The 49,736-nt window shown below is 61.0% G+C and carries 43 protein-coding genes; 21 read left to right on the top strand and 22 right to left on the bottom strand.

The window, feature by feature from the left end:
- Positions 1-86 precede the first annotated feature (86 nt).
- From RBR25_RS10765 to RBR25_RS10735, 7 genes are all read right to left on the bottom strand, one after another.
- Positions 87-443, bottom strand: a complete 357-nt coding sequence (locus RBR25_RS10765) for a response regulator (protein ID WP_432819553.1) — start codon at positions 441-443, stop codon at positions 87-89.
- A 271-nt stretch (positions 444-714) separates the two neighbouring features.
- A complete protein-coding gene (locus RBR25_RS10760; RefSeq protein WP_432819552.1) occupies positions 715-1,161 on the bottom strand; it encodes a response regulator in 447 nt (148 codons plus the stop codon).
- Positions 1,158-3,512, bottom strand: coding sequence for a transporter substrate-binding domain-containing protein (locus RBR25_RS10755; RefSeq protein WP_432819551.1), 2,355 nt, complete (start codon positions 3,510-3,512; stop codon positions 1,158-1,160). Before RBR25_RS10755 ends, RBR25_RS10760 begins: the two co-directional genes overlap by 4 nt.
- Positions 3,509-5,209: a LytS/YhcK type 5TM receptor domain-containing protein gene (locus RBR25_RS10750; RefSeq protein WP_432819550.1), complete on the bottom strand. Its 1,701-nt coding sequence runs from the start codon at positions 5,207-5,209 to the stop codon at positions 3,509-3,511. Before RBR25_RS10750 ends, RBR25_RS10755 begins: the two co-directional genes overlap by 4 nt.
- A 24-nt stretch (positions 5,210-5,233) precedes the next feature.
- The gene (locus RBR25_RS10745) at positions 5,234-6,280 is read right to left on the bottom strand and encodes a cobalamin B12-binding domain-containing protein (RefSeq protein WP_432819549.1); all 1,047 of its coding nucleotides are present in this window, start codon (positions 6,278-6,280) and stop codon (positions 5,234-5,236) included.
- 14 nt (positions 6,281-6,294) lie between these two features.
- Complete coding sequence (locus RBR25_RS10740; protein WP_432819548.1) at positions 6,295-7,290, bottom strand: GGDEF domain-containing protein; 996 nt, start codon at positions 7,288-7,290, stop codon at positions 6,295-6,297.
- 7 nt (positions 7,291-7,297) lie between these two features.
- The gene (locus RBR25_RS10735; protein ID WP_432819547.1) at positions 7,298-9,199 is read right to left on the bottom strand and encodes an ATP-binding protein; all 1,902 of its coding nucleotides are present in this window, start codon (positions 9,197-9,199) and stop codon (positions 7,298-7,300) included.
- On the opposite strand from RBR25_RS10735, the gene RBR25_RS10730 reads away from it, so the two are divergent.
- The 12 genes from RBR25_RS10730 to RBR25_RS10675 all read left to right on the top strand — a co-directional run bounded on the left by RBR25_RS10730 (position 9,198) and on the right by RBR25_RS10675 (position 22,141).
- The gene (locus RBR25_RS10730) at positions 9,198-9,461 is read left to right on the top strand and encodes a hypothetical protein (protein ID WP_432819546.1); all 264 of its coding nucleotides are present in this window, start codon (positions 9,198-9,200) and stop codon (positions 9,459-9,461) included. The genes RBR25_RS10735 and RBR25_RS10730 overlap by 2 nt on opposite strands.
- Before the next feature lie 475 nt (positions 9,462-9,936).
- Complete coding sequence (gene extH, locus RBR25_RS10725; RefSeq protein ID WP_432819545.1) at positions 9,937-11,295, top strand: selenite/tellurite reduction operon rhodanese-like protein ExtH; 1,359 nt, start codon at positions 9,937-9,939, stop codon at positions 11,293-11,295.
- 48 nt (positions 11,296-11,343) lie between these two features.
- Positions 11,344-12,558 carry a selenite/tellurite reduction operon porin ExtI gene (extI, locus tag RBR25_RS10720; protein ID WP_432819555.1) on the top strand — a complete coding sequence of 405 codons (1,215 nt, stop codon included), beginning with the start codon at positions 11,344-11,346 and terminating at the stop codon, positions 12,556-12,558.
- A gap of 71 nt (positions 12,559-12,629) precedes the next feature.
- Positions 12,630-12,860 (top strand): selenite/tellurite reduction operon protein ExtJ, encoded by a 231-nt coding sequence (extJ, locus tag RBR25_RS10715; RefSeq protein ID WP_432819544.1) that lies wholly within the window; start codon positions 12,630-12,632, stop codon positions 12,858-12,860.
- A 250-nt stretch (positions 12,861-13,110) separates the two neighbouring features.
- A complete protein-coding gene (gene extKL / locus RBR25_RS10710; protein WP_432819543.1) occupies positions 13,111-14,448 on the top strand; it encodes a multiheme c-type cytochrome (seleno)protein ExtKL in 1,338 nt (445 codons plus the stop codon).
- 212 nt (positions 14,449-14,660) lie between these two features.
- Positions 14,661-16,508: a selenite/tellurite reduction operon c-type cytochrome ExtM gene (gene extM / locus RBR25_RS10705; RefSeq protein ID WP_432819542.1), complete on the top strand. Its 1,848-nt coding sequence runs from the start codon at positions 14,661-14,663 to the stop codon at positions 16,506-16,508.
- The gene (gene extO / locus RBR25_RS10700; protein ID WP_432819541.1) at positions 16,444-17,697 is read left to right on the top strand and encodes a selenite/tellurite reduction operon b-type cytochrome iron-sulfur cluster-binding subunit ExtO; all 1,254 of its coding nucleotides are present in this window, start codon (positions 16,444-16,446) and stop codon (positions 17,695-17,697) included. Before extM ends, extO begins: the two co-directional genes overlap by 65 nt.
- The gene (locus RBR25_RS10695; protein WP_432819540.1) at positions 17,652-18,044 is read left to right on the top strand and encodes a ubiquinol-cytochrome c reductase iron-sulfur subunit; all 393 of its coding nucleotides are present in this window, start codon (positions 17,652-17,654) and stop codon (positions 18,042-18,044) included. Before extO ends, RBR25_RS10695 begins: the two co-directional genes overlap by 46 nt.
- Positions 18,041-18,676: a cytochrome b N-terminal domain-containing protein gene (locus RBR25_RS10690; RefSeq protein ID WP_432819539.1), complete on the top strand. Its 636-nt coding sequence runs from the start codon at positions 18,041-18,043 to the stop codon at positions 18,674-18,676. The genes RBR25_RS10695 and RBR25_RS10690 overlap by 4 nt, the downstream gene beginning before the upstream one ends.
- Complete coding sequence (extQ, locus tag RBR25_RS10685; protein WP_432819538.1) at positions 18,673-19,086, top strand: selenite/tellurite reduction operon b-type cytochrome membrane protein ExtQ; 414 nt, start codon at positions 18,673-18,675, stop codon at positions 19,084-19,086. Before RBR25_RS10690 ends, extQ begins: the two co-directional genes overlap by 4 nt.
- Positions 19,062-19,877, top strand: a complete 816-nt coding sequence (gene extS, locus RBR25_RS10680) for a selenite/tellurite reduction operon c-type cytochrome lipoprotein ExtS (RefSeq protein WP_432819537.1) — start codon at positions 19,062-19,064, stop codon at positions 19,875-19,877. Before extQ ends, extS begins: the two co-directional genes overlap by 25 nt.
- Positions 19,878-20,038: 161 nt before the next feature.
- Complete coding sequence (locus tag RBR25_RS10675; RefSeq protein ID WP_432819536.1) at positions 20,039-22,141, top strand: methyl-accepting chemotaxis protein; 2,103 nt, start codon at positions 20,039-20,041, stop codon at positions 22,139-22,141.
- A gap of 176 nt (positions 22,142-22,317) precedes the next feature.
- Here RBR25_RS10675 and ablB read toward each other — a convergent pair whose 3' ends face one another.
- From ablB to RBR25_RS10655, 4 genes are all read right to left on the bottom strand, one after another.
- Positions 22,318-23,160, bottom strand: a complete 843-nt coding sequence (gene ablB, locus RBR25_RS10670) for a putative beta-lysine N-acetyltransferase (protein ID WP_432819535.1) — start codon at positions 23,158-23,160, stop codon at positions 22,318-22,320.
- On the bottom strand, positions 23,150-24,466 hold the full coding sequence (gene ablA / locus RBR25_RS10665) for a lysine 2,3-aminomutase (protein ID WP_432819534.1): 1,317 nt from the start codon (positions 24,464-24,466) through the stop codon (positions 23,150-23,152). Before ablA ends, ablB begins: the two co-directional genes overlap by 11 nt.
- A 394-nt stretch (positions 24,467-24,860) precedes the next feature.
- On the bottom strand, positions 24,861-27,056 hold the full coding sequence (locus RBR25_RS10660; protein ID WP_432819533.1) for an EAL domain-containing response regulator: 2,196 nt from the start codon (positions 27,054-27,056) through the stop codon (positions 24,861-24,863).
- The gene (locus RBR25_RS10655; protein WP_432819532.1) at positions 27,049-29,145 is read right to left on the bottom strand and encodes an HDOD domain-containing protein; all 2,097 of its coding nucleotides are present in this window, start codon (positions 29,143-29,145) and stop codon (positions 27,049-27,051) included. The genes RBR25_RS10660 and RBR25_RS10655 overlap by 8 nt, the downstream gene beginning before the upstream one ends.
- Positions 29,146-29,670: 525 nt before the next feature.
- Between RBR25_RS10655 and RBR25_RS10650 the strand changes: the two genes are divergently transcribed.
- Both RBR25_RS10650 and RBR25_RS10645 read left to right on the top strand, forming a co-directional pair.
- Positions 29,671-30,681 (top strand): TerC family protein, encoded by a 1,011-nt coding sequence (locus tag RBR25_RS10650; RefSeq protein ID WP_432819531.1) that lies wholly within the window; start codon positions 29,671-29,673, stop codon positions 30,679-30,681.
- A 44-nt stretch (positions 30,682-30,725) separates the two neighbouring features.
- Positions 30,726-32,039 carry a hemolysin family protein gene (locus tag RBR25_RS10645; RefSeq protein ID WP_432819530.1) on the top strand — a complete coding sequence of 438 codons (1,314 nt, stop codon included), beginning with the start codon at positions 30,726-30,728 and terminating at the stop codon, positions 32,037-32,039.
- Here the strand turns inward: RBR25_RS10645 and RBR25_RS10640 are convergent.
- Positions 32,036-32,719 (bottom strand): class I SAM-dependent methyltransferase, encoded by a 684-nt coding sequence (locus tag RBR25_RS10640; protein WP_432819529.1) that lies wholly within the window; start codon positions 32,717-32,719, stop codon positions 32,036-32,038. The genes RBR25_RS10645 and RBR25_RS10640 overlap by 4 nt on opposite strands.
- Before the next feature lie 346 nt (positions 32,720-33,065).
- Here RBR25_RS10640 and RBR25_RS10635 point away from each other — a divergent pair, with 346 nt between their 5' ends.
- From RBR25_RS10635 to RBR25_RS10620, 4 genes are all read left to right on the top strand, one after another.
- Positions 33,066-34,070, top strand: a complete 1,005-nt coding sequence (locus RBR25_RS10635) for a 4Fe-4S binding protein (protein WP_432819528.1) — start codon at positions 33,066-33,068, stop codon at positions 34,068-34,070.
- A 365-nt stretch (positions 34,071-34,435) separates the two neighbouring features.
- Positions 34,436-34,669, top strand: a complete 234-nt coding sequence (locus RBR25_RS10630; RefSeq protein WP_432818447.1) for a hypothetical protein — start codon at positions 34,436-34,438, stop codon at positions 34,667-34,669.
- Between the two features lie 37 nt (positions 34,670-34,706).
- Entirely contained in the window at positions 34,707-34,934 is a 228-nt protein-coding gene (locus RBR25_RS10625; RefSeq protein WP_432819527.1) for a hypothetical protein, read from the top strand.
- A gap of 224 nt (positions 34,935-35,158) precedes the next feature.
- Complete coding sequence (locus tag RBR25_RS10620; RefSeq protein ID WP_432819526.1) at positions 35,159-36,850, top strand: cation:proton antiporter domain-containing protein; 1,692 nt, start codon at positions 35,159-35,161, stop codon at positions 36,848-36,850.
- Positions 36,851-36,922: 72 nt separating this feature from the next.
- Here RBR25_RS10620 and ybgF read toward each other — a convergent pair whose 3' ends face one another.
- From ybgF to pyk, 10 genes are all read right to left on the bottom strand, one after another.
- A complete protein-coding gene (gene ybgF / locus RBR25_RS10615; RefSeq protein WP_432819525.1) occupies positions 36,923-37,726 on the bottom strand; it encodes a tol-pal system protein YbgF in 804 nt (267 codons plus the stop codon).
- A gap of 64 nt (positions 37,727-37,790) precedes the next feature.
- Entirely contained in the window at positions 37,791-38,348 is a 558-nt protein-coding gene (gene pal, locus RBR25_RS10610) for a peptidoglycan-associated lipoprotein Pal (RefSeq protein ID WP_432819524.1), read from the bottom strand.
- Positions 38,349-38,469: 121 nt separating this feature from the next.
- Positions 38,470-39,768 (bottom strand): Tol-Pal system beta propeller repeat protein TolB, encoded by a 1,299-nt coding sequence (gene tolB / locus RBR25_RS10605; protein ID WP_432819523.1) that lies wholly within the window; start codon positions 39,766-39,768, stop codon positions 38,470-38,472.
- Positions 39,765-40,697 (bottom strand): TonB C-terminal domain-containing protein, encoded by a 933-nt coding sequence (locus RBR25_RS10600; protein WP_432819522.1) that lies wholly within the window; start codon positions 40,695-40,697, stop codon positions 39,765-39,767. Before RBR25_RS10600 ends, tolB begins: the two co-directional genes overlap by 4 nt.
- 41 nt (positions 40,698-40,738) lie before the next feature.
- Positions 40,739-41,164 (bottom strand): protein TolR, encoded by a 426-nt coding sequence (gene tolR, locus RBR25_RS10595; RefSeq protein WP_432819521.1) that lies wholly within the window; start codon positions 41,162-41,164, stop codon positions 40,739-40,741.
- Between the two features lie 95 nt (positions 41,165-41,259).
- Positions 41,260-41,931: a protein TolQ gene (tolQ, locus tag RBR25_RS10590; RefSeq protein ID WP_432819520.1), complete on the bottom strand. Its 672-nt coding sequence runs from the start codon at positions 41,929-41,931 to the stop codon at positions 41,260-41,262.
- 67 nt (positions 41,932-41,998) lie between these two features.
- Positions 41,999-42,607, bottom strand: coding sequence for an HD domain-containing protein (locus tag RBR25_RS10585; protein WP_432819519.1), 609 nt, complete (start codon positions 42,605-42,607; stop codon positions 41,999-42,001).
- Positions 42,608-42,729: 122 nt separating this feature from the next.
- Complete coding sequence (folE2, locus tag RBR25_RS10580) at positions 42,730-43,497, bottom strand: GTP cyclohydrolase FolE2 (RefSeq protein WP_432819554.1); 768 nt, start codon at positions 43,495-43,497, stop codon at positions 42,730-42,732.
- 119 nt (positions 43,498-43,616) lie between these two features.
- Positions 43,617-44,309, bottom strand: a complete 693-nt coding sequence (gene queC / locus RBR25_RS10575) for a 7-cyano-7-deazaguanine synthase QueC (protein ID WP_432819518.1) — start codon at positions 44,307-44,309, stop codon at positions 43,617-43,619.
- A 13-nt stretch (positions 44,310-44,322) separates the two neighbouring features.
- On the bottom strand, positions 44,323-45,771 hold the full coding sequence (gene pyk, locus RBR25_RS10570; protein WP_432819517.1) for a pyruvate kinase: 1,449 nt from the start codon (positions 45,769-45,771) through the stop codon (positions 44,323-44,325).
- Between the two features lie 170 nt (positions 45,772-45,941).
- On the opposite strand from pyk, the gene RBR25_RS10565 reads away from it, so the two are divergent.
- The 3 genes from RBR25_RS10565 (at position 45,942) to RBR25_RS10555 (ending at position 49,545) form a co-directional block, all read left to right on the top strand.
- Positions 45,942-48,329, top strand: coding sequence for a penicillin-binding protein 1A (locus tag RBR25_RS10565; RefSeq protein ID WP_432819516.1), 2,388 nt, complete (start codon positions 45,942-45,944; stop codon positions 48,327-48,329).
- 265 nt (positions 48,330-48,594) lie between these two features.
- The gene (locus tag RBR25_RS10560) at positions 48,595-48,867 is read left to right on the top strand and encodes a hypothetical protein (protein ID WP_432819515.1); all 273 of its coding nucleotides are present in this window, start codon (positions 48,595-48,597) and stop codon (positions 48,865-48,867) included.
- Positions 48,868-49,059: 192 nt separating this feature from the next.
- The gene (locus RBR25_RS10555; protein WP_432819514.1) at positions 49,060-49,545 is read left to right on the top strand and encodes a CarD family transcriptional regulator; all 486 of its coding nucleotides are present in this window, start codon (positions 49,060-49,062) and stop codon (positions 49,543-49,545) included.
- Positions 49,546-49,736: the final 191 nt, after the last annotated feature.

Raw genomic sequence — 49,736 nt, 5'->3', positions numbered from 1 at the left:
TTTCAAAGAGCCATTAAGACCGCTGCGGGGATATCTACGACATTTTGCCGAGGCCTTTCGGCCCGGCAACAACCGAATTGGTTGGCTCATGCCTCAAGCCGCGTGAGCTTTTTTCGCGATTGCATCACGATATAGTCGAGGGCTCCCGCCTTCAGCGCTTCCACCGCCCGGGTTTCGTCACCGTGGGCGGTCATGATCAGAATGGGGAAGGGCGGGGGTGTCGTCGGGTCGGAAAGGACGTTGATGGCGCAGCCATCGGGCAGATTGAGGTCCATCAGCACGACGTCGGGCGGGTCGCTCGCGACGGCCCGGCGGTATTCCTCCAGATTCCCGGCACGGCAGATGCGGGCGGCGGGAAAAATCCGCGCGAAGGCCCGGGTGATCGCTTCGGCATGGGCGAGGTCGTCTTCAACGACGAGAACCTGGGCAAGGTCGACGGGCATAGCTTGAACCTCTCTTTGGCGGAGGCGGACAAATTCAGCAGGGGCGTCGCAACGCCCGTTCGCGCAAGGCTGTTCAAGTGTAGCAGGGATGGCTGTCGAGGAAAAGCCCTCTTGAAATACAAATGAGAGAGAAGTGGTTGAGGTTTTTCCTTTACCCCTCATATGTTCCAATCAGAACGGCGGCTCCGAGCCCCCGCACGAGCGGCGAATCCTCTCGGCATAGGGTGGTTTGTCCGCGACGATGGGAATGTTGAGCGCTGGAAAGAGGGCATCAGTCGCCATAGGGCTTGCGGTTCCAGGCCAGCCAGTAATAGCCGAGGGTTTCCATCATATCAACGAACTTGACGAAATCAACGGGCTTGACCAGATAGCTGTTGGCGTGGTTGTCGTAGGCCCGGGCCATGTCCGTTTCCGCCGCCGAGGTGGTGAGCACCACCACGGGAATGCGCATCAGTTCGGCGTCGCCTTTGATCGTACTCAGCACTTCTAGGCCGTCGACCTTGGGCATGCGCAGATCAAGAAGGAAGAGCCCCGGCCGCGGCGAGGCTTCCGGATCGGCATAGCATCCCCGCCGGTAGAGATAGTCGAGAGCTTGCTGACCGTCGCTCACATGGATCAGACGGTTGGCGATGCGGCTGTTCTCCAGATTGCGCCGGACGATTTCGGCGTGGGCCGGATCATCCTCGGCCAGCAGAATCACAATTGGCTCACCATTCATGACTTTTTCTCTCCTTGTTGCTGGAAGGCTGCCGGCAGGGTGAAACGGAAGCAACTGCCGCTCTCGCCGTCCGACTCCACCCAAATTTTCCCCTTATACAATTCGACGATGCGTTTGACCAGGGCCAGGCCAAGGCCACTCCCCGGTGTGCTGGGATCAAGCTGGTTGAAGAGGCCGAAAATCTTTTCCTGGTAACGGGGATCGATCCCCAGGCCGTTATCGTCGACAAAGAAGACCGGCCCCTCGGTGGTCGTTTCGACGCCGAGTTCGATTTTCGGTTCGCGCTCGGGGTGGCGGTACTTGACGGCATTGTCGATGAGATTCTGCCAGATTTCCACTAGGCGCGCCCGGTTGCCGCGCAGGGTCGCCCCGTAAGGCCGGATGCGCACGGTCGCCTGGTGCCGGTCGATGGCACCGAGTACCAAGTCGCGGGCCGCTTCCGCCAGTTCGGTGAAAGCGATGGTCTCGGAAGTCTCCTCGATCCGGCCGACCCGGGAGAGGTCAAGCAGGTCGGAAAGAAGGCTGTGCATCTTGTCTGCCGCGCCGTGCATGTAGCCGAGATCTTTTTTAATCTGCTCGGCATCGCCGGCTTGAAGATCGTTTTCCAGAAAGCCGAAAAAGGTTTTCAGGGTAACCAGCGGGCTCTTCAGGTCGTGGGAGACGGTGTAGGTGAAGCGTTCCAGTTCGGCGTTCTTTTCGTCGAGTTCCCGATTCTTGGCGCGGATTTCCTCCTCCCGCCGCCGGCGCTCGGCGATCTCCCGGCGCAGTTCGAGGGTACGGCGGCGCACCGTGTTGCGCAGGGTGTAGGACCAGAGCAGGGCGGCGGCCAGCACCACCAGCACCGGCACCAGAACCCAGAGAAAGCGCTTGAGCACCTCGCGGAAGTCGGCCTCGGCCGGCTCAAAGGCGCCCAGCCACTTGCCGTAAATTTGCCGGTATTCGCCGCTCGCCTTGAGATTGGCCAGACCTTCGGAAAAGAGGGTGATGAGCTGGTGCTGATTGTCGGGGACGGCGTAGGCATACTCGGGGGCGCGCACGGCATGATCGGAAACCCGCAGGTTGTCCCAACCGTGTTTGTCGATCCAGTAGAGGGCGGGAATCTTCGCCGTCAAGGCGCATTCCCCTTCCCCCGCTGCGAGACGGCGGAGGGCTTCCTCCTGGGTAGGGGCCGTCAGCAACCGGTTGCCGTAACCCATCTCCCTGGCCACGTCATGCATGATATCCCCCTCCATGACCAGGATCGACTTTCTGGAGAGCTCGGCAAGATTGCCCGGCATGGGGGTGTCGGCGCGAACGACGATGGCGTGGTTGACCACCGTATGCGCTGGGGAGAACTCGAACTCCTCGTTCCGTTTCGGCGAATAGAACATGCCTTGCACCAGGTCGATATGCCCCTCTTTGAGGGCGGCGCGCACCCGCTCCCAGGTGTCGAGGCGAAAGCTGACCTCCAGTCCCAACTGGTGGGCGATAGCCCGGGTCAGTTCGACGTTGTAGCCGGTCGGCTCACCGTTTTCGTTGAGAAATTCATAGGGGGGATAGTCGTGGTCGCCGCCGACGACGATGCGCGCCCGACGCTGCTGACCGGCCTCAATGGGGCCGAACCATTTGGTGTGCAGGCGCCGGTAGGTGCCGTCGGCAATGACCAGGGAAAGGCCTTCGTTGAGCACTTCGAGGAGCCTTTTATCCCCTTCGCGCACGGCGAAACAGAAGGACTGCTCGAAGTCGCGCAGGGGTTCTTCAATCATCCGCAGGTTGGTCAATCCCGCTTTTTTGATCAGCTGCAGGGCAACCAGGCGCTGGATGACGACCGCGTCGTGCTCTCCTCCGGCGAGTTCCCGCAGGGCCTTCTCGAAGGTTTCGGTGGTGACAATGGTCGCCGGGAGATTGATGCGGCGCAGAAATTCCTCGGCGTTGTCGCCGCGCAGGACCGCCACCTCCTTTCCGGCGAGGTCGTCCAAGGTGCGGATAGCGCTGTCATCTGCACGGACGACAATGGTGCCGTGCATGGTCAGGTAGGGGAAGGTGAAGTCGTAGAGCGGTTCCCGTTCGGGGGTACGCCCCATCAGGGGCAGAACCTGGATCGTCCCCGTGGCGAGCATCCCTTTGACCTCGTCCCAGGGACCGATCAGGAAATCGACCTCGTGCCCCATGGCTTTGAGGCTGGCGCGCAGCAGCTCCACGGAAAAACCGTCGGCTTTCCCCTCTTCGTTGACAATGCAATAGGGGGGGTAGTTGTCTTCGCTGGCTGCGTGGATGGGGTGTTCCGCCGCTTCCGCCGTGTAGGGGGCGTGCGTCACGATGGTTAGGAACAGAAGCCAGAGCAGGACGAGAAGGACGGTCAGGCGCTTCATGATCGGGCTTCTTCGGGAGCTTTGAAGGCGTCGGGGAGGGTGAAGCGAAAGCAGGCGCCCTGGCCGGGGCCAGCTGATTCGACCCAGATCCGGCCATGGTAGAGTTCGACGATGCGTTTGACCAGGGCCAGGCCGAGGCCGCTCCCCGGGCTTTTTGGATCGACCTTTTCGAAGAGGTCAAAGACTTTGTGCTGATGGTGAGGATCGATGCCCTGGCCGTTGTCGCGGACGAAGAAGATCGTTTCCCCGGCCGCTTCGTCCACGCCAATCTCGATGCGCGGCGCGGCCTGCTCGCCCAGATATTTGACGGCGTTGTCGATAAGGTTCTGCCAGAGGCGCGCCAGGCGCAGCCGGTCGCCGTAAAGGGTCAGTTCCGGCGCCTCGATTCGCATCTCCACCCGGCGCTCGGCGAGGGGTCCGGCCACTGCCGCCAGCGCTTCTTCGAGTAGGCCGCGCAGGTCGACCCGGGCCGGGGCCTTTTCCTGGCGCCCGATCCGCGACATCTCCAGCAAGTCCTCCAGCAGCTGCTCCATCTTATCGGCGGCGCCGGCCATGAACTCCATATCCTTTTCCACATCCTCGCGGCGGCCGGTGCGCTGGTCCTGGCGCAGAAAACCGAGAAAGGTCTTGAAAGTGACGAGCGGGCTCTTCAGGTCGTGACTGACGCTGTAGATGAAGCGTTCCAGTTCCTCGTTACGTCGGCCCAATTCCTCGGAAACCCGGCGCAGATCGGCTTCGACGGCCTTCAGTTCGGTGATGTCGAGAACCATCCCCAGGGAATGCACCACCCGACCGGAGGCGTCGCGTTCGTGCGTGCAGCGTTCCAGCACCTGACGGATTTCGCCGGAGGGGCGCACCACCCGGTGTTCGATGGCGTAGCTGTCGGGGCCTTTCCGCAGCGATTCGCGGTGGGTGCGGTCGACCCTTTCCCGGTCCTCGGGATGCACCCGTTCGAGAAAGCGCTGGTAGCCGGCGGGGCCATCCTTTGGGGTCATCCCGAGAATACGCCAGGCTTCATCGGACCAGTAGAGCCGGTTGTCGGGGAGCTCCAATTCCCAGCTGCCCAGATGGGCCAAGGCCTGGGCCTGTTTCAGCTGGCTTTCGTTCTTTTTCAGCGCCGCCAGAAAACGGGCGCCGCCGAGATTGTCGGAGAGGATCTTGCCGATCAGCACCGTGGCCAGGGGGTAGACCAGCAGCACCGGCGGACCGATGCGCCTGAGCACGTCGAGGGCAAGCGGCCAGGGCAGGGTGAGCATGAGCAGCAGCATCGCGCCGTGCACCACCAGGCCGAAGATCAGCAGGGATGCGTTGGTGATTTCCCGCGTCCGCTGTTGCCGTCGCCGGTAGAAAAAGACGCCGAGCAGCGCCGAGGAGAGGATGACCGACACCCCGGTCAGGGTGCCTATTCCTCCTTGGGCAATGCGGCAAGCGATGGCCATTGTCGCGCTGACGGCGGCCGTCAGCGGCCCGAAGAAGAGCCCGCCGAGGCTGATCATCACTGAGCGGCCGTCGAAGATCAGTCCCGGGGCGAAAATCAATGGATTGAGCATGCCGATCACCGCTACCGCACCGAAGAGCAGTCCTTGCAGCAGCGCCCCCCGGCGGCCGGGAAAACGGTCGCCGATGAAGCCCGAGACGGTGCTTAAGGCGATCAGCAGGGCCAGGTTGTAGATCAGTTCGATGAAGATCGAAAGCATGCGGGGTCCGTGGGGGTGGGATGTTTACTGTTGCAGACTTCTTGCCAGTTCCACTCCCTGTCGCAACTCGGTGGCGACGGCGTCGACCTTGAGTTCGGCGGGGAGTTCGGGGAGCAGGCGGAAGGCGCCGCCGCCGAGGATGATTCGCGGCGCGGCGGTGCCGAGTTCGGCGCGAAGCCGTTCCACCAGGGCGATGACCTGGGGCAGGTTGAAGAGCATGGTGGCCGAGATGCCGAGGAGTTCTGCCTGGTGATCGCGAGTCATTGTGAGAATGTCGCCGGCGGGCATGTCGGTCCCGAGGAAACGCACGTCCCAGCCGTCCGCCTCCAGCAGATCGGCCACCATGTTGGCCCCGACCTGATGCAGTTCCCCCTGGACGCCGGTGATGATCGCCCGTCCCCGATGAGTTTCCGCCGTCGGCAGCCGTTCGTAGGCCCGGGCGACCACGTACTGGGTGACGGCGGTGGCCAGGTGTTCGTCGGCGACGGTGATGCGGTTGGCTTCCCAGAGGCGTCCCACTTCGTAGAGTGCTTTCTGGAAAATCTCCACATAGAGATCGCGGAGGTCGTGGCCGTTGTCCAGGGCTTCGAGGACAACGTTGACGGCGGCATCGCGCCGCCCGGCGAGGATCGCCTGGAGAAAGATCCGGCGGTGGAGGGCCAGAGGATCTTCCTCTTCGGCTTCCCCGGCGGGCTCGTCGCCGGCCAGGGCGGCCGCGCGGCCGGCGGCGAGGAAGGGGCTGACAACGGGACGGAATTCCGGCGCCAGCGTTCCGCCCAGTGCCTCCTCGATCCGGCGGAAACTCTCCGCGACGAAAGCGGGGGGGATGTTTCGGGCCTGCGCTACCCGAGCGGTCCAGCGCGCGTAATCGGCAAAGGCGGAGACCGTCCCCCCTTCGACGGCTCCGGCGAGAAAGTCGAGATGAGCGGCGATCTCCTCGCCGTCGAGGTGGGCATGGTCGTCGCTGGGGCGACGAGAGAAGGCTTTGGCGACCCGTTCGGCAATGCCTTGTCGATTTTCGCGGAGTCGGGCGGTCAGTTCCCGGCGGAGGGCGAAGGACGGTTCGTTCATACAGGCTCCTGTGGTCAGGCCGGGGCGGTTTCCCGCTCGACCCGGTTGCGTCCCTGTTCTTTGGCGCGATAGAGAGCGGCGTCGGCGCGGGTCATGAGCCGGCCGGGATTCTCTCCCGGTGGCAGCAGGGCAACGCCGAAGCTGGCGGTAATCCGTTCCGGGTAGCCGTCGATGACCAGTTCCGCCAGTTCACGCCGCAGTCGCTCGGCGGCCTCGACCCCCTTATCCAGATCGGTTTCAGGCAGTAGCAGAGCAATCTCCTCGCCGCCGATACGGGCGACGAGGTCGTAAGGGCGCACCCCCTTCATAAGAAAAGCGGTCACAGCGATCAGAACCTTATCGCCGGCATCATGCCCGTAAAGATCGTTGACCTGCTTGAAGTGGTCGAGATCGAGCATGATCATAACCAAGGGTGTTTCCAGGCGTGCTCCCCGCTCCGCTTCGAAGTTCAACACTTCATTGAATTTACGGAGGTTGGCGGCGCCGGTCAGGGGATCTTTACGGGCGAGTTCCTCAATGGTGCGGTTTGCTTCCTGCAACTGCCGGTTGCGTTCTTCCAGTTCCCGGTTCTTGCGAGTGTTTTCCCGGCTCAGCACGGCCAGCCGGTTGTTCAGCTGCATGAGTTCCTCGGTCAGGACGTCGGCTTTGGCGATGGGGCTTTCGCCGACGAAGAGGATGCCCCGGGGGTGGGGGAAGAGCCGGCAGCGCAGGGTGCTTGGCCCCTGGATGGGGCTGTGCAGGTTGAGCAGAAACTCGTCGCTGCCCTCCCTTCCGGTTTCCGTGAGCCGCCGCCGGAATGGCTCGGCGTCGTTTTCGGCCAGATGAGCGACAAACGGCCGGTTCAGGCAAACGTCGCCGCTCAGGTGCAGCAGCCGCGGCACCCCGGGACTGTGGGCGCGGATTATCCCTCCCGCGTCAAGCAGTACGCAGAAAAGCAGGTCGCTGCCGAGAAGAAAATCAGCCAGATTGTCCGGTGGGAAGTTCTTGGCGTCCATCGCGGCTTGGTCCATAAGGGGGTCAGCGTTGCGGCAGCGCGCCGGGGAGGGTGAAGCGGAAGCAGCAACCCTGCCCCGGCCTTGGCGATTCGACCCAGATGCGGCCGCCGTAAAGTTCGACAATCCGCTTGACCACTGCAAGACCCAGGCCGCTGCCTTCGCTCTTCGGGTCGAGTTTCTCGAAAAGTCCGAAAATTTTCTCGTGGTAGCGGGGATCGATTCCCTGGCCGTTGTCGCGCACGAAGAAAACGCTCTCCCCGTCCGCTTCCTCCATGCCCAGCTCGATGCGCGGAGCGCCTTGGTCGCCCATGTACTTGACAGCGTTTTCGAGCAGGTTCTGCCAGATCTCCAGCAGGCGCGGACGGTCGCCGCGCAAAAGCGGATCCTTGTCATCGGTCGCAACGGCGACGCCCCGCTCGGCCAGGGGCCCGGCCATCAGCGCCAGCACCTCCTCAAGAAGCTCTTTGAAGGAGAACTTTTCCGGGGGGTTGACGACCCGCCCAATGCGGGACATCTCCAGCAGTTCGTCGAGCAGCCGTCCCATCTTCTCCGTTGCCGTCCGCATGTGCTCGATATCGCCTGGGATGCGTTCGGCGTCGCGGCCGGCGATATCCTGTTCAAGAAAACCGAGAAAGGATTTGACCGTGACCAGCGGGCTCTTCAGGTCGTGGGAGACGGTGTAATTGAAGCGCTCCAGTTCGGCACCGCGCTCTTCCAGTTCCTGGGCCTTCTGGCGCAGGGCCTCTTCCGCCTCCTTGCGGGCGCTGATGTCGGTATGGGTGCCGAACATCATCAGCGGCCTGTTTTTGGCGTCGCGGTTCAGGAGACGCCCGCGATCATGCACCCAGACCCAGTGTCCGTCCTTGTGGCGCATGCGGTACTCGCCGTCATAATAGGGGAACTCGCCCGAGAAGTGCCGCTCCAGCAGCTCGCGTGACCGGAGCAGGTCGTCGGGCTGGACGAGGCGCTCCCAGACCTTGAAGCTCAGGGGGCGTAGTTCATCAAGATGATAGCCGATCATTTCCGCCCAGGTTTCGTTAAAGATCGTCTCGCCGGTCTGGACGTTCCATTCCCAGGTGCCGACCCGGGTTCCTTCGATGATGCCGGTGAGCCGTTGCCGTTCTTCGCGTAACAGCGCCTCGGCGCGGTCCCGTTCCCGCAGATGGTTTTGCAGGCGCCGGCGGCTGGCGCCGAGGCCGAGCATCCCCAGGGACCAGAGACCGCCATAGCCGAGACTATGGTGCAGCAGATAGGAGCGCAAATGGGCTCGATAGGGTGCCCAGGGGATGGCAATGCTGATGCCGCCGCGGATGTTGCCCATCTGATATCCTTGGGCGGCATGGCACTTGAGGCAGCCGGTGTCGACAACAAACGGCCGCATCAGTCGCAGGTAGGGTTCGCCGTCGATGCTTTGCAGCTCCGAACGCTCGTTTTCTCCCCGCTCGAAGGCCTGGAGAGCGGCGACTTCCCAGGGGTCCGGGGCATTGGCCGGACGGATGGGCCGCAAGCTGGTGATATGGGCGCGGGTGCCGAAGGTCTCGTCGGCCAGCTGATGCACCTGGCGCAGTATGGTGGCGGGGTTGATTAGGGTCAGGGGGCGACCCGAGGGGGTTTGGATGTCCCGTTCGGGGATATGGGCAAGATTGGCGTTGGGCGGATTGGCCGGAGTGACCGGGGCATAGACGCCGCCGTGGCCGGTCGCCCACTTGCGGAAGGTGAGATCCTTGGCGTAACTGTGGCGGGCGGCGGTGCGGGCGTTGTCCAGCGCCGACTGGCGGACCTGATAGTAGTCCCAGCCGGCGAGCAGGAGAATGAGCAGGGTCCAGCAGAAGGTGATCAGGTGAAAGGAGATGGCCGACGGACCGGCTCCGGATGCCTGTGCATCCGGGGCCGGGGCTGCCGTTTCTGGAGAAGGTTCGGTCATGATTTCTGGCTCCTTTTCCGATTTCCGTCATGCCGTCCGACAGGTTCGCGTGGGCGGGATGTGTCCTTTTTATCTTCGTCGTTCTTCACGATATTCGCAATCCATTCCTTGCCAAAATTTGTCCACACGGAAACTGAACGGATATTGGTTTGATATGGTTAAAAATAGATTGATCGGTGAAAACGCCCAGCCGCTTTCCGTCATTTGGCAGGGAAAAACCACAAAAAGTAAACTATGTCAAAATCGCGATATTCCGATGTGAGTCTGTTTTGAAAGAAAAACGAAGCTTTTGGTGACATTTTTACTCTTCTATTAGGTGCCCGCTGGACGTTTTTTATTCCTTCCGAATCATCCAGCAAGATACCGTTTTTTCGTTGTTTTCCTCAAATCGAACCGCGTTGGGCGCGGGTTTTGCGGCCTTGGGGTTCGGGCAAAATGGCTAAGAAACGTTCTTCATCAGGCATGCTCCTTGCTTGGATTAAGGCACTGTCGCCCGGATGCGCAAGAGGGTAAAAATCCCTTCCTGTTTTCTGGTCACTTATAAAAACGCTGCTAGACTGGGTTTGTCTGAAGTCTGCCGGTTTGATTTAATACAGTCAAGGGAGGTGGTTGATGGGCGGAAAGGCGAAAAGACGAGATTAGGGGAGGTGAAATGCCGTACCCCGATTGTGATTTGATCGGACGGCATTTCCAGGGGACGTAACGCTACATTCATTCACAAGGAGCAAGGAGAGAGCATGAAGAGGATTTTTTCGGAAATGAAGAGTCTCAGGTATGCGCTGCTGGCCTTTGCGGCGTCGGCTCTGCTGCTGGGCGGTTGTAGCGGCGGTGGCGGGTCGGATTATGAGGCGCCGGAAGTCAATCAAACCCCCGATGATTCCGCCTATATCGGACCTCAGCTGACGACGACTCAGCCGCTCGCTGGCCATACCCAGAATGTTTTGATCGATGCGACCATTATTAAAAATTGGATCGATCAGGGCTTGGTCAACAGGCCGTTAGGGTCGGAACGAGTGGTTCTTCTGAGCGTTTCCGATACGGCAAAATACGCTGCCGGGCATATTCCTGGGGCCCAGCTCTGGGCAACCGGCGAGCACGTAATGAACCGCATTGAAGGGCCGGTGGAAACCGTCAACATGGTACTGACCGGTGCCGCCATGGATGAAATGCTGCAAAAGCATGCCATTGACGGAACTACCACCATTGTTCTGACTGCGCACACGGGACAGGCGACCTATCAGGTTGGCCGTGCTTATTTCCTGCTGCGTTACTGGGGCTTCCCCAAGGACCGCATCAAGATACTTGACGGCTTCGACAGCGCCTGGACCGACGCGGGGTTTGCTCTCACCGCCGATGCCCCGGCTGTCTCGCGCTCGGACTTCAGCGTCTGTGAATTGCCCCAGTTCCGTGATGACCTGCGCGGTGGTTTGTCCGAGGTGATCGCGGCCATCGAAAATCAGACCATGCAGGTGGTTGATTTCCGCGGCGATGCTATGCCCGCAGCAACAGCCGGTGTTTTTGCTGATGATCGTGATGGGGATGGAACTGCCGAAGCGGATTTTGTTGTTTTCGAAGGAACGATGAAGGGCGGCAAGTATTATTCCTGGAGCAAATTGGTCAACCCTGACCGTGTTACCGGAACCGCTGACGACAAACGTTTCGTGACCCCCGATGTTCTGACCGCGGAATTTGCCGCCGCCGGCATCGATAATTCCAAGAAGCTTATCACCATGTGCCGGACCGCGATGATCGCCTCCGCCGGTTTCCTGGCCGTCGACGCCATTCTCGGCTGGGATGCCATGGTTTATGACGGTTCTTGGAGCCAGTGGGGGAGCCTGTCGGATCAAACTGCCAAGGGTGGTCTGCTTCCCGCCGGTTCCATTTGGGCCACGGATGTTGCCGAATTGATGGACGTTGTGCTGTATAATGCTGATGCGGGTAAGCTGGTTGAGCCGGCTCGGGTAGCCATTCCTGATGCCGCCAGTCCCTATGATGCCGGCGCCAACAACATTGAAATTGAAGACCGCGAATATTTCGAGGCAGCACCCACCGGTCCGGCTAGCAGCACCGGCGGCGGTGGCGGCGGCGGTTGCTGATTTTGCCGGCTTGATCTGATTAATTAACTTCTCTGCAAAGGAGTGACTATCGTGGAATTCCGTAAATTACTGACCGCCTGCGTAGGTACGGTCCTGTTGGCGACCCCGGCGTTCGCCGGGCCGACTTGGACCTTCGGCCCCGAGGATCAGGGTGCCCTTAAGCTTCAATATGTCGGGCAATTCCAGCTCAATCACCGGGATACTGGTGGCGGTACCGACGATGACGAAAGCGTCAGCGAGTTCAACTTCCGCCGTAACCGTATAGCTCTGATGGGCGCCTACGGAAAGCATTTCAGCCTGTATGTAAATACCGAGTTTAACGAAGATAACAATATAAGCGGTTTCAACGTAACCGATGGCGATAATGAAGACTTCCATGTACTCGATGCGGTCATGCGCTTCAAGTACAACGACGCTGTCAACTTCTGGCTCGGCAAGTACAAGTACAGCTTCACCCGTGAAAACCTCGAAGCTTGCGAAATGCCGCTGACCCTCGACCGCTCGCTTCTCATTCGTGCGCCGCTGGTTGACGAAGGAACCCGTGACAAGGGTGTGACCCTGTGGGGTAACCTATTCGACCAGAAATTCCAGTATCGCCTCGATGCCATGAACGGCCGTAATGATTCCGCCTCGGCTCCCGACTCGGCCTTCCGCTACGGCGCTCGTGCTCATATCACCCTTCTTGATCCCGAGAGCCGTTTTGGCTACAAAGGTACCTATCTCGGCGAGAAGAAGGTGCTGACCATCGGTGGCGCCTACCAGATGGAAAAAGACGTGGCTTACAGGAACGCAACTCTGGCGAGTGATCCGGTAGACTACGAAGCTTGGACCGTCGATCTTTTCTTCGAGTATCCGGTTGACGGCGTGGGTACTTTCACCGTTTCCGGCGCCTATGTCGATTACGACCTGGATGATGCTTCCGACTATCGTGAAGTGGCCTTGGCGGATGTCGATGGTAATGTCATCAACATGAACGGTGAAAAGAACGGTGGCTATGTGAAGATCGGCTACATGCTGCCCAATCTGCCCTTGCAATTTTTCGCCCGCAGCGAAAGCTGGTCCCTCGCCTGCTACAACGGCTTCTATGATCAGGAAGTCGATTGGTACGGCGGCGGTTTCAACTACTACTTCCGCGGCCAGGATCTCAAGCTGACCATGGAACTCAGCCAGGCGGATTTCGACAAGGAAGGGTTCGGCCTTGGCTCGACCGAACTGACCGAGGACTTCACCACCTTCACCGCGCAAATGCAGGTTATTTTCTAATTTAGCTTCACAACTTCCGGCTCGCGGTTGAGCCGGTGGACATCAACCCTGTAACGAGAGGAGTACGTATCATGAAGAAGCTTGTTGTTCTGGCCGCTGCCATGATGATGGTTGTTTCCGTTTCCGGTCTGGCCCTTGCCAAGGATATCAAAGGCAAAGTAACCGCCGTTGACGGCAACGTTGTCACCGTGGAAGTGGAAAAAGGCAAAGCCGCCGACATCGCCGTCGGCGCCGACGTGAAACTTGACGTCAAAGCTGAAAAAGCTCCGAAAAAAGGCAACGACATGTTGCAAGGCTGCTAATCAGCCTGTTTGACCCCGGGGCCGGCGCCCGTCGCCGGCCCCATCTTTTTAATCTGGAGAGTGTTTCACCATAGAGAGCACAGAGGAAAAAAGGGGTAAGCTTTCGCTTGAAAGACAAGCTGTTGGATTGCTCCGTGTCCTCTGATCTCTGTGGTCATCAAAATGTCGTTTATGGGTTAGACGAGGGCTGCCGTTTTCTACGCCCTCACCCTTCACGGCAAAACGGGAGATAGGAGAGGACTTAAACATCATGCCGACGAAGAAAACATCGAATGTTTTTTCTATCGCGGCGACGGTTTTGGCGGGGTTTTCGCTGATTCTTTTCAGCGGTGCTCTCGATCCGGCGCAGGCCGCCGGTATCGGCAAGGACGGTACGATTGTCGCCAAAAAGGGTAAGGCCACGACCCTTGAAGAACTGATCGCCATGTACGATTCCTCCTCGTGTATCGAGTGTCACGAGGAAGCTCACAATGAGTGGGCCAATTCCGCCCATTCCCGTTCGGTCTACGGCACCGGCCGGGTTGCCGCGACCTTCAAGACCGCCTTCACCAACGGCTTTCTCTCATGGGCCTACTCGGGCGTGACGGATCCCAGCGACGTCGAAGTCGAACACTTGCTGGGCTGCACCAAGTGTCATCTGCCACAGATGGCCGATGCCACCGACGATGTCGCCAAGGAATTTGTCAAGACCATCTATGACCTGATGGACGCCAACAAAAGAGGAGACTCCGAGACCTTCCAGGAGAAAAAAGACCTGCTGCTCAAGCTCAACATCAACTGCATGGTCTGCCACAACCGTAACGCCGTCGTTCATAAGTGGACCGACGGTTATCCTCAGGCCGGCGTGGTTTACGGTTTCAATGACGGCGCTCACGACGATCCCGATACTCCGATCATGAAAACCAGCCACATCATGGGCGAGTCCATCCAGTGCGGTCAGTGTCACGGACTCGGACCCCAGCTTGAACTGGATAACCCGACCCAATGCGCCACCGGTTACGGCAGCTACCTCTGGTCGTACCTTGCCGGTGGAGGCGACAAGACCTGTCAGGAATGTCACATGCGCGAAAGCGGCCTGGGGCATGACATGCAGAGCTACCGCTCTAAGGTGATGTCCGACAAGGCGATTGAATGGGATGTCCATACCCGGCCGATGGTTTGGCTCGACGGTCCGGTTCCTCGTCCGAAATTGATGGTTGATATCTCCATGACCAACAGAGCGGGTCATGGCATCCCTGATGGCTGACCGACCCCCAACCGACTGGTTCTGTCGGTCATTGCAACAGATGAAGAAGGCGACGAAGTTTTCAACGAAGAGCGTTTGTACATGCCCGTTCCTCAGCAGTTTGCCCGTACCAACAAAATGGGTCGTGGTCCTTACGAAAAGAGTGGCATTGTTGCCGATACGGCTCTCCATCCCGGCAAGAAAACCCACGAACATTTCGAGATCATGCTGCCTGACGATGAAGATATCACCAGTTCCAAGGTCGATCTCAAGGTGGAACTCTGGTATCTGCCTTTCGGCACCCGTGAGAGCGATCCTTTCCTCTGGAAAGAGTACAGCGAAACCGTCGAGGTCAAGCTGTAGAGAGATTTCCGACTCCTGATCTGGCTTTATGCATGGCCGGTGGACCCCTCTCACAGGGTTCCGCCGGCCTTTTTTACTGGCGGCAAAGGGAACAAGTCCGCTAGTATGGCGAGGATGAAAAGCCCGGTTTCGTTTGGGGCTTTGTTGTTGATCGCGGCAAGGCGGTGCCTTGCCACGCCCTTACGCCAAATCATTATTTGCCAACGGTTTTCATGCGTTTTACGCCGCTTTTCTTATCTTTCCTTCTTCTTGCCGGGTGTGGGTTTTTCGAAACCGAAACCTCAACCTGTGTCAAATGTCACCAGGGGCTGGAGTTGGCGTCGCCGACCCACGGCGATTGCGTGGCCTGTCACGGCGGCGACGCGACGGCGGCGGACAAGGAGGTGTCCCATCGCGGGATGTTCGGCAAGAAGAATCCCGGCCATCCCCAGGTCTGGGACAAGACCTGTGGCCGTTGTCACGCCTATCAGCTGAGCCGGGTGCGCGCAAATCTCATGACCACCGCCACCGGCATGATCAAGAACATCCAACTCACCTGGGAAGGAGTGGACGGCAAACTCTACGCTGCCCAAGGTCTGGAGACCTTTGCCGCCGACGGCACGGCGTTGAAGCTGGCGCCGGTGACCGCCCTTGACCATCTTTCCGGGGAGCTTTACCGCAAGTTCTGCTCCCTCTGTCACGTTGCCCTTGAATCGAACCAGGCCTGGACTGCCAGCCACGGTGCCGGCTGCACCGCCTGCCACTTCCCCTACAACAACAACGGCACCTACGAGGGGGGCGATCCGACGGTGAGCGGCAAGTGGCCCTATTCCAAGACCCACGCCATAGCCGCCCTGCCCGAGAACGAGGTCTGTTTCCGCTGCCACAACCGCAGTGGGCGCATCGCTTTGGCCTATCAGGGTATGAACGACGGCAACAACGGTCTGGTTCCCACCGACGGCGCATATCCCGGCCCGAAGCTGATCAGTGGCGTGCGCAACGCCACCTCCATCCCCCCCGATATCCACCACGAAAAGGGTATGGAGTGCATCGACTGCCACACCTCGCGCGATATCATGGGGGACGGCTACGCCTACGAAAATATGTACCTGCAGACCGAGATCGCCTGTGAGGACTGTCACGGCGGCGCCAAGGAGCGTCCTCGCACTGAGAAGGTGACGCGGGAAAACGACGAGGCGGTGCGTGAGTCCCGTTCGTACAAACGTCAGGTTCTCCTCGGCGACGAGCTGGTGCTCACTGCCAAGGGGCGCAAGTATTCCAACGTCTTTGTCGAGGACGGTAAAATCTGGGTGGTGGACAAGCGCGACGGCCAGCGTCACGAGAGCAAGGTCATCACCGGCACCCCGGAGCATACCATCGTCGGCCACGAGCGTTTGGAGTGTTACGCCTGTCATTCCCACAGCGTCGCCCAATGTTACGGCTGCCACACCGAATATGACCAGCGCGCCAAATCCATGGATTTTATCAAGCGGCGGGAAACCCCGGGCACTTTCGATGAGTCGGAGGATTACCGCATGCTCTACCCCTTCCCCCTGGCCCTCAACCAGCGTGGGAAGATCTCCCCGGTGACTCCCGGCTGCCAGACCTTCGTGACGGTCATCGACCGGCGCGGTGAACGGGTGAAGGACGAGTACGTCGCCAGGTTCAACGGCAAGGAGCAGTTGCGCTTCGCCCCTTTCTTCGGCCACAACACCGGGAAGAAGGCGGTGAGTTGCGCCGACTGCCACACCAATCCTGCTTTCGCCGGTTTCGGCCAGCATGTGCTGGAGGGGGATTCGCTGCGCGCTACGCTGCTCTGTGAACGCTCCGCCGACAAACCCCTGGACGGCTTTCTCACCCTGCGCGCTGGCGAGGTGCGGGCCTTCTCGGCCATCACCCGGGAAAATTCCCGGCCGCTTAACGGCGAGGAGATCCGCCGAACCTGGGCGGTCAACCAGTGCCTGGTCTGCCATTTTGAGCCAAAAGATCCCATCTATCAGAAGGAACTCGATTATCGTGTCCTTGATCGTTGCCTTTCTCGCCCTGCTCCTGCTGAGCGCTCCGCCGGCGCCGGCCGCTGAGGAATCCTGCGGGCTCTGCCACCGGGAGTCCTCCGGGGGGGCCCATGCCCTGCTGGCCTGCGCCGACTGTCACGGCGGCGGCCCCGAGCAGCGCGCCGCCGAGCTGGACTCCCTGGGGATGGCCCTGCGCTGTCAACAGTGCCATGAGGAAACCCTCGGCGTGTTGCACGGTCCCATGGCGACGCGCCAAGCCGAGCGGGCGTTCGTCGCGCGCTCCTGGGGACGGGCCGATGGGGATTTTTACGACAAGAACTGCGCTTCCTGCCATGTGCGCGACTGTCTCGATTGCCACGGCTTTGCCGGTCATGCCATCGCCCGGCCGGAAAAGGAGGACTGCCACGTCTGCCATCGCGGCTACTACGTCGGGGCCGATTACTACGGTCATGCTCCCCGGGAAGATGCCGAGCGTTACCAGCGGGGGTCGGGTTTCGGCGGTGAACACTATCTGAAGATGAGCCCCGATGTTCACGCCGAGGCCGGGATGGTCTGCGGCGACTGCCACGGCATGGCTGGTCTGGCCGCCGGCCAGCGGGCGGACCAGGGCTGCCGCGACTGCCACGAGCCGGACCCGACGATCATCGAGCACGGCATCGCTGCCCATCTTGAAAAGCTGGAGTGCTACGCCTGTCACAGCGCCTGGGCGGCTCAGGAGTACGGCACCTTCTTCATTCGTTTCAGCGATGGGGTCATCCCCGACTATTTCCGCCTGCGTCGGGACCAGACCGCCCCAGACTACCTGCGCAGCGCCTATCTGCGCTTGCAGGATCTGCCTCCCCTGGGGCTTAACGAACGGGGGCTGGTCAGCCCCATCCGTCCCCAGTTTCTTGCCTATTTCAGCGAAATCGCCGGCGAGACGGCGAAGAGGGAAGAAAACCGCCGATTGGCCGCCGAGTGGAAGGCCTTCTTCCCGCATACCGTGCAGCGCGGCGCGCCCCTGTGCGACGCCTGTCACGACCGGCCGGCGCGGTTTCTGCTGGAAAAGCCCGAGGACCGGGTCTATCTGCCCGATCAGGACGGCCTCGGGCTGGTCTCTTTCTGGAACCAGGCGGGGCAGCAAGTGGTCAACGGCGCCTTTGTCGACGAGGCGCGTTATCAGCGGCTGAGTCGCCGCGATGCAACCTATGTGAAGGCATACTTGGAAAAATGGAAGCAACTGGTCGAAAGCGTCGAAAATTCCTCATCTCCCTGATCCTCGGTCTTGGCGGACTGGGCCTCTTGGCGCGCTTCTTCCGGCCGCGCCTGCCGCAGGCGCCGGCCCGGCTCGATGTGCCCCGACGGGAAGTGCCTCCCCACGGCGCTCTGGTCTACCGCCAGGCGCGGGTGGCGCTGGTGCGGGAGGCGGAGGAGTTCTATGCCCTCGATTTGACCTGCACCCATCTCGGCTGCACGGTAACGGTGACGCCGACGGAGCTGGTTTGTCCCTGCCACGGCAGCCGTTTCGACCGCCGGGGCGCGGTGCTGCAAGGACCGGCACAGCTCCCCTTGCGCCGGCTGGAAGTGCGGATCGAAGGGGAACGCTGGGTGGTGAGAGGATGAAGAAACGGGGGCTTGCCGGCGAGTTTGTCGCCCATCTCTTCCCCCGGGTGGTGCGGAAGGAAAACCTGCGCCTGAGCTACACCTTCTGTCTTGGCGGCCTGGCCCTGACCGTCTTTCTGCTGCTGGTCGTCAGCGGCCTTTTGCTCCTTTTCTATTACCAGCCGACGGCGGCGGGGGCGTTCACCTCGATCCTCTTTCTGGAGGAGCAGGTGCCGGGCGGGAAGTACCTGCGCTCCCTCCATCGCATGGCCTCGCACCTCTTTCTGATCCTCCTTTTTCTGCATACCCTGCGAGTGATCCTGACCGGCGCCTACCGGCCGCCGCGCCAGCTCAACTGGCTGATCGGTTTCGCCCTGCTCTGTCTGGCCCTCTTCGACGGCTACACCGGCTATCTGCTGCCCATGGACCAGCTTGCCCTGTGGGCGACCCAGACCGGGATGGAACTCCTCGGCACGATTCCCGGCGGCTCTCTGGCCAAGGTGTTCCTGCTTCCCGACGGTATCGGCGGGAGCCTGTCGCTGCTGCGTTTTTATGCCCTGCACATCGTCGTGCTTCCGCTGACCATGGGGGTGCTGATCGCTCTCCATTTCTACCGGATTCGCCGGGACAAGGGGATTCTGCCCTACCTATGAGCGAGTATCTCAAGAGTTCTCCCCATTTTTTTCGCCTGATCAAGTGGGCTTTCGCCCTCGGGACGGTGACCGTGCTCCTCTTGGCGGCGCTGCTGCCGGCGCCGCTGGAGGAGGCCGCCGACCTCGGGCGGGTGCCCAATCCTTCGAAATCGGCGTGGTTTCTGCTCTGGATGCAGGAACTGGTAAGCTACGGCAACGCCTGGGTTTACCTGATCGTCGCCCTGGCCGTCGGTTACGCCCTCCTTCCCTGGCTGCCGGGCTTGCCCGCAGCTCGGCGCGCCCGCTGGTTTCCCCGCGAGCAACGGCTGGTTAATGTTTTGACGCTTCTGGCCTTTTTGACAATCCTGGCCCTGACGTTGGTGGCCCTGGTTTTTCGGGGGGAGAATTGGTCGCTCATCTGGCCCTTCTGATATGTCTCTGGCTGCTGCCCGGCGCAGCCCTCGCCGCCGAACCGCGCTGCCTCTCCTGCCACGCCGTCCACTATGCCGAGCTGGGCGGCTGCCTGGATTGCCATCGCGGCGACCCCCGCTCAAGCCGTCTAGAGATTGCCCATTTCGGCCTTATTTCGGGGCGTTATGCGCATTTTCGACGGCCGGGCAGCATTTTGGTTGAGCGTGGCGGCAAGCGCATTGACGAGACCGGCTGTCGCCGCTGCCACATCATCGGCGGACGCGGCAATCGTCTCGCCACCGATCTCGATCAAAGCGTGAGCGAGAGCGCTCCCGGGGAGCTGGTCGAAGCGATTCGCCGTCCCGTTCTCTTCATGCCCGATTTCCACTGGCCCGATGCGCTCCTCGACGAAGTGGTCAATGCGCTGTACGCCGCCGCATGCCGGGAAATGGCGGAGGACGAACTCCCGCGCATCGTCCATTTCGAAAGGGGTGAGGAAGCCGGAGAAAATTTTTTCGTCAAGCATTGCGGAGCCTGCCATCGCGTGCTGACCGCCGCCGCCGGCGGGCTGGGAGAGACGGACAACGCCCCGAATCTCTCCGGTCTGCTGACCCCCTTCTTTCCCGTCAAATATCGTGAAGACGAACCCTTCAACCGCGACAACCTCAAGAAATATCTGGATAATCCCCGCCAAACCCGGCCTTTGACGCGAATGGCCCCGGTGCCGCTCAAGGAAGAGGACTATCGTCAGCTGCTGGAAGTGATCGCTGAAGATGTCAGCCTCATCCCGGCGGAAAACGCCTCCCGCTGAATTTCCCCCCGGTTATTTCGTAAAGCGTTCTCAATGAACATGAGCGAGGTGCCGCAAATTGCTACTAATATTGTTTTAAAATACCATGTGGTCCGGAGGTGAACCGTGCGCGGAATATCTCGATGAGGGGGCTGCAGTTATTCCACCCGTAAGGAGGCATCATGTTCAAGCGCATGAAAATCGCACCCAAGCTGATGATGGCTTTTGGCGTTTTGCTGGTTCTTACCCTGGTGGTGGGGCTGGTCGGCTACGGGGGTATGAAGAAAATCATCGGCCGGGTCGAGGTTTCGCAGAAGGTCACGGCCATGCTCAACCTGCTGCAAGAGGCCCAGGGCGCGGAAAAGAGTTTCGCCCTGAACGCCAATCCGGCGCAGGCCGAGCTGGTGCGCAAGCGCCTGGGTGAAATGACCGCCCTGGCTGGGGAGATCGAGCAGTTGCCGGCGGCGGACCAGGTCAGGGGGGAGATGGGCAAGGTGCGCATGGCCGCCGCCTACTACCGCGGCGAGTTCGACCGCGATGTCCGGTCCGAAGCGCTGAAAAGCGCCGCCATGGAGGAGATGAAAACCAGTTCCAACGTGGCCCTGCAAGCCCTGACCCGGGTGCGGGAGGATCAGTTGGCGGCGGTCGAGGATCTGCGCGACCATCAGGAGAATTATCAGCTTCGGCAGTATGACGAACTGATGACGGAACGTCACGGCTGGGTCGCGGCAACGGACCGCATGCTTCTCCTCTTCAACGATTCCCGCAAGTTCGAGAAGGAATTCTTCCTGAGGCGGGACGAAAAATATCTGGAGCGTTCGCGCACGATTATGCAGGAGGTACAGGATACCGCCGACGCCCTCATCGCCGATCTCGATGACGAGGAGAGCATCGCCAATCTCAAGAACATGAAGGCCGTTCTCGACCAGTTCACCACCAAGTATGCCGAATTCGTGGGGCAGTTGACGGAACAGGAGGCCCTTATCGGGCAGATGCAGAGCCAGGCGGAAGCGACCGTCGCAGCGTGCGGCGAGGCGGTGAAAATCCAGAAGGCGGGCATGCTCGCCCTGGCGAAGACGGTGACCACCGCCCTCTGGGGGGGCGTTCTCGTGGCTCTGGCCCTCGGTGCTCTGCTCGCGCTGCGTATCGCCCTCGGCATCCAGCGGCCCTTGGCCGGTGTGGTGGGGATGATCGGCGAGCTGGAAAAGGGACACCTCGACACGCGGCTGAATCTCGATCTGCAGGATGAGGTCGGGATGCTCGCTCAGACCATGGATAATTTTGCCGCGAGCCTGAAGAGCGAGGTGGTCGTTCCCCTGGAGCGGCTCGCCGGCGGCGATCTCGATTTCGAGGTCCAGCCCCGCGACGAAGGCGATGCGTTGCGACATGCCCTGGGCCGGGTGCGGAACGATCTCAACGAACTCATCGGCCAGGTGCAGGCGGTGGGGGATCAGATTGCCTCGGGCAGCACTCAGGTGGCGGATTCGAGTCAGTCCCTTTCCCAGGGGGCGACGGAACAGGCCAGTTCCCTAGAGGAGATCAGCGCCTCGATGAACGAAATGGCCAATCGTACCAAGACCAACGCCGAGAATGCCGGCAAGGCCAATCGTAATTCGGAAGAGGCCCGGGATTCGGCGCAGAAGTGCAACGTCCAAATGCAGCAGATGGTCGCGGCCATGGAGGAGATGCGCCGCGCCGGAGCGGACATTTCGCGGATCATCAAGACCATCGACGAGATCGCCTTCCAGACCAACCTGCTGGCTCTGAACGCGGCGGTCGAAGCCGCCCGGGCGGGGCAACACGGCAAGGGCTTCGCGGTGGTCGCCGAGGAGGTGCGTAACCTCGCCGCCCGCAGCGCCAAGGCCGCCCGGGAGACCGCCGACCTCATCGCGGGGACGGTCACCAAAACCGAAAACGGCGCCCGTCTGGCCGAGGAGACGGCCCGTGCTCTAGGCCGCATCGTCAGTCAGACGACGGAGGTTTCCGAGCTTGTCGGTGACATTGCCAGCGCCTCGTCCGATCAGGCCCTGGGAATTTCCGAGGTCAATCAGGGACTGTCCCAGATCGATCAGGTGACCCAGATGAATACCGCCAACGCCGAACAGACGGCGGCGGCGGCTGAGGAGCTCTCGAGCATGGTTGCCCATCTCAAACTGATGCTCGGACGTTTTCATCTCGCCGGCAGCGGCGGTCCGGCTTACGCTTTGAACACCCCGGAAGAGGAACCCAGGATCGTTCTGGATGCGCCGCCGAAAGAGGACGAGGACGAACTCTGGGGAATATGATCCATGCGGATTGACGGCAAAAAGCCCCTCGGGAGAAGTTCGATCCCGAGGGGCTTTTTTGCGCTCCGGCGCGTGAAAGATGCGGTTTCTGGCGTCACCGGATCCTACGGGGGCACAGCGAAATCTAGGATGCCGGTGAGCGAAGCGAACCGCATCACGGCAGGACGGCGCCGTTATCAGGAAGCCAGCGGTTTGTACCAGACGTTCATGCTCTCCAGTTCGCCGGAAATCTGGGTGTTGCGGGTCAGGGTACCGCTGAAGGCGTAGCCGTGCTTGGCGAAGGTGATGTTCATGCCGAAGGAATAGGCCCGGGCGATGGTGTAGGCGGTGACGATGCCCTCGTTTGCGGCGGTTTCCTCCAGGCGGGTCAGCAGGTAGTTGGCCAGACCCTGACCACGTTCGTCCGGCAGGGTGGCAAAATCGGTCATTTCTGCGTTTTCGCCGCTTTTGTCGAGTTCGGCAGAGGCGATGGCGACTAGGCGCTCGTTGCGGAATATTCCGTGATAACGGACATTTTCCGCCATGGTCCGCGCCAGATAGGCGGGGTTATGGATAGGAAAGGGGTAGCTGGCGAAGACCCGTCGGTAGACCGCGACCATGGCTTCGGTATCGTCGGGGCTCAGGGGGCGCCAGCGGTAGTCTCCCGACAGAGAGGGGGGCTCGGGTAGCGAAGATTTCCTCCGAGCGAGTGCCAGAACTTCCGCCACCCGGCCCGGACGGGGTTCTTCCCGACGTTGCGGACAGAGGTATTTGCCCAGGAAGTGGGCATCAAGATCGCCTTGGTAAAAGCCCGGCACCCGCGCCTCGGGGCGGTAACCACGGCGCTGAAAAGGTTCCAGGCGGTCGTCGGGCACTTTGGCGAAGATCTTCGAATAGCCTTTCTCGTCAGCGAGTTCTTCGAGCCGGGTCAGCAACTCGGGCAAATCGCTTCGTCCCAGTTTCATCAGATAGACACGATCACTGTGCTTGCCGTGCTGGATGGTCGATTGGCCGAAGGTTTCGATACGATCAGTCATCATTGCGGCGCTCCATGCGGCTGGTGTTCTCGGGGGTGAGGGAAATGGTGTCGTCGAAATCGGCGAGCAGCATTTCGATGCCGGTGGCCCGGTATTCCTCGGCGTCCTCCAGTTTCAGATGCAGACGGCAATCCTCGCACTGACGGTCGCAGAAGATCGGTTCGTAGCTGTTCGGCTCCTGATAGGTGGTGATCACCCCTTCGTAGTTGCGCAGCACCACCTTGTTGGTCGACAAAGAAATCAGATAGTTGGGGGTGAGGGGAATCTTGCCGCCGCCACCCGGCGCATCGACCACATAGGTGGGAACGGCAAAGCCGCTGGTGTGGCCGCGCAGGCTCTCCATGATCTCGATCCCTTTGCCGATGGGAGTGCGGAAATGAGAAAGCCCTTCGGACAGGTCGCACTGGTAGAGGTAGTAGGGACGAACCCGGTTTTCCACCAGTTTGTGCACCAGAGACTTCATGATGCGCGGACAGTCGTTGACCCCGGCCAAGAGCACCGACTGATTACCGAGAGGGATGCCGGCATCAGCGAGCAGGCGCAGGGCCTCCCGCGACGAGGCGGTGATTTCCCGGGGATGGTTGAAGTGGGTATTGAGCCACAGGGGCTGATGTTTTTTCAGCATCGTCACCAGCTTCGGAGTGATGCGGTAGGGCAGGACCACCGGCATGCGGCTGCCGATGCGCACGACCTGGACGTGGGGGATGCTCCGCAACTCGCTGAGAATCCAGTCGATCCGCTCATCCGAGAGCATGAGCGGATCGCCGCCGGAGAGGAGGACGTCGCGGACCACCGGAGTTCTGCGGATGTAGTCGATACCGGCCAGCAGCTCCTCCTTGCCGGGAATCGAATCGACATCGCCGACCTTGCGCTTGCGGGTGCAGTGCCGGCAGTACATGGCGCAGACGTTGCTGATCTGCAACAGCACCCGGTCGGGATAACGATGAGTCACTCCCGGTGCTGGGCTGTCCCGATCCTCGGCCAGGGGGTCAGCCAGGTCGCAGGCATCGATCTCCAGTTCCCGGGGGGAAGGAAAGGCTTGGCGAAAGACAGGGTCGTCGCGGAAGTTTTCGCTGTCGACCAAGGAGAGATAGTAAGGGGTGATCGACAAAGGAAAACGGCGCAAGGTCTCTTTGAGACAGGTTTTTTCCTCCGGCTCGAAGTGGATGTCGAGAAGTTCCTCGACCCGGTCGATCGTCTGGATGGAGTGCCGCAGCTGCCAGCGCCAGTCCTTCCAGTTGGTCAGGGTGACGCCCCTGTGGTCGATGGCTTCGGCAAGTTGTTGCTGGCTGGTGGAAAAAATCGGCAAAACGACCTCCTTCGGTTGACGGCGGGGGGCGGTGAGAGGACACACCCCCGCCAAGGATTCCGGAAGGATCCGGAATTTCGTTGAAAACGTAAGCAGGCCGACGCGCGAAAGAGATTTCTCGGGGACAACGAACGTGGATGCACGCGGCGGCGTGCTCGCAGGCTGGGTTTGATTGTAAGCAGGTCGGGCAACCCGCGACCGGGATGACGGGGGACTCCCGAAATCCGGCGCTGCCCGGAGAGGTCGAGGCGTCGCCCGAAGTGTGCCGGGGGGGCACGGCGGCGGCTCGAATGCGGATTCAGGTCGAAACGTCCTGGCGGGACGTTGCCTGTAACTTGGCTACCCTAGCGTATTTGCGATGAAAAGTCAAATCGGCCCCGGCGCGGAGGGGATTTCAGGTGGGCTGGCCGGCGAGAAAGGGAAGGAGTTTTTCCAGTTCGAGGGGGCGGCAATAGTGGTAGCCCTGGCCGATGGGACAGCCGGCATTCAGCAGATAATCGTGCTGTTCCTGGGTTTCGACCCCTTCGGCGACAAAGTCGATTTCCAGCCCCCGGGCCATGGCAAGCACGGCGGCGATGATGGTGTTGCGCTCTCCGGCCTGGGTGATGTTTTGGACGAAGCAACGATCGAGCTTCAGAGTGTGCAGGGGCAGGCTGTGCAGGTAGCCGAGGGAGGAGTAGCCGGTGCCGAAGTCGTCGACGGCGATGGTGATGCCGGCGTGGGCGAGGGCAGTGAGATTGGCCATCGACTTGTTCATGTCGCGCATGATGCTGTTCTCGGTGATTTCGATTTCCAAAACCCGGGGGTCCAGCCCGTGACAATGCAGGGTGGCCAGGACGTTCTGGTCGAAGTCTTCCGTTTCGAACTGCTGGGGAGAGACATTGACGGCGATCTTCAGCGCGCGGAAACCCTTCTCCCGCAGGGTAACGGCGTCGCGGCAGGCACGGCGCAGCACCCAGTCGCCGAGATCGCGGATCAGCTTGGTCTCTTCGGCGACGGGGATGAATTCCGCTGGCGGCAACAACCCCCGTTGCGGGTGGGCCCAGCGCACCAGGGCTTCGAGGCCGACAACGCGCCCCCGCGCCATATCCACTTGGGGCTGGTAATGGAGGCGCAGCTCGTCATGGCAGATGGCTCGGGGCAGTCCCAATTCGATGTCCAGAAATTGGGAACAGTCCTGCTGCATGTCGGCGGCATAGAGGCGGAAACCGTTGCGCCCCGTCTCTTTTACTCGATACATGGCCAAATCAGCATGGCGCAGCAGGGTCTCCTTGCTTTCACCGTGGTCTGGATAGAGGGCAATGCCGATGCTGAAGGTGAGGCGCAGTTCCTGGTTCTGGTGATAAAAGGGCTGGGCGCCGATGCCGAGAATCTTTTGGGCGATGACCGAAGCGTCCTCGGCACGAACGATCCCCGGCAGCAGCAGGACGAACTCGTCGCCGCCGATCCGCGCCAGGGTATCCCCCTCGCGCAGGCAACGCTTGAGTCTCATGGCTACCGCCTGGAGCAGTTCGTCCCCGGCAAAATGGCCGAGGGTATCGTTGATCTTCTTGAAACGGTCGAGGTCGAGGGACATCAGGGCGAGTTTGCCGCCGGCGCGCTTGGCTTGGCCCAGGGCGATGTCCATGCGGTCGTTGAAAAGGGTGCGGTTGGGGAGACTGGTCAAAACATCGTGGTAGCGATGGTAGCGCAGCAGCGCTTCGGACTGCTTGCGGTCACCGATGTCCCGGGCGACCCCGTAGGTGGCGGTGGGGCCTTGGGGAACTCCGCCCTCGGCGGTGTAGGTTCCCATCGGGGAAAGTTCGGTGGCGATGGCCCGCACCTCGACGTAACGCAGGTCGTCGCCGTTGTGCATGCGCAGGCGCAGTTCCATGCGCTTGGTCGAGCGCGTCCCGGGGTGGTGGATGAGATTGAAGCCATAGTGCGCCCGGTCCCGATCCTTCTCGTAGACGATTTCCGTGAAATGCCGGCCGAGCAGATCGTCGACCCGGCAACCGAGCAGGCTTTCGACCCGGTCATTGACGAAGGAAAACCGTCCCTCGCCATCAAGCATAAAGAAGAGATCGGGGGCGCTGTTGACGATGAAGCGGTGCAGCTCCTCGGACCCTTGCAGGCGTTTCTGGATGACGAAATAGTCCTGTTTGCGGCGCCGTCGGGCGAGGGCGGCGGCAATGGCGGCGAGCAGGGTTTCGGGAGGGCAGGGTTTGGCGAGAAAATCGGCCGCCCCTTGGCGGAAGGCGCAGGTCGCCTGGGCGAAGGTCGTTTCGCCGCTGAGGATGACGACGCTGCTGTCGATCTCGCGCCGGCGCAGGATGTTGAGCACCTGCTGTCCGGACAGGCCCGGCATGTTGAGGTCGAGCAGGAGCAGATCGAAGCGTTCCCGTTCCAGCAGGCCGAGCGCCGCATGGCCGTCCAAGGCGCAGCTCACCTGGTAGCCGGAGAGTTCGAGCAGGACCCTCAGGCTCTCGAGTATTTGCGGCTCGTCGTCCACCACCAGCAGTCGGGGGGGGAAGAGCTCCTGCTGCTCTGCCTTCTCCGCGGTGTCGGCAGGCACGGCGGAAGTTATGCTGGAGCGGAGGCGGTCAGGCATGGGCGGACGTCTCTTTAGTCAGGAGGCGGGGTAAAAGAATCTGGAAGCGGGTGCCGGATTCGGGGCTGGAGGCGCAGCTGATCTCGGCGCCGAGCTGGTCGAGGAGCTGTTTGACGATGGTCAGTCCGAGACCGGCATGCCCCGGTTTATCGCTGGCGACCGGGGAGAAGAGGCTGTTCAGCACCTTCTCGGGCAGGCCCGGACCGTTGTCGCTGATGCGCAGTTCGACGAAGAGGGCACCGTTCTTGTGGATCCGGTCGCGGGTCGCAAGGTGGATGCGCCCACCTTCGGGAAGGGCTTCGGCGGCATTCTTGACCAGATTCATCAGCACTTGGCGCAGGGCGCCGGAACTCAGGGCCAGGGGGGGGATGGTTTTGTCCAGGTCGAGTTCGGCGTTCAATCCTTTTCCCTGGAAGAGCCCTTCTCTGAAGATCGTGCAAAGATCAGTGATGGCCCGGTTCAGCTCCAGCCTTTCCGCGCCGGGGGCGGGAGGCTGCTCCAGATCCTTGAAGCGCGCGAGCAGGTCACTGACCCGGGCCAGTTCCTCGCGCAAAACGGTCAGTTCTCGGACCGGGCCGTCCTCCCCCAGTTTGAGGCCAAGAACATGCAGGTAATTGGTGATGACGGCCAGGGGATTGTTCACCTCATGCAGCAACTTGCGAATTTCCAGTTCACGCCACTGGCGCCCGGCGCTCTCCTCGGCAGCATGGGTCGCTTCGGCCTCGCGGGCCTGGTGAAGAAGGCGGGCCAGCTGTCCGGCGAAAAGGCTCAGACCCGCATGCCGTTCGCCCAAGGGAAAACGGCTCGCTGAAGCGATTCCCGCCACGACCACGCCGAGGGGTTGCCGTTCGGCGATCAGGGGAAGCGCCAGCAATCCCGGGGCGTTCAAGAGTCGGCGCAGCTGTTCGTCGACGAGGGCTTCCGTTTCCGGCCCGGCGTCTTCGCAGGAAGAAAGGGGCCGTTCTTCGCGCAGGGCCCGTCCTAAGAGACTGGGGGATTGGCTCCACTCCAGGGCGAAGGCGGAGCAGGCGGGATGGCTGGGCGAGGGTTGGCCGAGCAGGCGTTCTCCCGAGGGGTCGCAGAGGAAAATTTCGACTTCGTCCAGAGCGAAGACCAAGGCCAGATCCCGGCGGATGCGCTCAAGAGCGGCGCGGATTTCGAGGCAGTAAGGCTGCGAGGCCTGGGTTCCGCCGAGCAGGGCCAGATCCCTGGCGTAGCCCGCCAGTTCCCGCTGGGCCGGACTGGGTTCCCGCTGGGAGGAGCCGTCGAGGTCGATGGCGAAGCCCCGCGCCGTTTCCAGAACCTCCGTTCGGGCTTTCTGAAAAGCTTCCGCGAGCAGGGCGGCGTTGAGACCGAAGAGCCGATCGTCCAGGTTGGTCGGGAGGCTGTCGCCGGCGTGATTGCCGCGGCTCAGGCGGGTTGCCAGGTTGAGCAGTTTGATCAGGGACGGACTCTCGCTCAGGTCGTCCTGTGGGAAGTTCTGGTAGCGGACAGCGTCGACCAGGCAAGAGGAGACCGGCCACTGGCGCAGAAGTTCAGCACCCACCTCGGCGGCGGTGGTCGCGAAGCGGTCCCGTTCCACCTTTTCGATGCGCCCTTCGGATTCGTCCATGAAGAGGATGTCCCGGTAGGGCTCGGGAAAATTTTGGAGCAGCACCAGTTGTCCGATGCGCTGGAGCAACCCCGCGAGATAGGCTTCTTCCGGGGCCGGATAGCCGGTCAGGCGGGCAAGGTCGCGGGCGAGATGGGCACAGAGGAGGGAACGGAACCAGAGGGCGGCGGTGAAACGTTCATGTTCCGGCGCGAGTTGGCTGAAGTGCTGGTGGACGGCGCTGGTCAGAGCCAATTGGCGCACCGTATCCAGTCCGAGAACGACCAGCAGACGGCGGATATGGGTTACTTCGGTCCACTGGCGGTAACAGGCGGAATGGGCAAGATGAAGGATTTTTCCGGAAAGGACCGGTTCCCGCTCGATGACCCGGGCGAGTTCATCGAATTCGACCTGGGGTTTGTGGCACAGTTTGAGAAGCGCCACCAAAACTTCCGGAACGCTGGGAATCCTTTCGAAGCGCAGTTTTTCCAGGATCATGGCCGTAACCCTTCTGGGGCACGGAAAAAACCCCGAAACCCTTCAGTGTTTTTCCGGAAGGGCACAAGGGATTTTCCTGAATCATATTTTGGCGCGCGGGACTTACGAAAGCATTCAATTGTATGTGATCATAACCATGAAAGGCTTTCCAAGGTCAAGGGTTAAAATGTCTATGTTTTTGAAGAAAAAGGGTTATCACAAAGCTTTTCAGGGGGTCCGAACGGCAATTATCACCTCTGTGTCGGCCCCCGGCGGGAACTTAGGGATTTCCCTCAGAAAAGACCTCGGAAAATTTTCCGTTGTCCCCGTTTTGGGATCTTGTTAGGATGATCGTCGGAGAAAAAGGGGAGTAGCATCCGGAAAGGGTTCCGGCCCGCGCTTCGTCAGTACGGTGATTTTCACCCGGACGCGGGAGTTGCGACGTTATGTCGCGCCTTGCAAGACCTTTGTCCATGACATTTACCAATGTCCTGGGGAAAGGTTTTTTTTTGCCCGGGACGCGAACACGCAAGGAGCAATGAATCGATGCATACCCTGTGGATGTGGCTTGGCTTCAATCTTTTCGTCCTGGTTCTGCTGGCGCTGGATCTCGGCGTTCTCCATCGCAACGGCAAGGAGGTGGGAATCCGCGAGGCGCTGTGGCTGAGCTTCGGTTACTTTGTCCTTGCCCTGCTCTTCGGCACCGGGGTCTGGCATTTTCTTGGGCGGGACTCGGCGGTCGAGTTCTTCACCGGCTATCTTTTGGAAAAGAGCCTGAGTGTCGACAACATCTTCGTCTTCGTGCTGATCTTCAGCCACTTTTCGGTCCCTTCCCGCTATCAGCACCGGGTGCTCTTCTGGGGCATTCTCGGCGCCCTGGTCATGCGCGCCGTGCTGATTCTGGTCGGCGCCTCGATCATCTCGGCCTTTCATTGGGTCATCTACCTTTTCGGTGCTTTTCTCATCTTCACCGGCGGGCGGATGCTGGCGACCATCAATCAGGAGCCGGACATGGAGGGAAACCGCCTGGTCCGGATGGTCCGCCGCCATTGCCGGGTCACCGAGGGTTACGAGGGGAACCGCTTTTTCGTCCGGCGCGACGGGCTGATCTTTCTGACGCCGCTGATGGTGGTGCTGATCCTGGTCGAGGTCACCGACGTGGTCTTCGCCCTCGATTCCATTCCGGCGATCTTCGCTGTCACCACCGACCCTTTTATCGTCTATACTTCCAACGTCTTCGCCATCCTCGGCCTGCGCGCTCTGTACTTCGCCTTGGTCGGCATCATCCATCGCTTCCATTATCTCAAGTACGGGCTGTCGCTGGTGCTCATGGTGGTCGGCGCCAAGATGCTGATCAACGCGGCCTTCGGCAAGGTCATCCCCACCGAGGCGGCGCTGCTCGTTACCGCGGTGCTCATCGGCGGCTCGATGCTGGTTTCGGTCTTCAAGACCCGGGTTCTGCCCGCCGGAACGGCTGCCGCCGAGGCGCGACTCGGCTGGGTTCCGGGGAGTCCGGCCAAGGCGGAGGACAAGACCGAGAAAAAAGGCGAAGGCTGATAGCGCCGGGTTTTTTGTCCCGTTTCTGAAAAGAAGGATTTTAGATGGAAACTCTATGGTTTGAACTGGCGATCGTCTTGCTGCTGATTCTCGCCAACGGCTTTTTCGCCGGGGCCGAACTGGCCATTGTCTCGGTCCGGCGCGGCCGCATCGCCCAACTGGTCGCCGAAGATCGGCCCGGCGCGAAAATCCTGGAAGAGTTGCAGGCCGACCCCCATCGTTTTCTCGCCACGGTACAGATCGGTGTGACCCTGGTCGGCACCCTGGCCTCCGCCGTCGGCGGCGCCGCCGCCATTGAGGTGATCAAACCGCTTTTGCTGCAGGCGCCCTTTGAACTGGTGCGCGATGCCGCCGAACCTCTTTCCCTCTTTCTGGTGGTCGGCTGCATCGCCTACCTCTCGCTGATTCTTGGAGAACTGGTGCCCAAGGCCCTGGCCCTGGAATATTCCGAACGCATCGCCCTCGGTGTGGCTCGGCCCATCCACTGGCTGGCTCGGCTGGGGGGGCTGGCCGTTCTGACTCTGACCCTGTCGAGCCGGGCGGTGCTGGCGCTGCTTGGAGTCAAGGGGGATGGCGAGCGGGCTTTCATCACCAAGGAAGAGATCCAGCATCTGATCGCCGAGGGGCGGGAAACCGGCTCGGTCAGCCCTGACGAGCAGGAATTCATCCGCAACGTCTTTGAGTTTTCCACGACCCTGGTGCGTGAGGTGATGGTCCCCCGGCCGCGGGTGGTCGGTCTTGATCTGGATCTGTCTCGGGAGGAGGTGCTGGCGCGGGTGCTGGAACATCAGTATTCCCGTTATCCGGTTTATCGGGGCGAGATCGAAGCCGTGGCTGGGTTCGTTCACGGCAAGGATCTGCTGGCCCAGGCCGTGCGTGCGACTCCTTTCGATCTGGAAGCTCTGCTTCGACCCTGTTTTTTCGTTCCGGAAACGAAACGGGTCAACGAGCTGTTGCGGGAGATGCAGCGCAAGCATCTGCATATGGCCATGGTTGTCGATGAATACGGCGGGTTGAGCGGGGTGGTGACGACCGAGGATCTGCTGGAGGAGCTGGTGGGGGAAATCGAGGATGAATACGACGCGGACGAGCCGCGCCGCATCCAGCCTCTCGCTAACGGCGGCTATCTCGTCGATGCCCTTCTTCCCCTCAGGGATCTGGAGGATCTGCTCGGCGTGCGTGCGACTCCCGGGCAGCCCTACGATACCCTGGCGGGGTTGATCCTCTTCAGGCTGGGGCATCTCCCCGCCGAGGGGGAGCAGGTTGACTGGGAGGGCTTTCGCCTGACCTGCGTCAAGGTCCGGGGGACCGCGATCCGCCGGGTGCGTATCGATCCTCGTGGTGACGATAAGGCCTAGTTTCGGGTGAGGACATTGAGCCGACGCCCGGCCCGCAGCACGATCCCTTCGGCCGTTTTATAGGGGCTGAGAAACGCGCGGATTTCCGCCAGCCGTTCGGCGGGGAGTTGAGCATGGTTGGGTACTTTGCTGGCGAAGAAGTCGGCTTCGTCGCTGAAGAGAAAAGCCGTTTCGAAATGGATGGTCGGTCCGACCTGCCAGCCGGTCAGTTCTTTCATGGCCGCCAGCGCCGCCGCCTGCTCGCGGCTTTCGTCGCCGCTACCGATGCCGAAACGCTGCTTGGCCTCCATAAACGGCCCTTCCGCCCCGGGCTCCAGCACGATGATCGCTCCACCGGGGCGCAGCAGCCGGCCGGCGGCTTCCAGGCTGGCGGTCATCGCGCCGATGGGGACGTGGTGCAGGGAGAGGGTATAGATCACCAGATCGAAAGAGGCGGGGGACAGGTCCTCGGGAACGCCGCTCGGAGCCTGGCGGAAGGTGACATTTTCTGCAGTGACGGCGGCGCGAGCCTTGGCCAGCGCCTTGCCGTCGGGATCGGTGGCCAGGACCGAGGCAGCATGGCGGGCAAGGTCGCGGGTAATACGGCCGCCGCCGCAGCCGATCTCCAGGACTTTTTTCCCGGCGAGGGGGTAGTGGGCAAGGATGGTGGTGATGTATTGGTCGGTAGCGTCCTGAATCATGGTCGGCTCCTTGGGCGGCTGATCTGATTAAAATGTAACTTTCACCCCTGGATTTTCCCCGTAGGGAGAGGTTAACAGGCGATCACAACGGGGCTGAAGAGGGTGAACCGGATAGGCATTTCCCGATTCTTTATCCCTTCATCCCGGTAAATTTTCAAGTTCTTCTTTCTTGAACACGCTGATTAACTTGGTGCGGGAATTTTTCGGGGCTTGTCCATCCATGCCTAGGGAATGGGCGCGGGCGTTTCCTCTTCCGGGAGAATTTGACCGGCGTCAAGGTTTTGCCGGATGTCCTCTGCTTTCATGGGGAAAAACCGTAGCCCGTTGAGCAGATATCCAGGAGAAGATGATGATCAGAGATTTTTTATCCCGAAGAACCCGTGTGCGCAACCTGATTCAATGGCTATTTTTCGCCTGGATCCTCGGCATCGGCGTCCGTTTCGCCCTTTTTGTCCGTCATTACGAAAGCTTCGGCGCGAGCCCCTATGTTTCCCGCCCCCCGGGGGTCGAAGGTTTTCTCCCCATCGGCGCCCTAGTGAGCTTGAAATACTGGGTGACGACGGGGATCGTCGACAGCATCCACCCGGCGGCGATGGTTCTCTTGCTGACCTTTATCGCCATGAGCCTGCTGGCACGCAAGAGCTTCTGCTCCTGGCTCTGCCCGGTGGGAACCCTGTCCGAAGCGATGTGGAAGCTGGGGCGTCGGTTTCTTGGCCGCAATTTCCGTATCTGGCCCTGGCTCGACTGGCCGTTGCGCGGTCTGAAATACCTGCTGCTGGCCTTTTTCGTGAAGATTATCTTCCTCGATATGCCGTCCTTCGCCCTCGCTTCCTTTCTCGAAACCCCCTACTGGGCGGTGAGCGACGTGAAGATGCTCCATTTCTTCACCGGGATGTCCGCGACCGCCCTGGCGATCATTGCCGCGCTGACCGTTCTCTCCTTCTTCTATCAGAACTTCTGGTGCCGCTACCTCTGCCCCTACGGGGCGCTCCTCGGGCTTTTCAGCCTGCTGAGCCCCCTCAAGATCCGGCGCGACGTTTCAACATGCGTTGACTGCGGCAAGTGTGCCGAAACCTGCCCTTCCCGGTTGCCGGTCGATCGCAAAATTGCCATCGGCAGCCCGGAATGCACCGGTTGTCTGAGTTGCGAGGCCGTCTGTCCGACCCGTTCCTTGGCCATGGCCCCTCCGGGAAGACGGGATCTTCTCGCCGGTTGGCGCTTTCCGCTACTGGTCGTGGCGATTTTCTCCCTGGGGGTGGGGATCGGCATGATCAGCGGTCTTTGGGAGTCGAGCCTGACCGCCGAGGATTATCGGCGGCTGATTCCCATGTCGCGCCATCTGGTCCATTGATGATGGCGCCACAACAGTCGTCCGCTGGCGTGTTGCCGCTTTGCCTGTTTGCTGCTCATACACCCGTATAAAAGTAAAATACACCCTGGATTTGGTTGAATCATCAGTTATTACAGTATATTGAACTAAATTCAGGCCAATCTAACGAAACCGACGTAACGAAGAAATGTATATTTGTGTTATACGCCAAGGCCTTGCGAAATCCTCGCGCAAGGCCTTGGCGTTTCCTTTTTTGCCTTTTAATTTCAACAAGTTGAAAATAATTTATGGGGTCTTTCCAAGATTGGTACGCTCCTCGCTATAGATAAAGACAACAGCAAGGCACAACGCCTCACAGCAATCACCTGAATCCATAGGAGGACATCATGAAAGTCAAATCCCTGATCGCATCCGCCACCCTCGCCCTTTCCGCCCTGGCCGCTCCCGCATTCGCCGCCTCGACCCGCACCGACCACAGCGGCTTCGTCGTCTGGGTCTTCCTCGGCTTCTGCGGTCTGATCGTCGCCGCCCAGCTCATCCCCGCCCTGCTGGTGATGTTCGGCATCGCCAAGGCGGTGGTCGAGCCGAAAGCGGAAGAAGCGAAACAGAGCATCCACTAACAGCGCAAACGAGCCCGATTCCATAGAGGAGGAGACCATGAAAGCCATCGCCCTTACCAGCCTGTTCACCACCGGATTGTTGACCCTGGCCACCAGCGCCTTTGCCGCTGGTTTCGCAAGCACCGGCAGCGGTCTCCTCGCCTGGCTCTTTCTCGGCTTCTTCGGTCTGATCGTCGCTACCCAGCTGGTTCCGGCGGTGATGTTGATGATCGGCATCGCCAAGGGCGTGACCTCCGGCAGCGAAGCGACGGAGGCCGGCAAGTAAGCGGCCGAATCGACACCGACAATGCACTAACAAAACCCGGGCCGCTCCCTGAGGAGACGGCCCGGGTTTTGTTATTCAATATGCACAACCCACTTGATTGTTTGATGATTTGACGACAAGAGCAAGAGATTTCTCTTGCAACGGATTAGCCCTGCCGGTAGGGTGAGAGACCTGTCAAGACCTGTCGGAGGAGCGATCATCAGCTCTGTGCGAAGCGGCCTGTCATGAGCACACTCACCCACAATGAAATTACTGCCCTGCTTCTGGCGCTCGGCCTGCTTTTGGCCAGCGCCCGGATTCTTGGGGAAATGGCCCAGCGCCTGAATCTTCCTTCGGTTCTTGGCGAGATCGTCGCCGGGATCCTCTGGGGACCGACGATTTTCGGCGCCTTGGCGCCGGAGTGGAGCGCCTTTCTTTTTCCTTCCCAGGGAGGCGGTGCACTGGCCTTCGACGGTCTGACGACCCTGGCGATTGCTCTCTTTCTGCTGGTGGCCGGACTGGAGGTGGATCTCACCACCGTCTGGCGTCAGGGCCGAGTCGCTTTCTGGGTCGCCATCTCCGGCATGCTCTTGCCCTTCGCCATCGGTTTTTCCGTAGCGTGGTGGTTTCCGCAAGAGATGGGTTATCAGTCTGGGGTCGCTCCTTTGCCCTTCGCCCTGTTTATGGCGACGGTCCTCTCTATCTCCGCCCTGCCGATCATCGCCAAAATCCTGATGGATCTCAATATCTACCGTAGCGACCTAGGGGTAACGATCATCGCCGCCGCAGTCTTCAATGACCTGCTGGGCTGGCTGGTTTTCGCCATGATCCTCGGCATGCTCGGCGTCAATCAGGGCATTCCCCTGGCCCATACCCTGTGGATTACCTTGGTCTTTACCGCTGCGATGTTGACCGTCGTCCCCTGGTGCATCCATCGCCTGTTGCCGTGGATTCAGGCGCATACCAGCTGGCCCGGCGGCGTGCTTGGTTTTGCCTTTTCCTTCTGCCTGGTCGCTTCGGCTTTTACCGAATGGATCGGCGTGCATGCGATTTTCGGTTCTTTTCTGGCCGGTGTGGCTCTTGGGCATTCAAGTCATTTGCGGGAACGGACCCGGGCGACGATCGACCAGTTCGTCTCCTTTATCTTTGCTCCGCTCTTTTTCGCCAGTATCGGCCTCAAGGTCAATTTTTCCGAACAGTTCGATCTTCCCCTGACGCTGACCATTCTCCTGCTGGCGGTGTCGTGCAAGGTGATCGGCAGTGCCTGTGGCGGCAGACTGGGCGGTTTGGCGTGGCGTGACGCCTTCGCCGTCGGTTTCGGCATGAGCGCCCAGGGAACGATGGGGATAATCCTCGGTGTTTTGGCCCTGCAGATGGGAATGATCAGTCACCAGGTTTTCGTCGCCCTGGTGGTGGTGGCCCTGGTCACCTCGCTGATGAGCGGTCCGTTGTTGCAGCGCCTGCTCAGCCTGCGCAAGGCTCGGCGCTTCTGCGACTATGTCAGCGGGAAAACCTTTGTCAATCCTCTCAGCGCCTATTCCAAGGACGGTATCATCATGGAACTCGCCACCGTCGCCGGCGAGGTGCTTGCTGTGGATGGCGGCCTTATCAGCCAGGCGGTGCGGCAACGGGAGCGGCTTATGTCCACGGGAATCGGACGCGGCCTCGCCGTTCCCCATGCCCGGCTCAAGGAGCTGACCGCGCCGCTGGTGGTGGTGGGGCTGTCGCCGGGAGGGATCGACTTCGACAGTCCGGATGGCATCCCCGCCCAAATCATTTGTCTGATCCTTACCCCGGTACAGGACGACGGCGCCCAACTGGAAATCCTCGCGGACATTGCCTCGACCTTCAAGGTCAAGGAAATCCGGGAAAAAGTCCCCGGGGTAAGCAACTTCACCGAGTTTCTCGCCTTGGTGCGCAGCAGCCAGGAGCGCTGAATCGGGCAATAAAAAAGCCGCGCTCAGGTAGCGAGGCTTTTTTGTGCCCGATGACGACGACGGACGAGTCGTTTACTTGAGTTCGGCAAGTTTGGCCTTGGCCTTGCCGGCCTCTTCGGACTGGGGATAGGTCTCCTGCACCTTACGCAGGATGATCTTAGCGTTCTGCGCATCCCCTAGGGCCTGAAAGGCCAGTCCCTGCTTGAACAGGGCCGCCGGCGTCTTGGGATGGGTGGGGTGTTTCTGGATCACGTCCTGAAACTGGAGGATGGCGTTTTCGTAGTTCTTTTCGCCGAAGTAGGCTTCGCCCATCCAGTACATGGCGTTGACGGACAGGGGGTGCTGGGGATTGTCCTTGAGGAATTGTTGCAGGCTCTCCCGCGCCCCGGCGTAGTCACCGCTCTTCTGGATCTTTTCCAGGGCCACCTCGTACAGGGCTTCGGGTGAGTTGGGCATACCGCCGCCGAGACCCCCGGCGCCGCCGACGGCCGTACGGTTCTCTTCCAGCGTCCGCACCCGGTCTTCCAGGGAGGTGAGTTTAAGACCAACATCATCCTTGACCAACAGCATGTCGCCGCGCAGTTCGTCCCGCTCCCGGGCCTGATCCTCGAAACGGCCATTGAGGGACTGCATGTCGATCTTGAGGGTATCGAGGGCGACCTGCAGGTCGGCCTGGGTCCGGCCGAGGGTATCGAGGCGCTGTTCCAACTCGCCAGTCAGGCTCTTGCCCTGGGCGGCGAGGCTCAGTTCCGCCTTGGCCAGGCGTTTTTTCATTTCGTCAAGATCCCGTTCCATATGCAACTGCCGCTGGGTGGCACAGCCCGAGAGAGTCGTCACCAAGGTGAGCAGCAGAAGAAGTTTGATCCAAGGGGTCATGGCGGACTTCCTTTTTCGGCAGGCCCGGCCGCGTCGTAACGCGGCCGGGGGATGGCGGGACGGATTAGCGGGAGGCTTTGAACTCGGCGCGGCGATTCTGCGCCCAGGCACTTTCGTCGCCGCCGACGGCCAAGGGCATTTCCTCGCCGAAGGAGATGATGCTCAGGCGGTTCGGGGCGATGCCGAGGGAGACCAGGTAGCTCTTGGCGGCATTGGCGCGGCGCTCGCCGAGGGCCAGGTTGTATTCATCGGAGCCGCGCTCGTCGCAGTGCCCTTCGACGCGGATATTCAGCCCCGGGTTGGCCTTCAGGTACTCGGCGTTGTTGGCCAGGGTCGCCCGGGCCTCATCGCTGAGGGTGAACTGGTCGAAGCCGAAATAGATGCGGTTAAGGCCCGCGACCTCACCGCCGAGCAGAGCATCGTAGCTGGAGGCGGGGCGGTCGCCAACACCGCCGGAGCCGACGGAACTGTCGCCGTAGCCGGTCGATTCCTGAACCGGAGCGCTGGAAAGGGCGGTGGTGTCGGTTGGGGCGGTCACGACGGCTGCCGGTTTTTTCGCGCAACCGACAGCCAGGGTGGCGAGCAGGGCAAGGGTCAGCAGCAGACGCAGGGTGGTTTTCATCGGTGTTCTCTCCTTGAGGTGAAAAAGGGGTCTTTATCTGTCGGTCCAAGTGCGCCTCAGACCGAGCAAAACGTGCTGATTATATCGAAGATGATCTAAAAAACAACAGTTTTCAGGAGGTTTACCATTCTCCTGACCAAGCCGGATGGCTGTTATCGCCACCGCCGAGAGCGACGGGGCGGTTACCGCTGCCGTCGGCACGCATGATGTAAATGCCGCGCTTGCCCCGTTCGCTGGAGGAATAAACGATAAAGCGACCGTCGGGGCTCCAGCGCGGATGTTCCTTGTTGCCCCCGCCGAAGGTTAGCTGCCGTTCATCGCTGCCGTCGGGGTTGATGGTGAAAATATCGAACTGACCGCCCGCCATGCGGCTGAAGGCGATGCGGTCCCCTTTGGGGCTCCAGGCTGGAGTGACGTTGTATTTGCCGGAGCTGTTCAGCCGCCGAACCTGACCACCGGCGAGATCGAGAATGAAAATATGGGGATTGCCCTGACGGTCGGAGACAAAGGCGATCTGGCTGCCGTCGGGACTCCAGCTGGGATCGGAGTCGATGCCCCAGGCATCGGTAAGGCGCCGGTTGATGGCGCCGCTGGTGCCGATCAGATAGAGTTCGGCATTGCCGTCGCGGGAGAGGGAGACAGCAAGTTCGCGGCCGTCAGGGCGGTAGCGGCCGGAAATGTTCAGACCTCGCTGGGCGGAGATGCGCACTTCCTTCCCCGAGTAGGTTTCCTTGCGGTAGAGGTCGGGATTTCCGGCCTTGTAGGATGTGAAGATCAGTTCCTTGCTCCGGGGGGAGAAGTCGGGGTTGAGGACGATGGCGCGGTGGTCGGTGATGCGCGTCGGGTTATGCCCGTCCACATCCATCAGATAGAGTTCCTTGTGCCCGGTACGGTTGGAGATGAAGGCCAACCGGGTGTTGAAGGGGCCGTTTTCGTCGGTCAGGCTCTTCATGATCTGATCGGCGAAGGAATGCGTCATGCGCCGCGCGTCGGCGACCTTGCCGGTGTAGCGCCGTCCGGCGAGCAGCCGGCGTTCGACCACGTCGAAAAGGCGGGCTTCGAGGGTCAGTTGATCCCCTTGCACCACATAGCCGCCCTTGATGAGATAGTCGGCGCGCAGCAGGCGCCACTGGGCGAAGTCGATCTCCACACTATTGAGGGCGAGTACCCGGGCGTCACTGAGGAAGGAGGCCGGATCGACCAGACTGAACATCCCGGTGAGGTCCATATCCCAAGACAAAACCTCCGCGATTTCTTTGGCCAACTCCGGGCGAGCGGCCCCTTCCAAGGGCAGAAACTCCGTGATGGCCATGGGCACGGCCTGCTGACCGGGGGCGCTGACTTCGATGGCGGCGGCGGCAAAGCGGGGCGCGGCCCAGGCGAGGGCCAGGATCGTGACGAAAAAAACAAAACGTTTCATGGTCTCTGTAATTCCTTCAGGTTGAATACGACATCCTTGCGGCTTCCGGCGAGAGCCGGGACCGGATAATCCTTGAGTTGTAAAACCGCGCGCACCACGGAGTCATCGAAGCGGCCGTCGCTGGATTTTTTCGTGAATGTGTAATTGGCCAGTTTCCCCTGGCCGTCGAAGATCAACTGCATTTTCGCCTCCAGATCGGCACGGCCGACCTGGTACTTAGAGAGGCGCCAGGCCTGTTTGAGATATTCCTGCAACCAGGCGTCGCTGGAAACCCCTTCCTCCGTCCCCTTGCCGTCGGGCATGCCGACCGGCACATCGCCGGCTGACCCCTTGGCGTTTTTGGCCGCCGCCATCGCCAGAATCTTGCTTTGAACGCCCGCGTATTCCTGTTTTTTCTGCAACTTCTCCAAGGCGCTGGTGACACTCGCCTCGTCCTTGGCCGTGACCTTCGGTTTGTCCGCGGGTTTCGGTTTTTCGGGTTTCGGCTTGGCGTCGGCCTTGGGTGTTGGTTTCGGAGTCGGCTTTGGTTCGGGTTTGGGTTCTGGTTTTGGCTTGGGTTTGGATTTGGGCTCGGTTTTCGGTTCCGGCTTGGGCGGCTCCGGCTTGACCACCTCGGGCTTGGTTTCCGGTTTGGGCGGCAGCGGCACGGCGTCCGGCTTCGGTTCCGGGGCGCTGGCGGCCGGCTTCGGCTCGGCCTTTTCCGGGCCTTTGCGCACATCCGGACGCCCGGCGCGGGGATCCTTGACCGGCAGGTTGACCAGGTCGACGACGTAGACCGGCTTGGGCGGGGTCTTCATCTTCGGCAGGATCACCCCGGAAAACAGGAGCAGAAACAGGGCATGGATGATGAGGGAAACCACCAGCATGCGGGAAAGCCCCGGTTCGGAACGGGCTTTGATGCCCTGCCGTATGTGCGGATTCGGGTGCATAGAGAGAGCTACGGAGAGCCGTGAGGGCTTTCAATGAAGGGTCAGGGGCGGGGCTCCTGGGAAACCATCCCCAGTTTGGCGACGCCGGCTTTCTTGATCGCCGCCATCACCGGAACGACCTTGCCGTAGGGAACGTCCCGGTCGGCCTCGAGAAAAACGTCCTTTTCATCCTCGGGTTTGTCCTTGAGGATCTGTTGCAGCACCGGGGTCAGTTTGGCGGCCTCCTCGATCTTGGTGCGGCCGATGGAGATGGCGCCGTCTTTCTGTACGGTGATGATCAGCGGTTCTTTGGTGGCGGCAAGGCTGGGCGCTTCCGCGACCTCGGGGAGATTGACGTCGACTCCCTGTTCCATCATCGGCGCGGTGACCATGAAGATGATCAGCAGCACCAGCATGACGTCGACCAACGGGGTGACGTTGATCTGGGAGACGGCGTTGCGGTTGCCGCGATTCGGTCCGATATCCATCTAACCCCTCCGCATCATGCGAGCAGAAATGTTTCGTTCGAAGCTCATCTAACCCCTCCGCATCATGCGAGCTGTCAGGTTACTGCCGTGGCTCATCAGCCTCTCCGCATCATGCGTTCGACGATGTTGAGGAATTCCTGGCTGAAGTTATCCATCTCGCCGGTGAGTACGTTGACCTTATGCATGAAGTGGTTGTAGCCCATGACGGCGGGAATCGCTGCGACCAGACCGATGGCGGTGGCCACCAGCGCTTCGGAGATGCCCGGCGCGACAACCGCCAGCGAAGCGCTGCCGCTTTCACCGATGCCGCGAAAGGCGTCCATGATCCCCCAGACGGTGCCAAAGAGTCCGACAAAGGGCGCGGTGGAGCCGGTGGTGGCGAGGGTGGTGGTGAACTTCTCCAGCCGGTGGGTTTCGAGGGTGGTGGCCCGGCGCAAGGCGCGGGCGACGTTTTCCGCCCCGCCCAGGTCGGTGCTCAGATGCCCCTCCTCCTCCCCGGGACGACGACCCTGGATCTTGAGCAGTTCCTGGTAGCCTTCACGGAAGAGGACGGTCAACGGCGAGTTGGGATAATCCCTGAGCCCTTGGTTGATGGCGTCGAAACGCTTCTTGGCCCAGAAAAAATCGAGAAACTGGTCCGAGTCGCGGGTAGCGCGGTGAATGACCAAAAACTTGTAGAAAATGATGGCCCAAGAGACCACCGAAAAGTAGACGAGAAAGAGCAGAACCAGTTTGACCACCGGCCCGGCGTTAAGCACCAGTTCCAAGATTGCCTCCCGTGATTAAAGGGGTTGGGGACAGACGCGGCGATTATTATGCAAGCGCGGGGGCAAGTCAATGGCATTCACGAGGCGGTTCGGATACCTGGGCGCGGTGCGCGCGACGGTAGAATTCGACCTGGGCGAGTTTGGCCGGGTTGGCGCCGGCGGCCAAGGCGTCGAGGCGCATCAGGTCGAGCATGAGAGGGAAGCGCGGGTCGGCGATGAAACGCCACTGGCGCCGGCTGAGCTGATTGGTGTCGTCGATCTGCCAGCTCAGGGCGAACATGTGATGGTGCACCAGCCAGAGGATGTCCTCGATCTGGTCCGGAGCCATGCCGAGACGCTTGAGGATACTTGCGGCCAGCTCGACTCCGGCACGGTCATGACCGAAGGCGCGGATGCGGCCGTCGACTTCCCGGGTAGTTTCGGCCTTGCCGATGTCGTGGAGCAGGGCGCCCCAGGCCAGGCGCGGATCGGCATCGGGGGGGAGGTAACGGATCGCCAGCAGGGTGTGGGTCAGCACGTCCCCTTCGGGATGATAATCGGGGGGCTGGGGGATGCCGTCGAGACGGTAAAGCTCGGGCAGGAGGCGGCGCGCCTCCGGATCCTCACGCCAGCGCCGTTCGCGCTCTGCGCCATCGGGGATAAGAAAGAGGTTTTCGAGATAGTTGAGATCGGTCACGATGTCTTCCTTGCCGGGACGAAACCCGTTGCGGTGTTCCCGACCGGGGTGGTCGCGGTCGATTGTATACAGTTAGCCCGCTGGCTTATCCACCCTTTCCACAGACTTTTCCACAGGGGCGATCAGCGTCGCTGTTCGACCAGGGCGTAGGCCGAGTGGTTGTGGATCGATTCGAAATTCTCGCACTCGACCCGGAACCAGGTAATATTTTCAATATGTTGCAGCTTCTCGGTGACGGCGCGGACAATGTCCTCGACAAACCTGGGGTTGTCGTAGGCCTGTTCGGTGACGGCTTTTTCGTCCTCGCGCTTGAGCAGGGAGTAGACCGGGGCGCTGCCGCAGGCCTCGACCCATTCGATGAGATCCTCCAGCCAGATATGGTCGCGATAGCGCACCTGCACGGTGACGGCGCTGCGCTGGTTGTGGGCACCGCGCTCGCTGATCTCCCGGGAGCAGGGGCAGAGGGAGGTGACCGGCACGGTCACGCCGAGGATGAAATCGCCGGTTTCGCCGAGGCTGCCGAGCATCCGGCACTGGTATTCCATGAGACCCCGCGCCCCCGAGACCGGCGCCCGCTTTTCGATGAAGTATGGGAATTCCAGTTCCAGATGGGCGCTGGAGGCCTCCAGCCGCTCCTTCATTTCCAACAGGATGGCGTCGATCCCCTCGATGCTGATCTCGCCGTGGTGCTCGTTGAGGATTTCGATAAAGCGGCTCATGTGGGTGCCCTTGAAGTGATGGGGCAGATCCACGTACATGTTGATGCGCGCCACCGTGTGCTGCCGCTCCTTGCTCTTGTCGAGGACGACGATGGGATAGTGGATGTTCTTCACCCCGACCTTGTCGATAGGGATGTTGCGCTCGTCCCGGGACTGCTGCAAGTCCGGCATGGCGGCGGCGGGGACGGGTGAGGAGTGAGGCGTGACGGATGAAGGGCTTTCATGTTGATTGATCATGGTAATTCCTCGGATCGTTTTGATTTTTCTCCTCACTCTTGACGTCTCACCTCTCACGCCCTACGCACATAGCGGACCGGGTCCGGCACCCCCGCCTCGGCGAAGCCTTTTAGGCGCAGCCGGCAGGAGTCGCAGCGGCCGCAGGCGAGACCCTCGGGGGTCGGGTCGTAGCAGGAGTGGGTGAGGGCGTAGTCGACGCCGAGGGCCAGCCCCTTGCGGATGATGTCCGCCTTGCTCAGCGAGATCAGCGGGGTATGGATGCGGTAGCGGCCGCTTCCCTCGACCCCGGCGCGGGTGGCGAGATTGGCCAGGGTTTCGAAAGCGGCGATATATTCGGGGCGACAGTCGGGGTAGCCCGAATAGTCGACGGCGTTGACGCCGATAAAGATGTCGAAGGCGCCGAGCACCTCGGCCCAGCCAAGGGCGAAGGAGAGAAAGATCGTGTTGCGCGCCGGCACGTAGGTGACCGGGATCTCCCCCTCGCGCACTCCCTCCTTGGGCACTTCCAGATCGCCGGTGAGGGCGCTGCCGCCGATGCGACGCAGGTCGATTTCCACCAGTTGGTGCTCGACCGCCCCCACCAGCGGTGCATAGCGCCGGGCGCGGTCGAGTTCGACGGTATGCCGCTGGCCGTAGGCGAAGCTCATGGCGTAAGGGGCGAAACCCTCGACCCGGGCGATGGCCATGCAGGTGGTGGAGTCGAGCCCGCCGCTGTAGAGAACCACAGCTTTTTTACAGTCTGACATGGGTACTCCTTGGCTAGTAAACCTCGTAGAAATTCCCGGTCCCCAGGCGATGAACCTTGAGCAGGTTGGTGGTGCCGGGGGAAGAGACCGGGCTGCCCATGGTGATGACGACGATATCCCCCCGGCGCAGGACGCCGCGGGAGAGGATGACCTGTTCCACCGAGCGGATCTGCGCTTCCGTATCCCCCTCGATGGCGACCCGCAGGGCGTGGATGCCGGCGTAGAGACAGAGGCGGCGGCGGGCGGTCTGGGACGGGGTGATGGCGAAGATCGGCAGGTCGGGGCGATATTTGGCGACCAGCGCGGCGGTGGAGCCGGTCTGGGTAAAGGCAAGGATGGCGGTAGCGCCGACCATCTCCGCCACCCGGCAGGCGGCCTGGCCGATGGCTTCGGAAAGGCGCCGGTAGCCGAGAATCTCAGGGATCGGGTGATAAACCTTGCTTTTCAGCACCGGATCCTGCTCCACGTCGTGGGCGACCCGGACCATGAGCGAAACCGCCTCCACCGGATATTTGCCGGCGGCGGTTTCGCCGGAAAGCATGACGGCGTCGGTGCCGTCGAGGATGGCGTTGGCGACGTCTGAGGTCTCGGCGCGGGTGGGGCGCGGATTGTGGATCATGCTTTCGAGCATCTGGGTGGCGGTGATGACCGGTTTGCCCGCTTCATTGCAGAGGCGGATGATGCGCTTCTGGATCAGCGGCACCTTCTCGGGATTCATCTCCACGCCGAGATCCCCCCGTGCCACCATGATGCCGTCGGCGGCGTCGAGGATGGCGGCGAAATCCTCCACCGCCTGCGGCTTCTCGATCTTGGCGATGACGCGCAGGGCGCTCTTTTCCTGGTAAAGCTGTTCCTTGAGTGCGAGGACGTCGGCGGCCTGCTGGACGAAAGAGAGGGCCAGATAGTCGATCTCCTGACCGAGGCAAAAACGCAGATCCTCGTGATCCTTTTCCGTCATGGCGGGGATGGAGACCCGGGCGCCGGGGAGGTTGATCCCCTTGCGGTCCTTGAGGGTGCCGCCGACTACCACCTGACAGCGGACATCTTCGTCGTTGACGGCAAGCGCCCGCAGTTCGAGCAGGCCGTCGTCGAGGAGAATGGCGTCGCCGGGCTTGACATCCTGCGGAAGGCCCTTGTAATCGCTGGGGATGACCATCCCCTCACCGAGCAGCTCGCGGGCGGTGAGAATCACCTCCTGGCCAGTGCGCAGGGGCATGGCGCCGTCGCGCAGGTGGCCGACGCGGATCTTCGGTCCCTGCAGATCGGCGAGAATGGCAACCGCCTGCCGCCGCTGCCGGGAAAGATCGCGGAGACGGCGAATGATACGGGCTTTGCCGGCGTGGTCACCGTGGGAAAAATTCAGACGGAAGACGTCCGTGCCGGCCTCCATCAAAGCGAGCAGCATCTGTTCCGATTCGCTGGCGGGGCCGATTGTGGCGACGATTTTGGTGCGCCGGTACATGGAGCCTCCTCACCGGGGGAAAGCGGGGTTGGACACTAAGGGCAGCGGCCCTATGCCCCGGGGAGCGTCACTATATCACGCCTCCCGGGGGACGGCAAAATAAATGGCCAGGGGCGGTCGTTTGTGGTATGGATGAACAATTTTTTACCGATTTTCGAGGTGGTTTGCCCATGTCCACGCTGATTCGTTTCCTTCTCTGGTCCGGCCTGGTCCTCGTCCTGCTCGGGATCGGCGCCCTTGCCGGCGCCTACTTTTATGTTGCCGGTTCCCTGCCCAAAGTCGATTCCTTGAGCGATTACCGACCGCCGGTCATCAGCCGGGTCCTCAGCGACGACGGCGCGGTCATCGCCGAATTCTACCGGGAACGGCGCATCGTCGTGCCGGTGGCGCGCATGCCGGAGCGACTGGTGCGCGCATTTGTTGCTGCCGAGGACTCCAAATTCTTCGAACATCAAGGCATCGACCTCTTTTCTATACTCCGCGCCGCCCTGAAAAACCTCAAGGCCGGCGGCGTCGTCCAGGGGGGGAGCACCATCACCCAGCAGATTGCCAAGGGTCTGCTGCTGACCCCGGAAAAGAAGTTCTCCCGCAAGTTCAAAGAGGCGATTCTCGCCTGGCGCATGGAGAAGCGCCTCACCAAGGACGAACTGCTTTATCTCTATCTCAATCAGATCTATCTCGGCCACGGCGCTTACGGGGTGCAGGCCGCGGCGGAGAATTACTACAACAAGAATGTCGAAGAGCTGACCCTCGCCGAGTGCGCGATGCTGGCGGGCCTCCCCCAGGCGCCGAGTCGCTATTCTCCCTACCGCAACTTCGAGCGGGCCAAAGAACGTCAGAAATATGTTCTTGGACGTATGGTCGAGGACGGCTACATCAGCGAGGCGGAGGCGACGGCGGCCCTGTCCGAAGCTTTGACCATCCATCCCCGTACCAACGCCCATACCCATGAGGCGGCCTACTTTACCGAACAGGTGCGGCGCTACCTGGAAAAGGCTTACGGCGAGGAGATGCTCTATACCGGCGGATTGGAGATCCGCACCACCATGAACCTCGCCATGCAGACGGCCGCCCAGCGCGCGGTGCGGGAAAATCTTCAGGAGCATGACCGGCGCTACGGCTACCGGGGGCCGGAGCGCGTGCTCAAGGCGACCGAGATCGACGATTTCCTCGCCGAGCAGGCGCCGGAACTTGAAGCCCGTCCGCCGGCGGAGGGAAGCCTTTTTGATGCGGTTTTGACGGGAGCGACCCCCCAAGCCCTGCAGGCGCGCTTCGGCAATCGCTGGGGGGAGATTCCCTTCAAGGGCATGGGCTGGGCCGGCAAGGTCCGGGTGGTGGCCGCCGACCAGACTCCGGTCGGCAACGCCAACGGCAAGGAGACCCGGTTACCCGTCGGGTCGCTCTTGCGGGTGCGGGTCCAACAGGTCGCCGAAGACGGTCGCCTCACCCTCGCCCTGGATCAGGAACCGGAGGCGCAAGGGGCGCTGGTGGCTCTTGACCCCGCTTCCGGCGAGGTCAAGGCCATGGTTGGCGGCTACGATTTCTATCGCAGTCAGTTCAATCGGGTGATCCAGGCCCGGCGGCTGTCCGGTTCGGCTTTCAAGCCGATCATCTATGCGGCGGCTCTGGACAAGGGCTACACCCCGGCGACGGTGATCCTCGACACGCCCCTGATCTACCCGCAGCGGGGCAAGGAGGATTGGCGGCCGCAGAACTATGATCACAAGTTTCGGGGGCCCCTGACCTTCCGTGAGGCGCTGACCCATTCGAACAATATCGTCACGATCAAAATCCTTGAGGATATCGGGGTCGGTTATGCCATCGACTATGCCAAAAAACTCGGCATCGAATCCCCCCTCAATCGTGACCTGACCCTGGCGCTCGGTTCCTCGGCCGTGACCCCCCTGGAGCTGGCGACGGCTTACAGCGCCTTTGCCAACGGCGGGGTGCGGGTGGCGCCCTTTTATGTGACCCGGGTGACCGATCGCGACGGACGGGTTCTGGAGTCGATCTACCCCGGCGACTTCCCGGGAGGAACCCGTGCGGAGCAGCGTCTGCTCTCCGTTCGGCGCGAGCGGGTGATCTCTCCGGAAACCTCCTATCTGATCACCAACCTCATGGAAAGCGTCATTCAGAACGGCACCGGGCAGAGGGCCAAGGAGCTGGGGCGGCCGGCGGCGGGTAAGACCGGCACCACCAATGACCTGAAGGATGCCTGGTTCGTCGGCTATGTGCCGCAATTGTTGGCGGTTTCCTGGACCGGCTACGACCAGGAGCGCCCCCTGGGGCACAAGGAGACGGGGGCGCGGGCGGCGCTGCCTGCCTGGCTTTCCTTTATGAAGGAGGCGGTCAAGTCTTGGCCGGCGACCGATTTCCCTGTTCCCGATATGATGGAATTCTGCGCCATCGATCCTCGCACCGGCCTGCTTGCTTCCGAGACCCAGGCGAATGCCATGATTGAGGCCTTCGCGCCGGGAACCGCGCCGACCCGCTATGCCGTCGACCAGGAGCGCCCACGCGCCCAGGACTTCTTCCGTATCGACATGGATGAATATTGATTTGCCTGGGGGGGCGGAAATGTAAAATTCTCCCCAAAAATGTCGGAATTTTTTACAGAACGCCCGCGAAGAGAGACCTTTTTCCCAGAAAACCCTGTGTTTTTTGTGGTGTGAATTTTGCAATCTATCACAGGTACGGGTGATTTCAACCCTTGATAGCGCGGGAGGTTTGGGAGCCATGGAACAGGTGCGGACTGCTCGAAGACATCGCCGGTTTTTGACCCATGGAAGGGCGTTGGCGCGAGTCCGCTCAGCCCCTGAGACAATGTTCCATGTTATCGATATCAGCGCCGGCGGCCTGGCCTTTCGCTATCTTGGCGACGGCGAACTCACCGAAGCCGCCGACGAACTCGATCTTTTTCACGACGAGAGCCTGGCACTGGGGAGGGTTCCGGTCCAGGCGGTTTCCGATTGCCCCCTTGATTACGGTTTCCTTCCTATGCGTCGGCGTGGTCTTTGCTTCGGTGAGCTGACACCGGAGCAGAGGGTCGCCCTTGATGCCTTCATCGTCAACTACACCGAGGCGGGTCTGCGTTAGGCAACCGCTGCCGGAGAGGCGGAACCGCCGCGACGGGCGGGCCTGCAAAGGCCCGCTTTTTTGTCTGGTGATATGGGGGGCGCTGCCGGTCGAATTTGGCTAAGTGCTTGTTTCTCCGTGTCTTGCCTTGACGGGGCGGGTCTTCTGTGCTAAATTTTATTCTTCGTCAATGTTAGCGGAAGGAGCACCCAAATGTTTAAAATCGGTGAGATGGCGGTTTACCCCGCTCAAGGCGTAGGGAAAATCGAGGCGATCGAAACCAGGGAATTTTCCGGAGAAAGGCACGATTTCTACGTGTTGCGCATTGTCGACAGCGATATGACGATCATGGTACCGGTGGGTAATGCCAGCCAGGTCGGTTTGCGGAACCTCATTCATAAGGACCGTATCGCCTCGATTTACGATCTCCTCGAAGAGAAGCATGGTGCCTGCGGCATGATCGCTTCCTGGAGTCGTCGGCAGCGGGAATACAACGAAAAGATTCGCTCCGGCGATCTTTTCGAGGTCGCCTCGGTCCTGCGGGAACTGTACCAGCTCAAGGAAAACAAGGAGCTTTCCTACGGTGAGAAGAAGGTTCTCGATCTGACCCGCAAGCTGTTGGTCAAGGAGCTGGCCTTGGCCGACGGCAGTGATGAGAATCAAGTTTTCGAGCGGGTTGAGAAGATTTTTCTTCACTAACGAAGCGACGTTTCTTTCCGGTCGCGGTTTTTCATCGGGGGATGGCACTTGGCATCCCCCTTTGCTTGGTGCGCCAGGCATGGCGCGTGGTGCGTAAGCACCAGATGATTGATCGTGGTGGTCAATCGTTGACTTGGAGGTGAAAGTCCTCTACGGACCCTGATGACGGGAACCGTTAGCTGAACGGCAAG

Origin of the sequence: Trichloromonas sp., assembly GCF_034006665.1 — a bacterium.
Taxonomy (GTDB): domain Bacteria; phylum Desulfobacterota; class Desulfuromonadia; order Desulfuromonadales; family Trichloromonadaceae; genus Trichloromonas.
The sequence above is the reverse complement of the archived record's forward strand: the minus strand, read 5'-3'. Positions and strand labels throughout refer to the sequence as shown.

Bases quoted from the DNA above. Each gene is read 5' to 3' on its own strand.
- RBR25_RS10765 (WP_432819553.1), bottom strand. From the start codon at position 443: ATGCCCGTCGACCTTGCCCAGGTTCTCGTCGTTGAAGACGACCTCGCC.
- RBR25_RS10760 (WP_432819552.1), bottom strand. From the start codon at position 1,161: ATGAATGGTGAGCCAATTGTGATTCTGCTGGCCGAGGATGATCCGGCC.
- RBR25_RS10755 (WP_432819551.1), bottom strand. From the start codon at position 3,512: ATGAAGCGCCTGACCGTCCTTCTCGTCCTGCTCTGGCTTCTGTTCCTA.
- RBR25_RS10750 (WP_432819550.1), bottom strand. From the start codon at position 5,209: ATGCTTTCGATCTTCATCGAACTGATCTACAACCTGGCCCTGCTGATC.
- RBR25_RS10745 (WP_432819549.1), bottom strand. From the start codon at position 6,280: ATGAACGAACCGTCCTTCGCCCTCCGCCGGGAACTGACCGCCCGACTC.
- RBR25_RS10740 (WP_432819548.1), bottom strand. From the start codon at position 7,290: ATGGACCAAGCCGCGATGGACGCCAAGAACTTCCCACCGGACAATCTG.
- RBR25_RS10730 (WP_432819546.1), top strand. From the start codon at position 9,198: ATGATTTCTGGCTCCTTTTCCGATTTCCGTCATGCCGTCCGACAGGTT.
- RBR25_RS10735 (WP_432819547.1), bottom strand. From the start codon at position 9,199: ATGACCGAACCTTCTCCAGAAACGGCAGCCCCGGCCCCGGATGCACAG.
- extH (WP_432819545.1), top strand. From the start codon at position 9,937: ATGAAGAGGATTTTTTCGGAAATGAAGAGTCTCAGGTATGCGCTGCTG.
- extJ (WP_432819544.1), top strand. From the start codon at position 12,630: ATGAAGAAGCTTGTTGTTCTGGCCGCTGCCATGATGATGGTTGTTTCC.
- extM (WP_432819542.1), top strand. From the start codon at position 14,661: ATGCGTTTTACGCCGCTTTTCTTATCTTTCCTTCTTCTTGCCGGGTGT.
- RBR25_RS10695 (WP_432819540.1), top strand. From the start codon at position 17,652: ATGGAAGCAACTGGTCGAAAGCGTCGAAAATTCCTCATCTCCCTGATC.
- RBR25_RS10690 (WP_432819539.1), top strand. From the start codon at position 18,041: ATGAAGAAACGGGGGCTTGCCGGCGAGTTTGTCGCCCATCTCTTCCCC.
- extQ (WP_432819538.1), top strand. From the start codon at position 18,673: ATGAGCGAGTATCTCAAGAGTTCTCCCCATTTTTTTCGCCTGATCAAG.
- RBR25_RS10675 (WP_432819536.1), top strand. From the start codon at position 20,039: ATGTTCAAGCGCATGAAAATCGCACCCAAGCTGATGATGGCTTTTGGC.
- ablB (WP_432819535.1), bottom strand. From the start codon at position 23,160: ATGATGACTGATCGTATCGAAACCTTCGGCCAATCGACCATCCAGCAC.
- RBR25_RS10660 (WP_432819533.1), bottom strand. From the start codon at position 27,056: ATGCCTGACCGCCTCCGCTCCAGCATAACTTCCGCCGTGCCTGCCGAC.
- RBR25_RS10655 (WP_432819532.1), bottom strand. From the start codon at position 29,145: ATGATCCTGGAAAAACTGCGCTTCGAAAGGATTCCCAGCGTTCCGGAA.
- RBR25_RS10650 (WP_432819531.1), top strand. From the start codon at position 29,671: ATGCATACCCTGTGGATGTGGCTTGGCTTCAATCTTTTCGTCCTGGTT.
- RBR25_RS10645 (WP_432819530.1), top strand. From the start codon at position 30,726: ATGGAAACTCTATGGTTTGAACTGGCGATCGTCTTGCTGCTGATTCTC.
- RBR25_RS10640 (WP_432819529.1), bottom strand. From the start codon at position 32,719: ATGATTCAGGACGCTACCGACCAATACATCACCACCATCCTTGCCCAC.
- RBR25_RS10635 (WP_432819528.1), top strand. From the start codon at position 33,066: ATGATGATCAGAGATTTTTTATCCCGAAGAACCCGTGTGCGCAACCTG.
- RBR25_RS10630 (WP_432818447.1), top strand. From the start codon at position 34,436: ATGAAAGTCAAATCCCTGATCGCATCCGCCACCCTCGCCCTTTCCGCC.
- RBR25_RS10625 (WP_432819527.1), top strand. From the start codon at position 34,707: ATGAAAGCCATCGCCCTTACCAGCCTGTTCACCACCGGATTGTTGACC.
- RBR25_RS10620 (WP_432819526.1), top strand. From the start codon at position 35,159: ATGAGCACACTCACCCACAATGAAATTACTGCCCTGCTTCTGGCGCTC.
- ybgF (WP_432819525.1), bottom strand. From the start codon at position 37,726: ATGACCCCTTGGATCAAACTTCTTCTGCTGCTCACCTTGGTGACGACT.
- pal (WP_432819524.1), bottom strand. From the start codon at position 38,348: ATGAAAACCACCCTGCGTCTGCTGCTGACCCTTGCCCTGCTCGCCACC.
- tolB (WP_432819523.1), bottom strand. From the start codon at position 39,768: ATGAAACGTTTTGTTTTTTTCGTCACGATCCTGGCCCTCGCCTGGGCC.
- RBR25_RS10600 (WP_432819522.1), bottom strand. From the start codon at position 40,697: ATGCACCCGAATCCGCACATACGGCAGGGCATCAAAGCCCGTTCCGAA.
- tolR (WP_432819521.1), bottom strand. From the start codon at position 41,164: ATGGATATCGGACCGAATCGCGGCAACCGCAACGCCGTCTCCCAGATC.
- folE2 (WP_432819554.1), bottom strand. From the start codon at position 43,497: ATGCCGGACTTGCAGCAGTCCCGGGACGAGCGCAACATCCCTATCGAC.
- queC (WP_432819518.1), bottom strand. From the start codon at position 44,309: ATGTCAGACTGTAAAAAAGCTGTGGTTCTCTACAGCGGCGGGCTCGAC.
- pyk (WP_432819517.1), bottom strand. From the start codon at position 45,771: ATGTACCGGCGCACCAAAATCGTCGCCACAATCGGCCCCGCCAGCGAA.
- RBR25_RS10565 (WP_432819516.1), top strand. From the start codon at position 45,942: ATGTCCACGCTGATTCGTTTCCTTCTCTGGTCCGGCCTGGTCCTCGTC.
- RBR25_RS10560 (WP_432819515.1), top strand. From the start codon at position 48,595: ATGTTCCATGTTATCGATATCAGCGCCGGCGGCCTGGCCTTTCGCTAT.
- RBR25_RS10555 (WP_432819514.1), top strand. From the start codon at position 49,060: ATGTTTAAAATCGGTGAGATGGCGGTTTACCCCGCTCAAGGCGTAGGG.